This window comes from Sphingomonas phyllosphaerae (assembly GCF_029623345.1).
GTDB lineage: Bacteria > Pseudomonadota > Alphaproteobacteria > Sphingomonadales > Sphingomonadaceae > Sphingomonas > Sphingomonas phyllosphaerae_C.
Map to the genome: position 1 here is coordinate 164,247 of NZ_JAPYKH010000005.1, position 57,671 is coordinate 221,917.

Below are 57,671 nucleotides of genomic sequence, written 5' to 3' on the forward strand. Positions count from 1 at the left end.
AGCTCGATGCCGTTGCAGACGATGTCATACTGATAGGCCAGGATGTCGAGCGGGTCCTTGGTCTCCAGCGCCTCCAGCTCGCCCTGCGGCATCGAAAAGGGATTGTGGCTGAAGTCGACCTTCTTGCTCTCCTCGTCATACTCGAACATCGGGAAGTCGACGATCCAGCAGAACTCGAAGCGTGACGTGTCGATCAGCCCGAGCTGGTCGGCGACGCGGGTGCGCGCCAGCCCGGCGAGCTTGGCCGCCTGCGCCTCCTTGCCGGCAGCGAAGAACAGCCCGTCGTCCGGCCCGAGCCCAAGCGCGTCGGCGAGCGCGTTCATCTTCTCCTCGCCGTGGTTCTTGGCGATCGGGCCGCCCCACTCGCCGCCTTTGCGCGTGGCATAGCCGAGTCCCGCATAGCCTTCCCCCTGCGCCCAGGCGTTCATGTCGTCGAAGAACTTGCGACTCTTGTCGGCGGTGTTCGGCGCCGGGATCGCGCGTACCACGTCACCGGCCTCGACGATCGAGGCGAAGCGGCCGAAGCCCGAGCCGACGAACTGCTGGCCGACGTCGCTGATGATCAGCGGGTTGCGCAGATCGGGCTTGTCGTTGCCGTATTTGAGCATCGACTCGCGGTAAGGAATGCGGCGGAACGGCAGCGCCGAGACGGTGCGGCCCTTGCCCTGCCAGTCGGCGAACTCCTCGAACACGCCGTGGAGCACCGGCTCGATCGCGGCGAAGACGTCGTCCTGCGTGACGAAGCTCATCTCGAAGTCGAGCTGGTAGAACTCGCCCGGGCTGCGATCGGCGCGCGCGTCCTCGTCGCGGAAGCAGGGCGCGATCTGGAAATAGCGGTCGAAGCCCGCCACCATCAGCAGCTGCTTGAACATCTGCGGCGCCTGCGGCAGCGCGTAGAACTTGCCCGGATGCACTCGGCTCGGCACGAGATAGTCGCGCGCGCCCTCGGGCGACGAAGCCGTCAGGATCGGGGTCTGGAACTCGGTGAAGCCCTGCTCCACCATGCGGCGACGGATCGAGGCGATCACGCTGGAGCGCAGCATGATGTTGGCGTGGAGCTTGTCGCGGCGCAGGTCGAGGTAGCGGTTGCGCAGCCGGATCTCCTCCGGATATTCGGCGTCGCCGAACACGGGCATCGGCAGCTCGGCCGCGGCGCTCTGCACCGTCGCCGCGCGCGCATAGACCTCGATCTCGCCGGTCGCGAGCGCGCCGTTCACGGTTGCTTCGCTGCGTCGCTTCACCTCGCCGTCGATCGTGACCACCGACTCGACCCGCATGCCCTCGAGCAGCGCCAACGCGGGCGAGTCGCTGTCGGCGACGATCTGGGTGACGCCATAATGGTCGCGCAGGTCGACGAAGAGCACGCCGCCATGGTCGCGCTTGCGATGCACCCAGCCCGAAAGGCGGACGGTCTGGCCGGCGTCGTCGGCGGTCAGCGCGGCGCAGGTGTGGGAGCGATAGGCGTGCATGGGGCGGAAACTCTGGCTGCGGCGCCGCGCTTCGCTCCGGGCGCCGGCGCCGCGGGAAGCGACGGCACGGCGGCCTTCGACGCGCCGCGACGGCGGTTGTCGGATGGTCGCCGCCCTCTCGCGTCATTACCCTCTTTGTCAACCCGCGCCTGCCCGGCTATGGGCAGGCGCTTATGCACGTTCACCCCCTGATCACCGACAGCGCGACGCTGGCCAATCTCTGCACCCGCCTCAGCGAGGCGCCGTACGTGATGGTCGACACCGAGTTCATGCGCGAGAGCACCTATTACCCGGAGCTCTGCCTGATTCAGATCGCCGACACCGAGGAGGCCGCGGCGATCGACCCGATGGCGCCGGGCATCGACCTCGCGCCCTTGCTCGCCCTACTGGTCGACAATGAGGACGTACTCAAGGTCTTCCACGCCGGTGGGCAGGACATCGAGATCATCTACAATCTCACCGGCAAGACCCCGCACCCTTTGTTCGACACCCAGGTGGCGGCGATGGCGCTCGGCCAGGGCGAGCAGATCGGTTATTCCAACCTTGTCGACAGCTGGCTCGGCATTTCGGTCGACAAGGGCGCACGCTTCACCGACTGGGCGCGCCGCCCGCTCGACGCGCGCCAGATCGAATATGCCATCGGCGACGTCACGCATCTCGCCGCCATCTTTCCCAAGATGCTGGAGCGGCTGCGCAAGACCGGCCGCGGCGCATGGCTCGACCAGGAGATGGAGCGGCTCGCCGATCCGGCCAATTACGCCAACGACCCCGACGTGGCGTGGAAGCGCGTCCGCGTGTCGAGCCGCAAGCCCGAGGTGCTCGGCCGGCTCAAGGCGATCGCGCGCTGGCGCGAGCTGGAGGCGCAGACCAAGGACCTGCCGCGCGGCCGCATCGTTAAGGACGAGACGCTGGCCGATCTCGCCAGCCACCCGCCGCGCAAGCAGATCGATCTCGCCAAGGTGCGCGGCCTGTCGCAGACCTGGGCGGGCAATGACATCGGCGCGCGGCTGATGGCGGCGATCGAGGCGGCAGGGCCGCTGCCCGACGACGAGCTGCCGCCGCGCGAAGATCGCAAGCCCGGGCTCGGCCGCGAGGGCGCGCTGGTGGCGGATCTGCTCAAGCTGCTGCTCAAGATCCGCGCGCGCGACATCGACGTGGCACCGCGGCTGCTCGCGCGCGGCGACGAGCTGGAGGCGCTCGCGGCGGGACAACGGCACGGGCTGCAGATCCTGCAGGGCTGGCGCTACGACCAGTTCGGTCACGACGCGCTCGACCTCGTCGAGGGGCGGCTCGGCTTCGCGGTGCAAGGCGGCAAGCTCAAGATGACGCGGACCGAGGCGGCGGCGTGAGCCGGGTCGCGGCCGCGTCCGTCCTGCTGGTCGCGCTGGCGGGCTGCGCGCCCAAGCCGGCCGCCCCTACGCCGGTCGCGAGCGCTGAGGCGCCCGGCACGCGCTGCGACGCCGACGCCGCGGCAGCGCTGGTCGGGCGCGCGGCGGACGCGTCGCTGGCGGAGGCGCAGCGGCTGAGCGGCGCGCGCACGGTGCGGCGCTATGCCACCGGCGACGCGCTGACCATGGACTATCGCGCCGATCGGCTGAACGTGGAAACCGACGCGAGTGGGACGATCGTCAAGCTGAGCTGCGGCTGAGGGCTGGCCATCCTGCCCCCGTTGCCGTCGTCCCGGACTTACTCCGGGATCCACCGTGCCGCGCACTTAGTGGCCGCTGGTACGCGGACGAGTGGATCCTTTAACAAGTTCAGGATGACCCTGGTAGGAAGCAGGGAGAGCCCGCGCCCACCTCAGCCGCCCTCACCCCAGCCGCGGCTGCAACCCGAGCAACTGCGCGAGCACCTTGTGCCGCTTCTGCACGGTCTCGCCGTACAGCGCGGCATCGTCGCCCCTCAGCGTTACCACCAGCTCGCCCGCCTCGACCCGTAGCGAGGAGCGCGCCAACGGCCCGGCCACACCGCCGCTGAGCCGCTGCCCCAGCCGCAGCGCGGTGCCCCAGGCGGCGGCACGCCGCAGCGACGGCTCGTCCGCGAGCAACGTCAGCGGCGGTGGCGGGGTCGCGGCGCCGCCCATCCCGGTCCACAGCGCCTGCCCCAGCATCGCGCGGCCGCGCGCGTCGATGCCGACCCAATTGCCGTGAAGCGCGATCTCCAGCCCGCGCTCGGCGCGGAAATCCGGGTTGGCGCGCCAGCCGACGTCGGCGAGGTGACAGGCGGCGGTGCGCAGCCGCGCGTCGCCCGCGTCCTCGCCCGCGAACAGCGGCGCGATCCAGGCGTCGAGCAGGTCTCCGTGCTCCGGGAAGCGACCGCTCACCCGCCCTTCGTCGCGCGTCGCCACCACCAGCGGGTCGAGCGCGCGCTCCTCGGCGGTGAGTTCGTCGTAGAGCAGTCCCTCGCGCAGGCCATAGGCCGAGACGATCGTCTGCGTGCTGCCGAGATGGCCCAGCACCGCGGCGAGCAGCGCCGCAGCGTCGCTGAGTGTGGGCACGCGCCCGCCCGAGATGCCGGGGATCTCGCGCAGCCGCGCCTTGTTGACGTGGGCCAGCGTGCGCCGCAACCGCGCGATCGTGTCCGACGACATGCCATATTGATGAATGACGGGCAGCGGATAATGAGTCACCACCATGTCCAGCCGCGCCAACGCGCGCCAGGATCCGCCGACCAGATACAGCGGCGTATCGCGCCCGGCCGCGCTCCAGCCCCCCGCGGCGAGCAGCGCCCCTACCTTCTTGTCGAGCTGTCCCGACTCACGCAGCGCGCCGATCCGCAGCACCCCGAGCGGAAAGGAGGCGCGCTCGTGCAGCGCACCGCCGCGCACGCGCACCAGCTCGAGGCTGCCACCGCCCAGATCGCCGACGATGCCGTCGGCGTCGGGAATGCCCGACAGCACGCCCAGCCCCGCCGCCTCCGCCTCCTTCTCGCCGGGGAGCGTCTCGACGGCGAGGCCCGCCGCCTCGGCGACCGCGACCAACTCGTCGCCGTTCGCCGCGTCGCGCACCGCCGCGGTCGCCACGGTGCGCAGCCGCGTCACCTCCATCTCGCGCGCCAGCCCGGCGAAGCGTTGAAGCGCGGTGCGCGCGGTCGCCATCGCCTGCGCGTCGATCGCGCCCGACTGCGCCAGGCTGCGCCCTAGGCCGGCGAGGACCTTCTCGTTGAACAGGATCGAGGGCAGCCGCGGCGATCCCTGATACACCACGAGGCGGATCGAGTTGGACCCGATATCGATGATCGCGGTGCGCGGCGGCTCGTCGCCTGCGACGGCCGCCGGGCGCCGCACCCGGCGCGTCGGCAACAGCCTCAACGCCGTCGCCTCAGCGACAGCACCGGTACCTCGTCACCGTCGAGCGCCGCCCCGCGCCCCGACAGCGACGGGTTGACCATGAAATAGCGGTGAAGGTTGAACGGTTTGTCTCCTGGCTCGACGCGGACGTAGCTGCCATCGGGCTGAAGTTCCCAGCTCTGCTCATTATCGATCAGATTGGCGACCATGACCTGATCGAGCACCTGATCATGCACCGTTTCGTTGTCGAGCGGCAGCAGATATTCGACGCGTCGGTCGAAGTTGCGCGGCATCCAGTCGGCGGAGGAAATATAGACCTTCGCATTATCGTTAGGCAGCGCGGCGCCGTTGCCGAAGGCGGCGATGCGGCTGTGTTCGAGGAAGCGGCCCACCACCGACTTGACGCGGATGTTCTCGGACATGCCCGGCACGCGCGGCTTGAGGCAGCAGATCCCTCTGACGATCAGGTCAATCTCCACGCCGGCATTGCTCGCCTCGTAGAGCTTCTCGATGATCGTGGGATCGACGAGCGAGTTCATCTTCGCCCAGACCGCGGCGGGGCGACCGGCGCGAGCATGCGCGATCTCGCGGTCGATGTCCTGTATCAGCCGCTCGCGCAGGTTGCGCGGGCTGAGCACGACCTTCTCCATGTCGCCTGGCTCGACATAGCCGGTGATGTAGTTGAACAGCCGCGCCGCGTCCCTACCGAGGCGCGGGTCGGCGGTGAAGAAGCTGAGGTCGGTGTAGATCCGTGCCGTCACCGGATGATAGTTGCCGGTACCGAAATGGCAGTAGGTGCGGAACTTGCCGTTCTCGCGCCGTACCACCATCGCCACCTTGGCGTGCGTCTTCCAGTCGATGAAGCCGTAGACCACCTGCACGCCGGCGCGCTCCAGCGCGCTGGCCCATTGCAGATTTTGCTCCTCGTCGAACCGCGCCTTGAGCTCGACCACCGCGGTCACCGACTTGCCCGCCTCCGCCGCCGCGATCAGCGCGCTGATCACCGCGGACTGCTTGCCCGCGCGGTACAGCGTCTGCTTGATCGCGACCACGTCGGGATCGTTCGCCGCCTGTTTGAGGAAGGCCAGCACGACGTCGAAGGTCTCGTACGGATGGTGGACGACGATGTCCTTGGAGCGGATCGCGGCGAAACAGTCGCCGCCGAACTCGCGGATCCGCTCGGGGAAGCGCGGCGTGAAGGGGACGAACTTGAGGTCGGGCCGGTCCTCGTCGGCGAGCAGCGACAGGTCGCCGATGCCGAGGAACGAGCCGGTCTCGGTGACGATCGCGTCGGCCCCGCCGAGCTCGTCGCGCAGCACCGCGGCGAGCGTGTCGGGCATGCCCGTCTCCAGCTCGAGCCGGATCACCCGGCCGCGGCGCCGGCGCTTGATCGCGTTGGCGAAGTAGCGGACGAGGTCCTCGGCCTCTTCCTCGATCTCGATGTCGCTGTCGCGCAGCAGCCGGAACTCGGCTGCACCGAGCACGTCATAGCCGGGGAACAGCGCGGGCGCGAAGCGCTTGAGGATCGATTCGGTGGCGACGTAGCGCGCCCCGTCGCCGGGCACGCGGACGAAGCGCGGCATGCCCGGCGGCAGCATCACCAGCTCGCGGATCGGCTCCTTGTCGGAGCGGCGCACCAGGTCGAACATCACCGCCATGCCGCGATTGGGCAAAAACGGGAACGGGTGCGCCGGGTCGAGTGCCTGCGGCGTAATCACCGGGAAAAGCTGTTCGTGGAAATGCGTCTCGAGCCACGCCTGCTGCTCGGCGTCGAGCGCGGTGGCGAGCGCGTGGCTGCCGAGCACCGCGATGCCAGCTTCGGCGAGCTCGGCGCGAATGTCGCCCCACACCGCCTGCTGGCTCGCCATCAGCGAGTCGGCCTCGGCGACGATCGCGGCGAGCTGCTGACCGGGGGTGAGCCCGTCGGCTGAGCGCGCCTCGACGTCCTGGAGCTGTTGCCCTTTCAACCCCGCGACGCGCACCATGAAGAATTCGTCGAGGTTCGCGCCCGAGATGGCGAGGAAGCGCAGCCGCTCAAGCAGTGGATGTGCGCGGTTGCAGGCCTCGTCGAGCACGCGACGGTTGAACGACAGCCACGACAGCTCACGATTGAAGTAGCGGCCGCCGTCACGGTCCACGAAGGGATCGTCGAGCACGTCCTCGGCGTCGATGCGGGCGATGGTGGTCGGTCGGGTCATGGCTGGTCGCTCTGCGCGGTGAACGCCGCGTCGGGCTGGAGGGTTTCGCGCGCCAGCGGGATCGACAGTCGGCGCCGACCCGCCAGTGCGGCGCGGTCCAGTCTCTCTATAGCATCGATGACAGCGGCATGACTCCGCTCGACCCGCGCGGCAAGCCAGGTGATCAACTCGGGCCGCGCGTCGAGGTGTCGCCGGGCGAAGCCCCGCTCGAGCAACACGCGCACCAGCGCGTCGTCGGGCGCGCCGATCGTCGCCGCCGGGCTGGCGGCGAGACGCGAGCGCAGGTCGGGCAGCGTGATCGCCCACGTCGGCGGCAGTGCCGCGGCGAGCAGCAGCAGCGGGCGGCGTTGCTCCTGCGAGCGGTTCCAGGCGTGGAACAGCGCCTCCTCTTCCCGGGTCTCGGCATCGTCGATGAAATGACCGCCCGAGCGCGCCGCGAAAATCTGCCCCAGCAGCGTGCGCCCCGAGCGCGGCGGGCCGGCGATGATCGCGGTGCGCACCGGCCATGTGGCCCAGTGATCGAGCAGCCGCACCGCGGCAGCGTTCGAATCGGTGACAAGGAACTCGGCGTCGCGCGCGTCGACGGGCAACGCCAACGGCAGCGCGAACTGGCTCATCCCACCGGTCCGCGCGGCGGCGCGGCGGCGGGCGCGGACGCCGCGGGGGTGGCACCGGGCGGCGCGCGCCGGATCCGCAGCGTCGTGCCGCTGCCGAACACCTGCCAGCCGCGCGCCTCCATCGCCGCGCGGAACGCCTCGGGGGTGCCCGCATAGCTCACCGCCATCAGCGAGACGCCACCGAGCGCGAGGCTGGTCGTCGCCGCCGAAGAGACGCCGGGCACGCCACGCAAAGCGCCCTCGGTGCCGGTCACCGCACTCGCGTCGGGGGTATCGAACTGCACCGTGATGCTGCTCGCGATCGCGACGGGCGCGGTAAGATCACCGAACGTGTCGGTGAGGTCGATCGGCGTCGGCGTCGCCGCGGGCATGATCGGGTTGAGCCCGCTGTCGGGGTCGAGCGCGCCGCCGCGCAGCGCCTCTTGGTAGATCGAATCGAGTCGCCGCACCGCCTCGTCGAGCAGCGCCGGGATCCCGCGCGCGCTGCCGACGCGCAGCGTGAAGCCGCGCAGCAGGCGATGATCGGGGCCGTAGCGCGCCTCGAAACTCCCTACCACCGGGCCGCCCGGCCACTGCCGCGTCAGCCGCGCAGTCGGCATCAGCACGTCGCTCGCCCCAAATTGGTCGAGCACGGCGCGCCACCAGCCGCGATCGGGACGCTGCGTCTCGCCGAGATTGAGCAGCAGCGGGTCGGGTCCCGTGCCGCTCGGCCGGACATAGTCGATCGTGCTGCCGCCGGTGCGGAAGCGCGCCCAGGCTTCCTGCCACAAAGTGCGCTGCTCGAACGCGGTGCCCACACCGGTCGCCCATTGCACCGGCACGACGACGAACGGCGGCGAGCGCTCGACATAGGCTGAGACGCCGAGCAGCGCGGCGGTGCGCGCGCGGTCGAACAGCAGGCCCAGCCGCGCGATATAGCGGTTGGGCCCGATCTGCTCCTGTTCGACGACGATGCTCGACACGATCGAGTCGAGCGCGCCGTCGGGCAGCGTCCGCTCGCCCGCGCCGAGCCGCTGCGCCAGCTGGGTGAAGCCCTTGCGCTGCGCCTCGCGCCAGCCGGCGAGTCGCGCCGCCTCGGCGTTGGGGCCCGAGACGTCGACGCGCACGCCGCTGACCTCGAAATCGTCCGAGCTGTCCACGGCGGCGACGCCGCGGTCGCCGCCTTCGATCTGCGCGACGACCGCGGCAGCGCCGAGCGCGCTCGCGGCCGCGACGGCGATGATGGCAAGGAGGCGTCGCATGTCGCGCGTCTTTTGGCGAAGCAGGCGTGGAAATCCAAGCGCGATGTGGCTAGGCGCGTCGCCATGAGCAACGAAGGTTACACCTACGAGCAGGCCGGCGTCTCGATCGCCGCCGGCAATGCGCTGGTTCGCGCGATTGCGCCGCTGGCCCGCGCGACGCGCCGCCCCGGCGCCGACGCCGACCTGGGCGGCTTCGGCGGCTTCTTCGACCTGCGCGCGGCCGGGTTCACCGATCCGCTGCTGGTCGCCGCCAACGACGGGGTCGGCACCAAGCTCAAGCTCGCGATCGAATGGGAGCGGCACGAGGGCGTTGGCGTCGATCTCGTCGCAATGTGTGCCAACGACCTGATCGTTCAAGGCGCCGAGCCGCTGTTCTTCCTCGACTATTACGCCACGGGCCGACTCGATACGGCGGTCGCCGAGCGCGTCGTCGCCTCGATCGCGCAGGGCTGCCGCATCGCCGGCTGCGCGCTGATCGGCGGCGAGACGGCGGAGATGCCGGGGATGTATGAGGTCGGCGACTATGACCTCGCTGGCTTCTGCGTCGGCGCGGTCGAGCGCGGTGACGTGCTCACCGGCACAACGATCGCGCAAGGTGACATCATTCTCGGCCTCGCTTCCTCGGGCGTTCACTCCAACGGCTTCTCGCTGGTACGGCGACTCGCCGCCGACAAGGCATGGAAGCTCGACCGCCCGGCGTTGTTCGACCCGGACGAATTGCTGATTGATCACCTGATGGCGCCGACTCGTATCTATGTCGTCAGTCTGCTGCCGCTGCTGCGCGCACACCGGATCAAGGGCCTCGCGCATATCACCGGCGGCGGACTGCTGGAGAACATCCCGCGCGTGCTGCCCGCGGGCACGCACGCGATGGTCGACGCCGATGCCTGGGAGCAGCCGCGGCTGATGGCCTTCCTGCAGGCGCAGGGCGCGATCGAGCCGGAAGAGATGGCGCGCACCTTCAACTGCGGCATCGGCATGGCGGTCGTGGTGGCAGCGGATCAGGCCGATGCCGTTGCCGCGGCGCTCCGCGAGGCGGGCGAGACGGTCCACGTGATCGGTCGCATCGAGGCGGGCGAGCGCGGCTGCACCGTTTCGGGCTCGACCGAGACGTGGAGCGCGCGCGCCGGCTGGACCGCGACTCACCGCGCATGAGCGCGCCGGTGCGGGTGGCGGTGCTGGTCTCAGGCCGCGGTTCGAACATGCGCACCCTCGCCGGAGCGGGAGGAGAGGCGTATCAGATCGCGCTGGTCGCCTCGGACAAGCCCGAGGCGGCGGGGCTCGCCTGGGCGCGTGCGCAGGGGCTCGCGACCTTCGCGCTGTCACCGCGCGGCATCGGCAAGCCCGCCTATGAGGCGGCGCTCGACGCGGCGCTGCACGACGCGGGCGTCGAGGTGATCGCGCTGGCGGGCTATATGCGCCTGCTCTCGGACGATTTCGTCGCGCGCTGGCGGGGCAGGATCATTAACATCCATCCCTCGCTCCTGCCCAAGTACAAGGGGCTCGACACGCACGCGCGTGCGATCGCGGCGGGCGACGCGGTCGCGGGCTGCTCGGTGCACGTCGTCACCGAGGAGCTCGACGGCGGCGCGGTGCTCGGTCAGGCGGAGGTGCCGATCGAAGCGGGGGACACGCCGGACACGCTGGCCGAGCGGGTGTTGGCGGCGGAGCACCGGCTGTACCCCGGGGTACTGGCCCGCTTCGTGCGAGACGGGGCGTGGCGTAAGGGGTGAGTGGTTGAAGCGAGGCGGTTGTTCGCGAGCCGTCGCGCCCTCTCCCACCCGCCGGCGTCATCCTGAGCTTATTTCAGGATCCAGCTTGCCGCGGACAACTCGGCACCTGTGCGATCCGGGTGAATCCTGAGTCAAGCTCAGGATGAAGGCAGGCGTGGGTCTAGGCGGCCGGATTCTCGCCGACCGTTCAATCTGTCCTGCTCAGCTACACCCCTCGTCCGTACACGCGATCGTCGTGCCAGGTCGCGCCGACGAGAAAACGGCGCTCGCCCACGACCGTGAAGCCGTGCTTCTCGTAGAAACGGTGCGCGCGCCGATTGCCGCCGTACACGCCCAGCAGCACGCGGCCGCATCCGGTTGCCCGCGCGTCGTCGAGCGCGCGCGTGATCAGCGCCGTACCGAGGCCGGTACCGTGATACGGCACCAGCGCATATATCCGCTTGAGCTCGATATCACCCGGTAGCGGGGCCACCGGCAGGTCGGGCGGGGTGAGCAGGCTGTAGCCGACCGGCGCCGCGCCAGGGTCGACCTCGGCCAGCGTCGCCACCGCGCCCCCGTCGAGATAGCGCGCGAACGCCGCCGCGCTGCTGTTGCGCGCGACGTGGGCGACGATGTCGGCGCCGTCGAGCACGCCCGCGAACGCCTCAAGGAAGGTCGCACCCGCGACCAGCGCGAGCGCGTCCGTATCCCCGGCGCCGGCGCGACGCAGTCGCCATGCCGGCGCCGTCATCTCAGCCGACGATCTCTTCGGGCTTGAAGAAGTAAGCGATCTCGATCGCGGCATTCTCGTCCGAGTCCGAGCCGTGCACCGTGTTCGCCTCGATCGACTCGGCCAGCTCCTTGCGGATCGTGCCCGGCGCGGCATTGTCCGGGTTGGTCGCGCCCATGATGTCGCGGTTGCGCTGCACGGCGTCCTCGCCCTCTAGCACCTGGACGACCACCGGGCCCGAGATCATGAAGCTCACCAGGTCACCGAAGAACGGCCGCTCCTTGTGAACGGCGTAGAAGCCCTCGGCCTGCTCCTTGGTCATCTGGATGCGCTTGGACGCGACGACGCGGAGCCCTGCCTCCTCGAGCATCTTGGTGACCGCGCCGGTCAGGTTGCGACGCGTCGCGTCGGGCTTGATGATCGAAAAGGTACGGTTCGCGGCCATGACGGTCACGGGCTCCTGCTGATAGATAAGGGAAGTGGCGCTCCCCTAGGCGGGGGCGTGGCGCGAGGCAAGCGCTACGCCGCCTGCTCCCAGCGCCCGCTCTCATTCTGTTTCCAATAGCGCCGCGTCACGCGGGGATGGTCCGCCAGCGCTTTCCACGCCGCGCGCGCGGGCGCGATCTGATCCTCGGCGAAGAAGTGAAACACCCGATCAAAGTCGAGCGCGTCGTCGCGCCACTCCCCATCAACCAGCGCGACGTGGCGCGCGCCGTTGGCGGCATCGAGCGCGCCCGCGATCAGTACCGGCTGGCGCCCGTCGTCCGCCTCGCCCAGCCGCGCGTGCGGCAAAAAGCTTGACGGTGCGTAGCTCCACAGCAGCCGGTCGATCGCGAGCCGCAGCGCCTCCTCGGCGGCGACGATCAGCAGCCGCGCGCCGTTCGCCACCACCTTCTCCGCCACCTGCGGCAGCGCGCGCTCAAGCGGCATGCGGGTCAGGTGGTAGAAATCCACCTGTACCGTCCGCTCGCTCGGGTCGCCCGCCATCCCACTCACTGCTCGCAGGCGTCCGCCACGAAGCGGTCGAGCACGCGCACGCCATAGCCGGTCGCGCCCTTAGCCCAGGTCGGCCCGTCCTTGTCGGCCCAGACCATGCCCGCAATGTCGAGGTGCGCCCAGGCCACACCGGCGTCAACGAAGCGCTGCAGGAACTGCGCCGCGGTGATCGAGCCGGCGCCGCGCGGCCCGACGTTCTTCACGTCCGCGATCGGCGAGTCGATCAGCCGGTCATAGGCGTCCGCGAGCGGAAAGCGCCACAGCTGGTCGCCCGAGGCGCGCCCGGCAGCGAGCAGCGCGTCGGCCAGCGCGTCGTCGTTGCTGAAAAGGCCGCCATATTCGTTGCCGAGGCTGACGATCATCGCGCCGGTCAGCGTGGCGAGGTCGACGATCCGCGTGGGCTTGTGCTCGCGCTGCACCCAGGTGAGGCAGTCGCACAGCACCAGTCGCCCTTCCGCGTCGGTGTTGATCACCTCGACGGTCTGGCCCGACATGGTGGTGACGACGTCGCCCGGCCGCTGCGCGTTGCCGTCGGGCATATTCTCGACCAGCCCCATGACGCCGATGACATTGGCCTTGGCGCCGCGCTTGGCCAGCGCGAGCATCGCGCCCGCCACCGCCGCGGCGCCGCCCATGTCCCACTTCATGTCCTCCATGCCCGCCGCCGGCTTGATCGAGATGCCGCCGGTGTCGAAGGTGACGCCCTTGCCGACCAGCGCGGTGAGTGGGACACCCTCCCCCCCACCGCTCCACCGCAGCGCGAGAATGCGCGCCTCGCGGCGCGAACCCTGGCTGACGCCGAGCAGCGCTCCCATGCCGATGGCGCGCATCTCCTCCTCGGTCAGCACCGTCGCCTCGAGGCCCAGCCCGTCCACCGCTCCGAGCACGCGCTCGACGAAGGTCTCGGGATAGAGGATGTTGGGCGGCAGCGTGGCGAGCAAGCGGGCGAGCGCCACGCCGTCGGTCACCGCGGCGCGGTCGCGCCAGGCGGAATCGCTGCCCACCACGGTGAGCGCCGACAGCGTGGGCTTCTGTTTATCGGCGAGCTTGGTGCGGTATTCGTCGAAGCGCCAGGCGCGCTGCGCCGCGCCCGCCGCGAAGCGTGCCGCTGCCAGCGGCGCGGCGCCGCTGAGGTCCGCCATCGCGGCGGTGGCTCCGCTGGTGAGCAGCCGCGCGACCAGCGCCCCGCCGGCGCGCTCGTAAGCGGCATCGTCGCCCGCGCCGACCCCGAGCAGCAGCACGCGTCGCGCGCCGTCCTCCACAGGGACGAACAGCTCGGCCGCGCCGCCTGCCTCGCCGTCGAAACGCTGACCCGCGGCCGCCGCGGCGAGCAGCGCGTCGGCACCCTCGACCAGCCCGGCGGTGCCGCCGCCCTTCTGTACCGGCAGCACCAGCACCTCGCCCGCGGCGGGGGCGGTGTCGGGGCGGGTGGCGGCGAACGCGATCTTCATGCGACTGTCCTTCTCGATCATGCGCGTTGAATAGGGCCGAGCGCGTCAACTGGCAAAGCGTTGCAGCCGCGCCTGTGCGATGCGATAGGGCGGCGTTGCGCCGTCGCCATCCCGGCCGCGCGCGCGGGGGTGCAACGGGAGCGACGTGACGCGTAACGATCTTCTCGCCGGCGGCGCGCTGTGGCTGCTCGCCACCGTACCGGCCGCGGCGCAGGCACCGGCCGCGCCAGTCGCCCCGGCGACGCCCGCCGCCGCGGCGCCTACGCCCGCTCCCGCGAGCGAGACCGAGCAGGTGCAGTTCAGCGCCGCCGCGCTCGAATATGACACCAACGCCGACATCGTCACAGCGACCGGCGAGGTGCGGATGACGCGCGGCGCCGACCGGCTGCGCGCCGAGCGCGTGGTATGGAACCGTAAGAGCGGCAAGGTGGTCGCGACCGGCAATGTCGCGGTAACCGACCCCGAGGGCGACATCGCTTATGGCGACTCGATCGAGCTGACCGACACGCTGCGCGACGGCCTGGTCGACAATCTGCTGGTGGTGCTCGAGCAGGGCGGGCGGCTCGCCGCGTTGCGCGGGACGCGCGAGCCGAGCGGCATCTACAATCTCGACCACGCGGTCTATTCTCCCTGCGCGGTGACCGACTCGGACGGCTGCCCCAAGGAGCCCGCCTGGAAGATCACCGCGGTCAAAGTGACCTATGACGCCGACCGCCAGCGTGTCTCGTACGAGGGCGCGCGCTTCCACCTCTTCGGCCTGACCAGCCCCTCGCTGCCGCGCTTCAGCCACTCAATTGCGCAGAGCAACGATAGCGGCCTGCTCACCCCGTCGATCGGCCTCACTCGTCTCAACGGCGCCGAGCTGGTGCTGCCGTTCAACTTCGCGCTCGGCCCGAACCGCTCGCTCGTCATCGCGCCGCACCTGTTCTCGTCCGAGGTGCCGATGCTCGAGGCGCGCTACAGCGCGGTCAACGAGCTCGGCGCTTATTCGATCGCGGGCTATGCCACCAGCAGCCGGCGCAGCGACGACCTCTCGAGCGGCTTCATCTCGGACACGACCCGCGCCTTCCGCGGCTATCTCGACGGCAGCGGGCGCTTCCAGCTCGATCCCAACTGGAGCATCTCGGGCTCGATGCGGATCGTGACCGACCGCACCTTCCTGCGCCGCTACGACATCTCCAACGACGACCGGCTGCGCACCACGATCGCGCTCGAGCGGATCGACACCGACAGCTACTTCTCGCTCGCGGGCTGGGCGGTGCAGACGCTGCGCGTCGGCGACCGCCAGGGCATGCAACCGGTGGCGCTGCCCGAGCTGGACTATCGCCGCCGCATCACCGATGCGCCGCTCGGCGGCGTGCTCCAGCTTCAGCTCAACACGCTCGCGATCGGGCGCAAGGCGGGCCAGGACACGCAGCGCGCCTTCGCCAGCGCGCGCTGGGACTGGCGCGGCGTCACCGTCGCGGGTCAGGAAGTCACGCTGACCGCTTACGCCCGCGGCGACGCCTATAATTCGGACGACACGGTCGCCACCGCGGTCGACCAGTATCGCGGCGTCGAGGGCTTTCAGACGCGCGCGATCGGCGCGCTCGCCGCCGACGTGCGCTGGCCCTTCGTCGGCGAGCTGTTCGGCGGGTTGCAGCGCTTCTCGCCACGGGTCCAGGTCGTGGCGACGCCGCGCACGCGCAACATCCAGGTGCCCAACGAAGACGCGCGGGCGGTCGACCTGGAGGATTCCAACCTGTTCGCGCTCAACCGCTTCCCGGGTTACGACCGCTGGGAGGATTCGAGCCGCGTGACCTATGGCGCGGACTGGTCGCTCGACCTGCCCGGCGTTGCGATCACCACCAACGTCGGGCAGAGCTACCGCCTCAACTCGCGACCGAGCATCCTGCCCGATGGCACCGGCCTGTCGGACCGCTTCTCCGACATCGTCGGTCGCACCAACGTGCGGATCGGCGAGTTCGTCACGCTCACGCACCGCTACCGGCTCGACAAGGACAACTTCGCGGTGCGCCGCAACGAACTCGACGCCACGGTCGGCTCGCGCCGCACCTACGCGAGTGTCGGCTACCTCCGCCTCAACCGCGACATCACCGAGCTGGAGGATCTGCAGGACCGCGAGGAAGTCCGCGCCGGCGGACGCGTCGCCTTCGCGCGCTTCTGGTCGCTGTGGGGCTCGGCGGTGGTCGACCTCACCGACCGCGCCGAGGACCCGTTGTCGCAGGCCGACGGCTTCACCCCGATCCGCCACCGGCTCGGCGTCGCTTATCAGGACGATTGTCTCGAATTGGGCATGACCTGGAAGCGCGATTATCGCACCGTCGGCGATGCCCGCCGCGGCGACAGTTACCTGTTGACGCTTTCCTTCAAGAACCTCGGCCGCTAAGCCCCTGTTCAGTTCGCTCCGGGCAGGAACGGCCGCTGCGGCCCTTGTCCGGGAGCCGTGGTGGACGCGATCGACGTGCGGCGACGCGATAGGGATTTCGAGATACACGTGATGATCAAGACGAGGCGCGCGACGCTGACCCGCCGGTTGCTGGCGGCGCTGCTGATGGTGGGGACGGCCGGCGTGGCGATCGCGCAGACCGCCGCTCAGTCGGCCGGGGCCGATCAGGACGGCGCCGAGCAGGAGGCGCAGGGCGTCGACCCGACCGGGCTCGGCCTGCCCGCCAACCTCCAGGTGTTCGGCAACGTCGATCCAAACATCCGCAAGGCGACCGCGATCGTCAACGAGGCAGTGATCACGCGCACCGACGTCGACCAGCGCGTCGCGCTGGTTGCCGCCGCCAATAACGTTAAATTGTCCGATCAGGAGCGCGATCGCCTCCAGCTTCAGGTGCTGCGCCAGCTGATCGATGAGACGCTGGAGATCCAGCAGGCGAAGACCGCCGACGTCACCATCACCAAGGACCAGATCGACCAGAGCTTCGCCCGCGTCGCGCGCAACTTCGGCAAGACGCCCGAGCAGTTCGCCGCCTTCCTGCGCGAGAACGGCTCGTCCGACCGTTCGATCCGCCGTCAGATCGAGGGCGAGCTGGCGTGGAGCCGCTATCTCAGCAAGCGGGTCGAGCCGTTCGTCAACGTCGGTGACGAGGAAGTGAAGGCGATCCTTGACCGGCTCGAGGCGGCCAAGGGCACCGAGGAGTTCCACCTCAACGAGATCTATCTCGGCGCGACGCCCGACCGGCAGGAGCAGGTGTTCACCAACGCGCGCCAGCTGATCGCCGAGATCGGCCAGGGCAAGGCGCCCTTCGCCTATTTCGCGCGCAACTTCTCCGAAGCCTCGACCCGCGGCGTCGGCGGCGATCTCGGCTGGGTGCGCGCCGCGCAGCTGCCCGATGCGCTGGCCCAGACGGCGACGACGATGCAGGTCGGCCAGGTCGCCGGTCCGGTGGCGACGCCCGGCGGCTTCTCGATCCTCTACCTCGTCGACAAGCGCCGCGTCGGCAGCGCCGACCCGCGCGACTCGCGGCTCAGCCTGAAGCAGCTGACGATCAAGTTCCCCAATGGCACCACCCAGGCGCAGGCGACCGCGCGCACCTCCGCCTTCGCCGAGGCGATCCAGAAGCTGCAGGGCTGCGGCTCGGTCGACAAGGTCGCCGCGACGCTCAATGCCGAGGTGGTCAACAACGACGCGATCCGCATCCGCGACCTGCCGCCGCAGCTGCAGAACATCATGGTCAACCTTCAGGTCGGCCAGGCCACCCCGCCGTTCGGCTCGCCGACCGAAGGCGTCCGTACGCTGGTGCTGTGCGGGCGCGACGAGGCCCAGGGTGGCCAGTTGCCCGGCGCGCAGCAGGTGCAGAGCCAGCTCGAGCAACAGCGTGTCAATCTGCGCGCGCAACAGGCGCTCCGCGACCTGCGTCGCGACGCGGTGATCGAGTATCGCTGAGGATCGACGCGTGACCCAGCCGATCGTGATCTCGATGGGGGACCCCGCGGGGATCGGCCCCGAGACGATCGCCAAGGCGTGGATGGAACGCGAGGCGCGCGCGCTCCCGCCGTTCGTCGCGGTCGGCGACGTGCGCGCAGTGGCACGCGTGTGGGACGGGCCGATAGCGCCGGTGAGCGACCTCGCCGCGGTCGACCGCGTGTTCGCCGAGGCGCTGCCGGTGCTCACCGTGCAGGACGGGGGCGAGATCGTGCCGGGCCAACCCGACGCCGACGGCGCGCGCTGCGCGCTGCACGCGCTGGAACTCGCCGCCGGGCTGGTGCGCTCGGGCGCTGGCCGCGCCTTGGTGACCGGGCCGGTGTCCAAGTCGCAGCTCTACGGCGTCGGCTTCACCCACCCCGGCCAGACCGAGTTTGTCGCCGAGCGCTGCGGTATCGCGCGCGACAATGCGGTGATGATGCTGGCCGGTCCTGGGCTGCGCGTGGTGCCGATCACGACGCACGTCGCGCTCGCCACGGTGTCGGGGCTGCTGAGCGTCGAGCTGATCGTTGCCAAGGCGCGCGTGACCGCGCGCGGGCTGACGCGCAACTTCGGGATCGACGCGCCGCGGCTCGCCTTCGCGGGGTTCAACCCGCACGCGGGCGAGGACGGCACGATGGGGCGCGAGGAAATCGACGTGATCCGCCCCGCGATCGAGCAACTGGTCGCGGAGGGGATAGACGCGCGCGGCCCCTTCCCCGCCGACACGATGTTCCATGCCCGCGCTCGTGAACAGTATGACGCGGCTTTGTGCTGCTACCACGACCAGGCGCTGGTGCCGCTCAAGACGCTTCACTTCGACGACGGGGTCAACATCACGCTGGGGCTGCCGATCGTGCGCACCTCGCCCGATCATGGCACCGCCTTCGGCATCGCCGGCAAAGGCGTGGCCCATCCCGGCGCGACGATTGCCGCGATCGCGATGGCCGACGCCGCGGCACGCCAGCGCGCGCGCTGCGCCACCGTGGCGTGAGCGAGGCGCCCGCGTCGGTGACGCTTCCGCCGCTGCGCGACGTGATCGCGCGCTACGGCCTTAACGCGTCCAAGGCGCTGGGACAGAACTTCCTGTTCGACTCGCAGCTGCTCGCCCGCATCGCGCGCGTGCCGGGCGATCTCGCCAGCGCCGAGGTGCTCGAGGTCGGCCCCGGTCCGGGCGGACTGACGCGCGCGCTGCTCGCCGCGGGCGCGCGCGTCACCGCGATCGAGCGCGACCGTCGCTGCATCCCCGCCCTGGCCGAACTGGGCGCGGCGTATCCGGGACAGCTGGAGGTGATCGAAGGCGACGCCACCGTGATCGACGCGCGCGCGCTGTTCACGACCGCGCCGCACATCGTCTCCAACCTGCCCTATAACGTCGGCACTGCGTTGCTGGTCGATTGGCTCTCGGCCGAGTGGCGCCCGTGGTGGCAGTCGCTCACCCTGATGTTCCAGCGCGAGGTGGCGGAGCGGATCGTCGCGCCGGTCGGCGGCGAGGCCTATGGCCGGCTCGCGGTCCTCGCGCAGTGGCGCGCCAGCGCGCGGATCGCGATGCCGGTCCACCGCTCGGCCTTTACCCCGCCGCCCAAGGTGATGTCGGCGGTGGTTCATATCGTGCCCGAGGACGCGCCGGAGGGCGTCCGGCTGGCGACGCTCGAGCGCTTGACCGCGGCGGCTTTCGGACAGCGGCGCAAGATGCTGCGGCAGAGCCTGCGCGGCGTGCCCGGCGCGATCGCCGCGACCGAGGCGGAGGGGATCGACCCGACGCGGCGCGCGGAGACGGTCAGCGTCGCCGAGTTCGTCGCGGTGGCGCGGCGGCTGGATAGTGAGCGGGGCGGCTGAGCTGCGGAGGTGGGCCGCTCCACCAACGCCGGCTGCCACTCCACCACAACCGCCACCCCGGCGGAAGCCGGTGTCCAGTTAAGGATGGCAGCCGACCGCGCGAAGGTCTTCGCTCCTGGTTCCCGGCCTGCGCCGGGGCAACAAGGACGGGGAGCCGCTAGCTCAGCTGAAGGTCAGTGCTGCGTCGACCATAACGTGGCTTCAGATGAACTCGATCTTTGACACCACATAATACCGGTCGCCCGCGGGCACAGCGACCTCGACCTCGTCGTCGACACTGCGCCCGATCAGCGCGCGGCCGAGCGGTGAGTTGTAGCTGATACGACCGGTCTTCGCGTCGGCCTCGGTCTGGCCGACGATCTGATAGCGCACCGGCTTGTCGTCCTCGTCGATCAGCGTGACGGTGGCGCCAAACACGATCTTGTCGCCCGACAGATCGCGCGGGTCGATGATCTGCGCGCGGCTGAGCTTGTCCTCGATGTCGGCGATGGACGCCTCGATCTGGCCCTGGCGCTCCTTGGCGGCGTGATATTCCGCATTCTCCGAGAGATCGCCGTGCGCTCGCGCTTCCTCGATCGCGTCGACGATCTGCGGCCGCTCGGTCTTGAGGCGCTTGAGATCAGCGTTCAGCTTCTCATAGCCCTCCTGCAGCATCGGCATCTTCTCGACCGTCGCCATCGTCTATCCTTCGAATAACACCCCCCGAGCGGTCGCGTCGTCGCGATCGCCCGCACCATCCGGATTGTCTGGGGATCAGTTGTGCGGCTGCGAATAATAGGCCTGCAGCGGACGCACTTCAAGCTTGCTCCCGGAATTGCCGGCCACTCCGGCGCCAATCGCGGCAGCCGCCTGCACGGCGGCCGATGCGGTGGTGAAATACGGGATTTTCCCGTTCACCGCGGAGGCGCGGATCGGCTGCGAGTCCTTGAGGCTCTGCCATCCTTCGGTGGTGTTGAAGATCAGGTCGATCTTGCCGTCCTTGATGCGGTCGACAATGTGCGGTCGCCCCTGCGCCACCTTGTTGATCCGCTCTACCGGCAGCCCGGCGCGCTCGAGATGGTCTGCCGTACCCGTCGTGGCGACGATGACGAAGCCAGCCTCTACCAGCGTGCGCACTGCCGGAACGATCGCCTCCTTGTCGCCCTGCTTCACGCTGACGAACACCGCGCCGCGGCTCGGCAGCACCGTACCCGCACCGAGCTGTGACTTGGCGAAGGCTGTGGTGAAATCGCGATCTATTCCCATGACTTCGCCCGTGCTCTTCATCTCGGGCGAGAGCACCGGGTCGATGCCCGGGAAGCGGCTGAACGGGAACACCGCTTCCTTCACCGCGAAATAGTCGATGTCGCGGTTGATCGCGGGCAGGTTCGCGAGCTTCTCGCCCGCCATCACGCGCGCCGCGATCTTGGCGATGGGCGCGCCGATTGCCTTGGCGACAAACGGTACGGTGCGGCTGGCGCGCGGGTTGACCTCGATAAGGTAGACCAGCCCGTCCTTCACCGCGAACTGGATGTTCATCAGCCCGCGCACCGTCAGGCCATTAGCGAGCGCCTCGGTCTGGCGCTCGATCTCGGCGATGATCTCGGGGGCGAGCGAATAAGGCGGGATCGAGCAGGCGCTGTCGCCCGAATGGACCCCCGCCTCCTCGATATGCTGAAGCACGCCCGCGACCACCACTTGGTCACCATCGCAGATCGCATCGACGTCGACCTCGACCGCGTCGCGCAGGTACTGGTCGATCAGCACCGGCGCGTCGCCCGAGACCTGCACCGCGGTCTGGATATAATCCTCGAGCTGCTGGTCGCTGTCGACGATCTCCATCGCGCGTCCGCCGAGAACGTAGCTCGGCCGCATCAGCACCGGATAGCCGATGCGGTTGGCGACGTTGAGCGCCTCCTCGCGACTGCGCGCGATGCCGTTGGCGGGCTGGCGCAGCTTGAGGCGGTTGACCAATGCGGCGAAGCGTTCGCGGTCCTCGGCGAGGTCGATCGCGTCGGGCGAGGTGCCGAGGATCGGGATCCCCGCCTGCTCGAGCGCGCGCGCCAGGTTAAGCGGGGTCTGACCGCCGAACTGGACGATCACGCCGACCAATTCGCCCGACTGCTGCTCGACGTGGAGGATCTCGAGCACGTCCTCGGCGGTGAGCGGCTCGAAATAGAGCCGGTCGGAGGTGTCATAGTCGGTGCTCACCGTCTCCGGATTGCAGTTGACCATGATCGTCTCATAGCCCTGCTCCGCCAGCGCGAAGCAGGCGTGGCAGCAGCAATAGTCGAACTCGATCCCCTGCCCGATCCGGTTCGGCCCGCCGCCGAGGATCACGATCTTGCGCCGGTCGCTCGGCTGCGCCTCGTTCTCGGGTTCGCCGAACATCGGCGCCTCGTAGGTCGAGTACATGTACGGCGTCTTCGCCTCGAACTCGGCGGCGCATGTATCGATCCGCTTGAACACCGGGCGGACGCCGAGCTTGACGCGGCGCTGGCGCACCTCTTCCTCGGTCACCCCACCGGTCATCGCCTTGACCGCCTCGTGGATCAGCCCCGAGCCGCGCGCGATGCCGCGCTCCATGCCGCGGAGATTGGCCGATTGCAGCGCAAGCCAGGCGAGCCGCTTGTCAGAGAAACCCATCGCCTTGAGCCGGCGCATGCCCGGCGCGTCGATCGGCAGCCCGTTGGTCATGACCTCGCCCTCGGCGGCGACGATCTCGGCAATCCGCTCGAGGAACCAGGGGTCGTACTTGGCAATGGCGTGCACCTCGGCGACGGTGAAGCCCTCGCGCAGCGCCTGCGCGGCGACGAGCAGCCGGTCCGGCGTCGGGGCGGCGAGCGCGGCCTCGATCTCGGCGCGCGGCGCACCGGCGAGCCGCTCGACATCGTTGAAGCCCGACAGGCCCGTCTCCAGCCCGCGCAGCGCCTTCTGCATCGACTCGTGGATGTTGCGCCCGATCGCCATCACCTCGCCGACCGACTTCATCGCAGTGCCCAGGATCGCCTGCGCGCCCTTGAACTTTTCGAAGGCGAAGCGCGGAATCTTGGTGACGACGTAATCGATCGTCGGCTCGAACGAGGCCGGGGTGGCGCCGGTGATGTCGTTCTCGATCTCGTCGAGCGTGTAGCCGACCGCCAGCTTGGCGGCGACCTTGGCGATCGGGAAGCCGGTCGCCTTGCTAGCCAGCGCCGAGGAGCGCGACACGCGCGGGTTCATCTCGATGACGATGAGGCGTCCGTCCTTCGGGTTCACCGCGAATTGGACGTTCGACCCGCCGGTCTCGACGCCGATCTCGCGCAGCACCGCGATGCTGGCGTTGCGCATGATCTGATATTCCTTGTCGGTCAGCGTCAGCGCCGGCGCGACGGTGATGGAATCACCCGTGTGGACCCCCATCGGATCGATGTTCTCGATCGAGCAGATGATGATGCAATTGTCCGCGCGATCGCGGACCACCTCCATCTCATATTCCTTCCAGCCGAGCAGCGACTCCTCGATCAGCACCTCGGTGGTGGGTGAGGCGTCGAGCCCCTTACGGACGATCTCGAGGAACTCCTCGCGGTTGTAGGCGACGCCGCCGCCCGTCCCGCCGAGGGTGAAGCTGGGGCGGATGATCGCGGGCAACCCGACCTTGTCGAGCCCGGCGAGCGCCTCGGCCTCGGTATGCGCGATATGGCTGCGCGCGCTCTCCAGCCCGATCTTGTCCATCGCGTCGCGGAACTTGAGCCGGTCCTCGGCCTTGTCGATCGCCTCGGCGTCGGCGCCGATCATCTGGACGCCGTATTTCTCCAGCGTGCCGTCGCGGAACAGCGCCAGCGCGGTGTTGAGCGCGGTCTGCCCCCCCATCGTCGGCAGCACCGCGTCGGGCCGCTCCTTGGCGATGATCGTCGCGACCACCTCGGGGGTGATCGGCTCCACGTAGGTGGCGTCGGCCAGCTCGGGATCGGTCATGATCGTCGCCGGGTTCGAATTGACCAGGACGATGCGATAGCCCTCTTCCTTGAGCGCCTTGATCGCCTGCGTGCCGGAATAGTCGAACTCGCACGCCTGGCCGATGATGATCGGCCCCGCGCCGATGACGAGGATCGAGGAAATGTCGGTGCGTTTGGGCATGCGTCAGGTCCTGCCTTCAAGGCTTCTTGTCTCGGGAGACGGCGCGCCGTCCGCCCGCTATGTCGTCACCGTGCGGCGTCAGGCCGCGCGCAGCGCCGCCACGAACCGCTCGAACAGATACAGGCTGTCCTGCGGCCCCGGGCTCGCCTCTGGGTGATATTGCACGCTGAACGCGGGACGGTCGGTCAGCTCGAGCCCGGCGTTGCTGCCGTCGAACAGCGACACGTGGGTCTCGCGCGCGTTGGCGGGCAGCGTCTCGCGCTCGACCGCGAACCCGTGGTTCATGCTGGTGATCTCGACCGCGCCGTCGCTCAGCCGCTTGACCGGGTGATTGGCGCCGCGATGGCCCTGGAACATCTTGGTCGTCCGCGCGCCCACCGCCAGCGCGAGCAATTGGTGGCCGAGGCAGATGCCGAACATCGGCTTGCCGGTGTCGAGCAGTTGGCGGATCACCGGCACCGCATAGTCGCCCGTTGCGGCAGGGTCGCCGGGACCATTGGAGAGGAAGATGCCGTCAGGCGCGAGCGCCATGACATCGTCGAAAGTCGCCGTCGCGGGCACCACCGACACCTTCGCTCCGGCCTGAACGAGGTTGCGGAAGATGTTGAATTTGCTACCGTAATCCACCGCGACCACGTGCGGCCGCGCGCCCTCTCCGGCACCGTCATAGCCGAAGCCGAGCCGCCAGATGCCGCCCTCCCAGCTGCCGTGCGTCTCGCGCGTGACATGCTTGGCGAGGTCCATGCCCTCCAGCCCGGGCCAGCCGCGCGCCAGCTTGAGCAGCAGGTCGAGGTCGAACTGCCCGTCGGGCGCGTGCGCCACCACGCCGGTCGGCGCCCCGCCGCCGCGGATGCGCCGGGTCAGCGCGCGCGTGTCCACGCCCGCGAGCCCGATGCGCGCGTGCCGCTCCATCCAGCCGGCGAGATGCTCCATCGCGCGGAAGTTGCTCGGCGCGGTCGGGTCCTCGCGTACGATCATGCCGAGCGCGTGCGGATTGTCGGCTTCGACGTCGTCGGGATTGGCGCCGACATTGCCGATGTGCGGGAAGGTGAAGGTGATGATCTGACCCGCGAAGCTCGGGTCGGTCATGATCTCCTGGTAACCGGTCATGGCGGTGTGGAAGCACACCTCGCCGACCGCCTGGCCAGTCGCGCCGAAACCGCGACCCCACGCCACCTCGCCGCTGGCGAGGACGAGAACGCCCGTCGCTCCATCCGGTCTGGGCGCGTGCGGAAACGTGGCGTCGGCCATGGCAGGCGGGCACTCCTTGTGTGGGTCGGCAATGTCGCTAAGCCCCGCCCGCTAGAGACGCGCGCCGGACGCGTCAATCGGTTAAGGACACGGGTATGATTCGGGACGACATCAAGGCCGCGCAGATCACGGCGATGAAGGCGGGCGACAAGGCGGCGCGCGCCACCATCGGGCTGATCCAGGCGGCGGTGAAGAATCGCGACATCGAGCTGCGCACCGGCGCGGCACCGGCGGACGACGACGCGGTGGTGGTCGAGGTGCTGCAGAAGATGGTGAAGCAGCGCCGCGAGTCGATCGCGATGTACGAGCAGGGCGGCCGCCCCGAGCTGGCCGCGGCGGAGCAGGCCGAGGTGGCGGTGATCGAGCGCTTCCTGCCGCAGCAGATGAGCGAGGACGAGACCCGCGCCGCAATCGAGTCGATCAAGGCCGAGCTGGGGGCGGCCGGCATGAAGGATATGGGCCGGGTGATGGCCGAGCTGAAGGCGCGCCACGCCACCACGCTCGACATGAGCAAGGCGAGCGCGCTGGTGAAGGCGGCGCTGGCGGGGTGAGATCGCGGGCGGAGTGAGGGTCGCACGGGCGCGCGCAAGCGCAGAGCGGTTCGAGCGCTTCGCCCTGCCCTGCGCGCGCCTTCCGTCAACCCGGACTTGATCCGGGATCCATTGCTCCGCGGGGGAGAGCTTTCGGGATCCGCGGCCCGGTGGATCCCGGAACACGTCCGGGATGACGGGAGCGGAGGTGCCGGGTCGACGGCCAATGTGAGCCAGAACACCCCGTCCCACCGCGACACATTGCCCCTCGCGCGATCCCGCGCCATAAGGGGGTATAATGCAGCGGTGAGTCTCACCCCCGCCTTCCTCGACGAGCTGCGCGCTCGCACCTCGCTCACCGCGCTGGTTGGCAAGACGGTCAAGCTCACCCGCGCCGGGCGTGAGTCGAAGGGCTGCTGCCCCTTCCACAACGAGAAGACTCCCAGCTTCTACGTCAACGACGACAAGGGCTTCTATCACTGCTTCGGCTGTTCGGCGCACGGCGACGCGATCCGCTGGCTGACCGACCACCAGGGCCTGCCCTTCATCGACGCGATCAAGGAACTCGCCGCCGCCGCGGGGATGGAGATGCCCGCGCAGGACCGCCAGTCGGCCGAGCGTGCCGAGCGTGCCAAGTCGCTCCACGACGTCATGCAGGCCGCCGCCGACTTCTTCACGCAGCAGCTCGGCGGCAGCGAGGGTGCCGCGGCGCGCGCGCTGCTCGACCAGCGCGGGGTGAGCACGACGACGCAGCGCAGCTTCGGCTTCGGCTACGCGCCCGACTCGCGCACGCGGCTCCGCGCCGCGCTCAAGGATTTCGGCGACGCCATGCTGATCGAGGCCGGGCTGCTGATCCAGGTCGAGGGCAAGGAGCCCTATGACCGGTTCCGCGGCCGGCTGATGATCCCGATCCGCGACCCGCGCGGACGCGTCATTGCGTTCGGCGGGCGCATCATCGGCGAGGGCGAGCCGAAATACCTCAACTCGCCCGATACCCCGCTCTTCGACAAGGGCCGCACGCTCTACAATCTCGACCGCGCCGCCGCGGCCGCACGTAAGGCTGAGCGGCTGTTCGTGGTCGAAGGCTATATGGACGCGGTCGCGCTGGCGCAGCACGGCATTGGCGAAGCGGTAGCGCCGCTCGGCACCGCGCTGACCGAGGCGCAGCTCGAGCGGTTGTGGCGCGTGGTCGACGTGCCCTATGTCTGCCTCGACGGCGACGCCGCCGGCCAGAAAGCCGCGATCCGCGCGGCCCAGCGGGCGCTACCCTTGCTCGCGCCGGGGCGAAGCCTCGCCTTCGTCACGCTGCCCGAGGGGCAGGATCCTGATGATCTGATGCGCGCGCGGGGTCCGGGCGCGTTCGAGCCGCTGGTGCGCTCGGCGCAGCCGCTGGTCGACCGGCTGTGGCAGCACGAGCTCGCCGCCGAGCCGCTGACCACGCCCGAGCAGCGCGCCGGCTTCAAGCGCCGCCTCGGAGAGCTTGTCCAGTCGATCACCGACCCGAGCGTCCGCGCCGAATACCAGGCCGAGTTTCGCCACCGCTTCGACGAGCAGTTCGCGCGCAACCGCCAGCCGTTCCAGCAGCGCACGCCCTTCTATCCAATGGCGCAGCGCCGCCCCGGACAGAAGTGGACACCCCCGCCCCCGCCCGTCACCGAGGACGCCAAACGCGTCGGCGCCGCCGGCGGGATCGATCGCGTGCTCGCCAAGGCGGTGCTCGCAGGTCTGATCCGCCACCCCGCCGAGATCGCGCGTCACATGGAAGTGCTCGGCGGCCTCCGCCTCGCCGAGGGCGCGCTCGGGCGGCTGTTCGAGGCGGTGGTCGATGTCGCGCTGGAGGATCGTCGCGGCGATCCGCTTGATAGCGGGCGCTTGGTCACCATATTGGCGCGATCCGGTTTCGATACGGTCGCGCATGACCTCTTGAGAGCCGATACGATGCCCTATTCGTTCACGCGAGCTGGCGGCGACGAGAAGCAGGCGCGCGATGACCTCGATGAGGCGATTGCGATCCTGGTCGCCCGGCCGGAGGTCGATGCGGCGCTGGCGGAAGCAACTTCCGCGATGAAGGCGCGCTTCACCGCCGAGGCGTTCGAACGACAAGTGGCATTGGTGAACGAACAACGTGCGCTGGATGAGCGGCTTGCAAATCTGGTGCAGGCAAACGAAGACGCTCGCGCGCTTGGACTTGAGGACGATTGATGGCGAAGATGAACGGTGGCGGTGGTGACGAGGGCGCGGAAGTGGCCGATGCTCCGCTGATCGATCTCAACGACGCGAGCGTCAAGAAGCTGATCGCGCGCGCCAAGAAGCGCGGCTACATCACCTACGACCAGCTCAACGAGGCGCTGCCGCAAGATCAGATGTCCTCGGACCAGCTCGAGGATGTCATGTCCGCGCTCAACGAGATGGGCGTCAACATCGTCGAGAACGAGGAAGCCGGCGAGGACGGCGAGCCCGAGGAGCGCGCCGACGACGACGAGGCCGAGCCGGTCGACGGTGACAGCGATTCAGACGGCACCGCGCCTGCCCCCGAGGCCAAGAAGAAAGAGATCATCGACCGCACCGATGACCCGGTGCGCATGTACCTGCGCGAGATGGGCGCGGTGGAGCTGCTCAGCCGCGAGGGCGAGATCGCGATCGCCAAGCGCATCGAGGCCGGGCGCGACACGATGATCCTCGGGCTGTGCGAGAGCCCGATCACGTTCAACGCCATCATCGACTGGTCGACCGCCCTCAACGAAGGCACAATGCAGCTGCGCGAGATCGTCGATCTCGACGCGATGCTGTCCAAGGGCCCGTCGGCCGAGCAGGTCGAGGGCGCCGAGGACGACAGCGGCGAGATCAGCGAGTCGAGCACCGGCCCGTCGTTCAAGGAGGAGGAGGAGCCCGAGGAAGCCCCTGCCGACGACGAAGACGACATGACCGAGCGCCGCACGCCGCGGCCGTCCGACGACGAGGAAGAGGACAACACCCTCAGCCTCGCCCAGATGGAGGAGACGCTCAAGCCGCTCGCGCTCGAGAAGTTCGCCAACATCACCGCGATCTACCGCAACTTCTCGAAGATGCAGGAGAGCCGGCTCGACGCGATGGCGTCGGGCGCGGATCTCTCCGACGCGCAGGAGCGCAAGTACCAGAAGTTGCGCGAGGAGCTCACCGCCGAGGTGGAGAGCGTGCAGTTCCACCAGAGCAAGATCGAGTATCTGGTCGATCAGCTCTACAGCTACAACCGGCGCCTCACCGCGCTGGGCGGGCAGATGCTGCGGCTGGCCGAGCGGCACAAGGTGAACCGCAAGGACTTCCTCGACCAATATATGGGCCATGAGCTCGACGAGGGCTTCCTTGAGGCGGTGCGCGGGCGCGACAAGAAATGGGCCGCCTTCGCCACCAACGAGGCGCCTGCGATCGACCGCATCCGCACCGAGATCAGTGAGATCAGCCAGCAGACCGGCATGGCGCTCGCCGAGTTCCGGCGCATCGTCAACATGGTGCAGAAGGGCGAGCGCGAGGCGCGGATCGCCAAGAAGGAGATGGTCGAGGCCAATCTCCGCCTCGTGATCTCGATCGCCAAGAAGTACACCAACCGCGGCTTGCAGTTCCTGGATCTCATCCAGGAAGGCAATATCGGCCTGATGAAGGCGGTCGATAAATTCGAGTATCGCCGCGGCTACAAGTTCAGCACCTACGCGACCTGGTGGATCCGCCAAGCGATCACGCGCTCGATCGCGGACCAGGCGCGCACGATCCGCATCCCGGTCCATATGATCGAGACGATCAACAAATTGGTCCGCACCAGCCGCCAGTTCCTCCACGAGCAGGGTCGTGAGCCCACGCCCGAGGAGATGGCGGAACGCTTGAGCATGCCGCTCGAGAAGGTGCGCAAGGTGATGAAGATCGCCAAGGAGCCGATAAGCCTCGAGACGCCGATCGGCGACGAGGAGGACTCGCACCTCGGCGACTTCATCGAGGACAAGAACGCGGTGATCCCGGTCGATGCCGCGATCCAGGCGAACCTCAAGGAGACGGTGACGCGCGTGCTCGCCTCGCTCACCCCGCGTGAGGAACGCGTGCTGCGCATGCGCTTCGGCATCGGCATGAACACCGACCACACGCTGGAGGAGGTCGGTCAGCAATTCTCGGTAACGCGTGAGCGTATCCGGCAGATCGAGGCTAAGGCGCTGCGCAAGCTCAAGCACCCCAGCCGCAGCCGCAAGATGCGTTCGTTCCTCGATCAGTGATCGCGTACCCGCTTGGGCGGGTCGCTCCTTGATCTTTACCAGCCGCGACGGTCGCATGATCGTCGCGACTGATTTTTCTTACATTGACGACGATCAATTCACAAGTACGTGAATAACCTCAATCAATTGCACATGATTGACCCGGCATCCGGCCGCGACATGCCGCGCCTCGAAGTCACGGCTTCGGCGCTGGTCCGCCACTTCGGCGAGTGGCAGGAACGTGCCGCCCGCGCGCCGGTGTATGTGCTTCATCACGGACGGCCTCGCGTGATCCTCGTCGGCGTAGAACTCGCGGCAACGCTCGGTGCCGGCGGCAAGCCGGACCGGCCCGCTGCTGCGCTCCTGGATCCGATCCTCGACGCGCTCGATTTGCCGTTGCTGCTACTCGACAGCGAGGGTCTGATCGCGCGCGCCAACACTACCGCACGCGCGCGCTTCGGCGAGCGCGTTGCGCCGCACGCCGATATCGTCGCCCTGTCGCGGCGTGATGGCGGCGCCCTGGCGGCAGCGGTGCGACGCGTGCTCGATGGTGCCGCGCGCGAGCGGGTGATGGTCGTGCTGGATCGCTCACCCAGCCGCGCGTTGGTGGTGGTGGTGGAGCCGCTGCCCGACGGGTGCCTGCTGCGGATCGAGGACGAGACCGCGGCAATGGAGGCGCAGGCGGCCACCGCCGCGCGTGACTCGATCGTCGCGGCGTTTGAAGCCACCGGGCTTGCCGCGCTCGCGCGGGTCAGCCTACGCGGCCATCTCGTCGCGCCCCAACCTGCCTTGGCGGCGCTGCTGGACATGTCTCCTCCGTCCCTAGCCGGCACGCACTTCCTTGCCCTGGTCGCCCCGTCCGACCGGCCGGCGGTCGGCGAATCGCTCGAACGCGCCAGCGCGGGCGAGACTGCCGAAGCCGTGACAGCGGCACTGTTGACTAACGATGGCGAAGTGCTCCCCGTCGTGCTCAGTTTCTGGCCGACCCGGGTCAATGGACGTGCCGAAGAAGTGGTCGCGGCGGTGGTTCGTCGCCCCGCGTAAACCGCACCTTTACGTCGATCAGCTAGCTCGCAGCGCGCGGCCGAGGCGCGCCGCGATAGCGTGGAGGCAAGAAACATGGCGGACGCGAGTCAGCGCCCCGAGGACGGTCCCGCCGACCTGATCCTCGCGATGGTCGCGCGCGACGGCACCGCCGCGTCGCGCCACTCCCGGGCGCTCGCCGAACCGGGCGCGCCATTGCGCGATCTCGCCGACGCGATTCATGCTTTGTGCGTCGTCCATGGCACCTTCCCCGGCATGGTCGATCACGCCACCACGCACGGCGTCGACACGCTCGCGCCGGCGTGGCTGGCACGCGCCGCGAGCGCGATGGCGGCGGAGCGCGTGCTGCTGGTACGCCTCGCCGCCGCGGCCGGACCTCTGCCCTCGACGCCGGGCCAGGCGAGTGCCGCCGCCGCGATCCTCCAGCAGCGCGACACGCTGGCGCTGCTGGCGCGCTCGGACCGGCTCGGCTGTGCCACCGGCGCCGCCGCCGCCTTCGTACTCGACTGGGTGGCGATCCGCGGCCTGCTCGAGCGTTGCGCGGCGCGGCTGGGTGAGGAAGCCGCCGCCAGCTTCGCCACCGCGCGCGACGAGGCGGTTGATATGCTGCGCGGCCTCGCGCTGGCACCAGCGCGGATGCGCGCGCTCACCTTCGGGGCCGACCAGTTGCTGACCCAGCATCGCGGCCTGTGGCAGTTGCTTGAGTCACGCGCCGCGGCGCGGGGCGGCTGAGCCGGCTTGTCAGCCGCTGCGCCGCGCCGCATGACGACGCATATGGAGCGGTTCGAGGGCACCGGCGACTATGTTGCCACCGATGATCTCAAGGTCGCGGTCAACGCCGCGGTGCGGCTGCGGCGCCCGCTGCTCGTCAAAGGCGAGCCCGGCACCGGCAAGACCGTCCTGGCGCACGAGATCGCGCGCGCGACCGGCTATCCGCTGATCGAGTGGACGGTGAAGTCCACCACCAAGGCACAGCAGGGCCTCTACGATTATGACGCGGTGGCGCGACTGCGCGACGGCCAGCTCGGCGACCCACGCGTCAACGACATCGCCAACTATATCCGCCGCGGCAAGCTATGGGAGGCGTTCGAGCGCGACACGCCCGCGGTGCTGCTGATCGACGAGATCGACAAGGCCGACATCGACTTCCCCAACGACCTGTTGCAGGAGCTCGATCGCATGGAGTTCCACGTCTACGAGACCGGCCGGACCGTGCGCGCCACGCAGCGCCCGATCGTGGTGATCACCTCGAACAACGAGAAGGAGCTGCCCGACGCCTTCCTGCGCCGCTGCTTCTTTCATTACATCCGGTTTCCCGACCGGGCAACGATGCAGGCGATCGTCGACGTGCATTTCCCCGGCATCCAGACGACGCTGGTCAGCCGCGCGCTCGACCTCTTCTACGAGGTGCGCGAGGTGCCCGGGATCAAGAAAAAGCCCTCCACCAGCGAGCTGCTCGACTGGCTTCGGCTGCTGCTGCACGAGGACCTGCCGCTCGAGGTGCTGCAACAGCGCGACCCGGCCAAGGCAATCCCGCCGCTCCACGGCGCGCTGCTCAAGAACGAGCAGGACGTGATGCTGTTTGAGCGGCTCGCCTTCATGGCGCGGCGGCACGCGCCGCGGCCCTGAGCCGAGTGCGATGTTCCTCGCCTTCCTCGATTCGCTTCGCGCCGCGGGGATCCCGGCGAGCCTCAAGGAGCATCTGCTGCTGCTCGAGGCGCTCGACGCCGCGGTGATCGACCGCTCGCCCGAGCAATTCTACTATCTCAGCCGCGCGATCTACGTGAAGGACGAGGCGCTGCTCGACCGCTTCGATCAGGTCTTCGCCGCGGTGTTCCGCGGCGCGCTGCCGGCCGAGGGCGTCGCCCCCGCCGAGCTGCCGGAAGAGTGGCTCCGCGCGCTGGCGCAGCGCCATCTCACCCCGGAGCAGCGTGCGGCGATCGAGTCGCTCGGTTCATGGGACGAGATCATGCGGGCATTGCGCGAGCGGCTCGCCGAGCAGCACGCGCGCCACCAGGGCGGCAGCAAGTGGATCGGCACCGGCGGCACCAGCCCGTTCGGCAACGCGGGCTATAACCCCGAAGGCGTTCGGATCGGCGGCGAGTCCACCCACGGCCGCGCGATCAAGGTGTGGGAGCAGCGCGCCTTCCGCGACCTCGACTCCTCCCGCGCGCTCGGCACGCGCAACATCAAACTGGCCTTGCGCCGGCTCCGCCGCTTCGCACGGCAAGGCGCGGCGGTTGAGCTCGACATGGACGCGACGGTGGACGGCACCGCGCGCCAGGGCTGGCTCGACGTGCGCCTGCGTCCGGCGCGACGCAACGCGATCAAGCTGCTGCTCTTCCTCGACGTCGGCGGGTCGATGGACCCGTTCGTCACCGCGTGCGAGGAGCTGTTCTCCGCCGCCACCAGCGAGTTCCGCGACCTCGAGTTCTTCTACTTCCACAATTGCGTCTACGAGGGCGTGTGGAAGGACAATCGCCGCCGCTTCGAGGCGCGCACGTCGACGCTCGAGCTGCTCCACACCTATGGCCGCGACTATAAGCTGCTGTTCGTCGGCGACGCGGCGATGAGCCCGTACGAAATCACGCATCCCGGCGGCTCGGTCGAGCACCATAATGACGAGCCCGGCGCGGCCTGGCTGCGGCGGTTGACCGAAGCTTATCCCGCCGCGGCCTGGCTCAATCCGGCGCCGGCAGCGCACTGGGGCTATTCCGCCTCCACCGCGCTGGTCCGCGACCTGCTGAACGGGCGCATGTTCCCGCTGACGCTCGACGGGATCGACGCCGCCACGCGCGAGCTGGCGCGCCAGCGCTGAGCGCGGCTCAGCCGCGCCAGATCCGCAGCGGCGCGCCCGGCCTCAGCCCGCCCTGGTGCGCCGGGCACCGTGTGTAGCGGAAGGCCTTATCGACACAGAGCCAGAGTTCGTCGAGCCAGCCCTCGCGCGTGGCGGTCACGCGCATCATGTCGGCGCGCATTCCCTGGTTCACGCGCGCCACTGCCGCGGCCATCGCGCCCGCGGTCAGCGGTCGACGTGACAGCGTCGCCATGTCGGGGAAGCGCAGCCGACCGTACATCGCGTTCGACTGCGTGAAATAGCGCTCGGGGGAGTAGTCCGCGATGCAGGTGCCGTGCTTGGCCCATTCATGCTGGAGCAGCTGCGCCGAGGGAGTGGCGCAGAGATGCCGGCGCAGCACCGCCGCGGGCAGGATCGGGGTGGCGCGGCAATATTGCGGCCACTCCTTTCCCTCGCCGTCGGGCCACAGGCCGTGGAGCACGAAGCCGAAGCGGTTGGCCGAGCTGCATTGGAAGCGTGCGTCGCGGTTGTCGCCGTGGTCGCGGCAATATTGCGGGCTCCACGTCACCGCCAGCGTGTAGCCGCCGATCGGCACCCGCCGCGCCGGCTGGCGCGCGCTCGGCAGATCGGGGCGCGGCGTCGCGATTGTGTCGGGCAGCGCGCAGGAGAGCGCCTGCGCCCCCGCGCTCCCGGGCAGCGCCACCAACGCCGCCACGGCCACCAAGCGCCTCATGCCAGCTCCTCCCGATCGCCGTCCAACCCGTCATCATCGGCCTCGTCCAAGCCGAACCAGTCGCGCACCGTGGGCGCGAACAGCTGCGCGACCGCGGTCACCTCGAGCGCGACGCGCAACACCCCGAGCAGCGTCGGCAGGGCGAGCGGCGCGCCGAAGAGGCTGAACAGCAGCGCCAGCATATGCAGCGTCGTCAGCAGCACCACCATCCAGCGCACCCAGGCGACCCCGCGGCGCGCCACCGCATACCATTGGAACAGCGCGAATGCGACGTTGAGAGCCAGCGCCGCGGCGAGCATCCAGCCGAACGCGGCGGTGCGCGGGTCGGCGGCGAGCCGCGTCGACAGCTGCTCCCAGGTCAGCGCCCAGATGAGCAGCCCCAGCGCGAACGAGGTCAGGTACAGGCGCTCGAAACGGACGATCGGGGGCGGACGCGTCACGATAACCTCTCATGGTTGCGCGCGCGCTCTGCGCCGCCACATCCGCCGACGCAAGCCGCCAGCCTCACGCCGCGGCGACGTCGAGCCCGATGTCCGCCGCAGGCGCGGACTGGGTGATGCGACCGACGCTGACATAGGTCACTCCGCTCGCTCCGATGGCGCCGATCGTCTCGAGCGAGACCCCGCCCGACGCCTCGGTCGGCACGCGCCCGCTGACCAGCGTGACCGCCTCGCGCAGCATCGCGGGCGGCATGTTGTCGAGCAGCAGGTGGGTCGCCCCCGCGTCGAGCGCGGGCGCGATCTGGTCGAGCCGGTCGACCTCCACGATGATGTCGGCGATCCCGGCGGCGCGGGCGAGCGCGGCAGCGGGGCCGACCCCACCCGCGACCGCGACATGATTATCCTTGATCATCGCCGCGTCCCACAGCCCCATGCGGTGGTTGCGTGCGCCGCCGGTGCGGGTGGCGTATTTCTCGAGCCTTCGCAGCCCCGGCAGCGTCTTGCGGGTGTCGAGCAGCGTCGCCCCGGTGCCCTCAAGCGCCGCGACATAGGCGTCGGTCAGCGTCGCGATCCCCGACAGATGCTGGATCGTGTTGAGCGCCGAACGCTCCGCGGTCAGCACCGCGCGCGCTGCCCCGGTGACCCGCAGCAGCTTGGCACCGGGTGACACGCGGTCACCGTCGCGCACCAGCGGCTCGATCGTCGCGTCGGCATCGAGCCGGCGGAAGAAGGCGGCGGCCAGCTCCACCCCGCAGACGATGATCGCGTCGCGGCTGTCCATCGCCGCCGCGAACCGCGCCGTCGCCGGGATCACGGCCGCGGACGTGATGTCGCCTACCCCGCCCAGGTCCTCTGCGAGCGTCGAGTCGACGAAGGCGTCGGTGTCGAAACCCTCCAGCACGAAGCTCATGGCAACACCTCGCCCGGCGCGATGCCCCACAGCCGCTCGGTCTGGATGAAGCCCGCCTGGCCATGGACGTCGAAGCGGCACCAGCCGTTGCCGCACTGGCTCAACCGCCCGACCACGCCCGGCTGCGCGCGCCACAACACGTGCGGGCCGCCGGGGCGGTCGCGCAGCTCGGCGGGCTCGCCGCCGGCGACGATCGCCGTGCGGGTATGGCTCACCAGCGTGCCGAGCATCCAGCCCTGCGTACCGCCCGGGTCCTCGACCTTGCGCCACTCCTTGAACACCGCGACGACGCGCACCGGCAGATCGGCGCGCACATAGACCCAGCTCGACGGAAAGGTACGCCCCGGGCCGGTCCGCATCCGCGCGCGCGACGGGCTGAGCGAGGCGTAATAAGGCGGCTCGCGCAGGTCGGGCGCGGCGTCCGCCGCCGCCCCGCACGCCATCGCCAACGCCATCACCGCCGTCGTAGCGGCGCTCCGTCTCGCTGAGATCCCGCTGTCCACGCGCGAGTCTGTAAGAGGCGCGCGGCGCGCCAGCAACCGCTTACCGTTGACGCCCGCGCGGGGCTGCGCCAATCCGGGCGCATGGCCGACCCGCGACGCTGCACCCATCCCAAGGTGACCGTCACGCGGGAGCTGCCCGACGTCGTCATGCAGCGGCTCGAGCAATTGTTCGACACCAGCAACAACCGCGGCGACCGCCCGCTCTCGCGCAACGCGCTCGCTGCGGCGATGGCGGACAGCGACGTGCTCGTCCCCGCCGTCACCGACACGATCGACGCGGCGCTGATCGCCGGCGCGGGCGAGCGGCTCCGTCTCATCGCCAATTTCGGCGCGGGCGTGAACCATATCGATCTGCGCGCGGCGCGGGCGCGCGGCATCATCGTCACCAACACGCCCGGCGTGCTCACCGAGGACACCGCCGACCTGGTGATGGCGCTGATCGTCTCGGTGCCGCGCCGGCTCGCCGAGGGCGAAAAATTGGTCCGTTCGGGCCAGTGGACCGGCTGGAGCCCGGGCGGAATGCTGGGCTATCGGATCGGCGGCAAAGCGCTGGGCATCGTCGGCATGGGGCGGATCGGCCAGGCAGTGGCGCGGCGCGCGCGCGCCTTCGGGCTGTCGATCCACTATCACAATCGCCACCGGCTGCCCGCGACGGTCGAGCGCGAGCTCGGCGCGACCTGGTATGACGAGCTCGACAACCTGCTCGGCGCGATCGACGTGCTGACGATCCATACCCCGCTCAATGCCGACAGCCGCGATCTGATCGACCGCCGCCGGCTCGCGCTGCTGCGCCGGCACGTCTTCGTCATCAACGCCAGTCGCGGCGGCATCCTCGACGAGGGCGCTTTGGTCGACGCGCTCGAGGCGGGACAGCTCGCGGGCGCCGGGCTCGACGTCTGGCGCCACGAGCCCGAGATCGACCCGCGGCTGCTCGCGCTGCCCAACGTCGTCATGACTCCGCACATGGGCTCGGCGACGTACGAGGGTCGCGTCGCCTCGGGCGAGCGCGTCATCGCCAATATCCGCAGCTGGGCCGATGGGCACCGGCCGCCCGACCAGGTGCTGGAGGGCTGGGTCTGAGCCCTTGTCGCGGCGCGAATGTTGCGAATGTTGAGTCGCCGGAGCGTTTCGCGCGTGGGACTCAACATTCGCGATATGTCGCCTTGCATCTCACGTATTCGATGTAAGCAACTAAGAAACGACACATTTCGATTTCCGAATGCGGTTTCTCGCCCGGCCGCGGCTGGCGCGAATGTTGAGTCATGTTGGACATCCGGCGGAGAGCTATAACCGGCCCCGCCGGCCGTTCAGACCAGCGGCGATGAGAAAGATCGAGCGCAGCGCCGAGATGCGGAAGGCGCGATGATCCCGACCTCTCCCCTGCAGGGGAAAGGTTGAGGCGGGGCATATCCAACAGCGTAGCGCTCGCGGAAGCGCCCCACGCCTGCCCCCTCGGAAGCGAGGGGTGTCACCGGACATCACCTCTTTCTAGCAAATCCGCCCCTACGTAGGACAGCCCCGCACCCGGTCAGCGCCCGAAGGCGGCGCGATACGCACGCGCCACTCTCGGCAGGTGACCGTCGGTGAGCTTGGCGTTGATGCCGCCGTCGGAGCGGTTCCAGTAATTGTGGTGCGAGAGGCGCGACCCCTGTGCGCCGATCCAGGCGGCGAGCAGCTGCGCGAACACAACGGCACGGTCGTCGTCGACGCCCCATTCCGACAGGCCGATCAGCTTGCCGTGGCGCGCGCCGAAGCTCGACAGCCAGGCGAGGCCGAACGGTTGCGACAGGCGGTAGCCGAAGATCGAGCGACCGCCATCGCGCATGTTCTGGTCGTCGTAGCGGCCCTGGTAATAGAGATCGAGGCTGACGACGTCGACCACGTCGTCACCGGGATAGCATTGCTCCGGGTTGATCCCGCCCTCCCCGATATTGGGGCACCAGTCGAAGTAGAAGCGGTGCGAGACCTGGCGGAAGACGCCGGCGATGCGACGCCACGCCGCGACATAGAGCCGCGCCGCCCAGCGCCCACCCGCGTCGCGCGCGGCGAGCGACTGCGACGGCAGGTTGAACTCCCACGGCAGGCGCACGTAGATGCGGCCGTTCCCCTTCGGATAAGCGGCCAGGATCGCGCCGGCGACGCGCCGGTAGAGGTCGTCGCGCTGGCCCGCGGTGACGCTGTCATAGCCGCCCGGGCCGCCGACCGGCACCGACCATTGCACCCGCCGGCCCTGCGCCAGCACCTCGCGACCGACGCCGGCGATATAGTCGATCGACTGGTCCAGCTGCTCCCAGCTGTCCTGGTTGAAGTAGAGCAGGTCGTGGTCCTGCGGCCGGCCGAGCCACTGCGCCCATTGCCGCATCGCGGCGGGGTCGTTGCCCGTAATAGCCCCGAGCTGACGCGTCGGGATGCCGTCCTGGCGCAGGCCGGTCACCTCGACGGCCTGGCCGCGGCACGCCGCCAGCGCGGTCGCGGCCGCGCCCGCCCCCAGCCGCAGCGCATCGCGTCGGCTCGTCTGACGCGGCTGATCGATCTCGAACATTATTTTCCTCCTCGAACCCCCGCGCTCGCGTAGGAGTTGCTGCGACTGCGAGAAAGCCTCGCACCCCCTGCGCCCGCTCCGCTCGCGCCGCATCGACCACCCTTCACCGGCTTCCGTGCCCCGGCTGCGACGAACCGCGGACGTCACTTCGCTTCTGTCCGATCAGAAATGTCCCGCCCGTCGTTCGCCGCTAAGTCGTTGTTTTTCGCGGGTCCGCCGGCGGGGTTCGGGACCGACCGCGGCGCCGCAGCGTTGAGGTGGCGGAGGTGAGCATGACCAAGGAAGACGAACGTTGGATGCGCGAGGCGATCGCGGTGGCGCGCTCGAAGGGGTCTGATCCGTCGACGTCGCCGCTCGGGTCGGTCATCGTGCTCGACGGCAAGGTGCTCGCGGCCGAGCGCAACCAGACCCACGAGCTACCCGACGCCACCGCGCACGCCGAGATGATGGCGATCCGTCGCGCCTGCGAGAACAGCGGCGAGCTCGAGCTGCGCGGCGCCACGCTCTATTCGACGCTGCAGCCGTGCGGCATGTGCACCATGGCGTCGATCTGGTCGAAGGTCGGGCGCGTGGTCTACGGCGCCGGCCGCGAAGACGTCCATGCGATGTACTGGGAGGCGCAGCACGTCGACACTTTGTCGTTCATCACCGACGCCTACCGCGACGACATCGTGATCGAGGGCGGCTGCCTGCGTGAGGAGTGCGCTTCGCTCTATTACCCGCCCGACGCCGAGCTGCCCGAGGAGGAGCAGGCGAACCTGTGAGGGTGATGACGCGATGAAACCTTCTTCTGCGGAGCGGCTCGCGCCCTGCCCCCCGCCGTCATCCTGAACGCGTTTCAGGATCCATCCGTCCTCGCGTCCCCCCGACCGTCGGGTGCGCGGCACCGTGGATCCTGAAACGCGTTCAGGATGACGGAGCATGGTGCGGCGGAGTGAGAACGAGGTGAGGTTGAAACCCCTTTTCTCTCGCTGCCGCCCCTACCCCGACGCCGCCGCGTCCAGCCCGCGATAGCGCTCCACCATCGCGCGCACCTCGACCCGCGCGCCGAGCCGCGCGCAGAGCAACGCGGTGCCGCTCACCTTGCGCTGGACGAACAAGGTGTCGACCGGCGGCAGGTGCCAGGTCGAGCGGTCGCGCGCCACCGCGGTGGCCTCCTCGCGGATCACGCCGACGAAGCTGCGGTCACCGAAGTCGAACAGGCCGGGCCGGCCGAGCTCCGTCAGGATCACGTCGATCATCCGGTCGACCGCCGCACCGTGGCGCTCCACCGCCGCGTGACCGAGGAAGCCCGCCGCCAGCGCCGCGTCGCGCACGCGCACGCGGTCGCCGTCGAGCCCCGCCATCAACAGCCGGTGATAACCCGCGCGCGTTTCCGCGTGCACCGGCCGCGCCGCGCCGAAGTCGAGCAACACCAGCCGCCCGGTCTCCGCCTGCCAGCGGTAGTTGGCGAAGTTCGGGTCGGTCTGCATCACGCCCCAGTCGAACAGCTCGCGCAGCACCAGCCGCACCAGCGCCGCGCCGGCGGTGTCGCGCGTCTCCTGCGGCGCCTCGGCGAGCGTCTCGACGGGCGCGCCCGCGACGAAGTCCATCGCCAGCACGCGATCGGTACTCAACGCCGGCTCGGCCGCAGGCACGACATAAGCGGGGTCGTCGCCCAGCAGGTCGCGATAGCGCTCCAGCATCGCCAGCTCGCGCGCGTAATCGGCCTCCTCCTGGAGCTGGCGCTTGGCCTCTTCCAGCAGCGGGCGCAAGTCGAGCTCGCGTGGCAGCAGACCGGTGACGCGCAGCAGCGTGGCGACATTGTCGACGTCGGCATCGATGCTTTCCGCCACGCCGGGATATTGCACCTTGATCGCGAGCACGCGCCCGTCGCGCAGCTCGGCACGATGGACCTGGCCGATCGAGGCCGCGGCGATCGGGTGCGCCTGGAAGTGGCGGAAGCGCTTGCGCCAGCCCTCGCCCCATTGCTGCGCGAGCACGCGGTCGAGCTGCGCGGGGGGCATATGGTGCGCACTCTCGCGCAGCCGCGCCAGGATCGCGGTGAGCTCGGGCGGCAGCACGTCGCCCGCGTCCATCGAGATCATCTGCCCCAGCTTCATCGCCGCGCCGCGCAGCTGCGAGAGCTGGTCGGCGACGCGCGTGGCGTTGGCGGGGGTGAGCAGCAGTTCGTTCATGCGCGGCCGCTCACCGGTGGCGAGCCGCCGCGCTCCCTCCGCAATCATTCCGCCCGCGACGCCGCCGGCGAGCTTGCCGAAACCGCCCAGCCGCGACCATCGCCCGCTCGGTACCGCGCGTCCGCGCTCGTCCACCATCACTCACTCCTTCGCGCGCGTGCAACGGCCGGCGGCGGCGTTCGGGTGCACGGAGACGAACACACCATTGACAAGCAAATTGATTTATCCGTCTAATCAGAAGCGTAGCCGGGTGGCAGCGGATCACCCGGCGCGGGCGGGAGAGTGACGATGCGGCGAGCGACGACATGGGCGGGCGCGGTGGCGCTCGCGGCGCTGACGGCGAGCGGCGGCTACGGCCAGCAGGCGGGTCCGTCCGGCGTCGACCTCGCCGACCCGCGCGTCGGCACCGCGCCGCTCGACCGCCCCGAGCTGATCGGCAACGCCCCGCCACCGGGCGAGCCGACCTATTCGGGCATCACCTCGCCCGGCGCGCGGCTGCCGCACAGCGCGGTCGAGGCGGCGCCCGTCAACGTCAACGTGCCGCTCTCCTACCCCAGCGGCGTCGCGACGCCCTATTATTACAGCAACCCGACGATGATCGGCTTCACCGCGGGCGGTGGGCCGACCTATGGCGGGCGCGCGCAGCCCTTCGTCATGCCCGTGGTCGGCGACTGGACCGTGCCGCCGGCCTCGACCGAGGCTTATTACGACAAGGCCAAGGAGCTGGCGTCGCCGGGCTATTACGCCGCCGACCTCACCAGCATCGGCGTCAAGGCCGAGCTGACCGCAACCCGCGCCACCGGGCTGATGCGCTTCACCTTCCCCGCGACCGAGCGGGCGCATCTGATCCTCAACCTCAACCGCCGCGGCGGCGCGGTCGAGGTGGTCAACGACCGCACCGTACGCGGTGCCGCGACCGCCAACGATGATCACGATGCGCGTGATGGCCGCTATTTCGTCGCGGTCTTCTCCAAGCCCTTCAAGCGCTTCGGCACGTTCCGCAAGTCCGCTGGCGGTGGTCAGGGCTATGGCATCGGCGGCGCGGACGTGATGCCCGATGCGCGCGCGATCGAGGGCGGGTTTGCCGGCGCCTACACCGACTTCACCACCCGCGCGGGCGAGCAGGTACTCGTCAAAATCGCACATGGCGCCAGCTACGCCGACGCCGAGGCGCGGCTGCGCGCCGAGAGCCCGGGCTGGGACTTCGACGGCATCCGCGGGGCGGCACGCGCGGCCTGGTCGGGGCTGCTCGACCGAGTGCAGGTGAGCGGCGGCAGCGAGAAGCAGCGGCGGCTGTTCTACTCCACCTTGTTCCAGTCCTTCGCCAGCCCCCGGCTGATCGCGCGCAAGGGCGAGCGCTTCGCCGACAGCAACGGCAAGGTGCAGACCGCGACGCACGACCGCTACGGCCCGGTGCCGTTCTGGGATACGGGGCGCAACCAGATCGTGCTGCTCGAGCTGCTCGAACCCCAGGTCGTGCAGGACATCATGGCGTCCGAACTCGACATGGCGCGCGAGCGCGGTTTCATGAACACCTCGTTCCATGGCGACAATGCGGTGTTCCTGTATCTCGGCGCGATGCGGCGCGGCATCCCGTTCGACTATGCCGCTGCCTACGACTACATGCGGAAGAACGCGACCGACCCGGCCGGGCCGCGCGGCTATCTCGCCGAATATATGCGCCGCGGCTGGATTTCGGACGAGGTGCCCGCGGGCAACCCCAGCCCGCCCTATGCGGGCGGCAAGGCGGGTGCGGCGACCACGCTCGAATATGCCTGGGACGACCATGCCATGGCCGAGCTGGCCGAGCGGCTCGGTCGCCGCGACGACGCCGCGCTGTTCCGCCGCCGCGCCGCCAACTGGCGCAACGTGTTCGACAAACGCACCGGCTTCATCCGCGGCCGTACCGACGACGGCACATGGATCGCGCCGTTCGACCCGCAGGAGCCCTATTACAACTTCATGATGAAGGAGGCGTCGGGCTGGTCGACCTTGTGGCTGGTGCCGCACGACGTCGGCGGACTCGCCAGTGCGCTCGGCGGTCGCGCGGCGTTCAACGCCAAGCTCGATCGCTTCTTCGCCACGCCCTACACGCCCAAGGGGATCTGCCGCGACTGCACCGGCATGGTCGGCCAGTATGTCCAGGGCAACCAGCCCGACCAGCACGCGCCCTTCCTCTACGCCTGGGGCGGGCAGCCGTGGAAGACGCAGGCGCTGACCCGCCGCATCCTCGACACGCTGTACGGCAGCGACGCCTCGGGCTTCGGCTATCCCGGCATGGACGACCAGGGTGCGACCTCGTCGTGGTACGCGCTGGCGGCGCTGGGCTTCTACCCGGTCGACCCGTCCAGCGACGTGTACATGCTGGCGAGCCCGCTGTTCGATCGCGCCGCGGTGACGCTCGGGAACGGCAAATTGCTGGAGATCGTCGCCAGGGGTAACGGCGCGGCGAATCCGTACATCCAATCGGCGACGCTCAACGGGCGGCCCTGGACCAAGGCGTGGTTCCGCCACGACGACGTCAAGGACGGCGCGCGATTGGAGCTGGTGATGGGGCCGACGCCCAACAAGGCGTGGGGCAGCGCGCCGGCGGACGCGCCACCGACGCTCACGCCGATGCCGCGGTAGGTACGGGGAGACGCCCCGGTCGTCTCGGGGAGGTTAGCGGCGGTAGCAGTCAGAACGCCGCCCCTTCCCGCCGCCACCCCGGCGCACGCCGGGGTCCAGTTGCGGGACGCACGTGGCGCTCACAAGGGCCTTCCCACCTGAGCCCCGGCGTCCGCCGAGGCGATGCGCTGGGGGGCACTCCCGTGTTCCTGCGCACGCAGGAACCCAGGGCTATTAAGGGTAACACCGGCCGCTCCGGGCTCCTGCGTGCGCAGGAGCACGGCACGGCCATGATCGGGATGGGTCGACCGCCACCAACCTGTTCCCCGGCGCAGGCCGGGGCCCGTTGCGCGACGGCCGTGACTCCCACGGCGACCTTCGCACCTGGGCCCCGGCCTGCGCGGGGAACGCCATCAGCGAGAGGGCCTGACTCTCACCCCTGCGCCATGCGCCCGAACGACGGCGGCCGGTCGGCCGGTGCGGTCCCGAAGCGCGACGGCGACGCGCCCATGGTGAACTCGAGCGTCCCGCCCTTCACCAGGTCGCGGTGCGCGATCCAGTTGCGCGTCCACGGCTTCCCGTTCCAGCGCACCGACTGGACATAGGGGCGGTCGGGCGCGTTGCCGATCGCGCGCACGCGCAGCCGGCGACCACCGCCGAGGTCCAGCTCGGCGGCGTCGAACAGCGGCGAGCCGAACACGTATACCGCGCTGACCGGATCGACGGGATAGAAGCCGAGCGAGCTCAGCACGAACCAGGCGCTGGTCTGGCCGCAATCGTCGTTGCCGATCACGCCGTCGGGGTCGGCCTTGTACATCTCGTCGCACAGCCGCCGCACCATCGCCTGCGTCTTCCACGGCGCACCCGCGAAGGCGTAGAGGTAGGCGACGTGCTGGTCGGGCTCGTTGCCGTGCGCGTACTGGCCGACCAACCCGGAGATGTCGGGCGGCGCGTTCTTGGGCAGCGTCGAGGGCGCGCTGAACAAGGCGTCGAGCTTGGCGACGAACTGGGCGTCGCCGCCGAAATGCTCGATCATGCCGTAGCTGTCGTGCTGGTTGAGGAAGGTCGCCTGCCAGCCATTGGCCTCGGTATAATCGCGCTGCTTTTCCGGATCATGGCCGAGCTGGATCGGATCATAGTCCTTCCACCAGCTGCCGTCGGCGAAGCGCGGGCGCGCGAAGCCGATCGACGGGTCGATCACGTTGCGCCAGTTGCGCGCGCGCCGGCGCAGCGCGGCGGCGTCGGCGGTCGCGCCCGCGGCTTCGGCGATCACCGCCGCGGCCCAGTCGTCATAGGCATATTCCTGCGTGCGGCTGACCGACTCCCAGGTCTTGTCAGCGGGCACGAAGCCCAGGTCCATGTACCAGCCGCGCCCGAGCGAGCTGTCCGAATCCTTGAAGTCGCGGTCGAAGGCGCGGCGCCGCAGGTTGGGCCAGGCGGCGGCGTAATCGGCCTTGATGCCCTTGGCGCAGGCCTCCGCCATCACCGACACCGCGTGCCAGCCGATCATCGTGCCCGTCTCGACCCCCTGAAGCGGCCAGACCGGCGGCCCATAGGGGCTCTCGACCGTCTGGCGCACGAGGTCGCGCACGAGCAGCCCCGCCTGCTCGGACTTCACCAGCGTGAGCAGCGGGTGGAGCGCGCGATAGGTGTCCCACAGCGAATAGGCGCTGTACGCCGCCTCGCCGGCGGGGACGCGATGGACCTCGCGGTCGAGCCCGACATAGCGGCCGTCGCGGTCGGTGAAGAGCGTCGGCCCGACGAGGCAGTGATAGAGCCCGCTCGCCATGATCGTGCGCTCGGCGGGGGTGGCGCCCGCCACCTTGATCGAGTCGAGCTCGCGCGCCCACCGCCGCCGCGCCGCGGTGGCGGTGGCGTCAAAGTCCCAGCCGGGCGCCTCCTCCGCCAGCGCCTGCTTGGCGCCGGCGACGTCGACCGCGGAGATGCCGGTCTTGATCAGGATCGGCGCGCCGCCGGCCTGGTCGTAGAACAGCGCAACCTTGAGCCTGGCGCCCTTGGCCGCGCGCGCGCCGGCGGGCAGCGGGCGGTCATCGTCGCCGTAGAACTGCACGCGGTCGGGCTGGCGCGAGAGCCGCATCGCGAAATGGATCCGCCGCCCCTTGGCCCAGCGGTGGACGCGACGGCTGCCGGTCAGCAGCCCGTCGGCGTCGAGCTGGAGCGAGGCCTCGTCGACCAGCACGCCCTTATCCCACACGTCGAGCACCATGTGCGCGAAGTCGACCAGGATGTGCGCGGGACCGTCGGGGAAGCTGTGGCGGTGCCAGCCGGTGCGGTCGGTCACGGTCAGTTCCGACAGCACGCCGCTCTCGAGCCGGACGCGATAATAGCCGGGCTCGGCATGCTCGTCGGAGAAGCGCTGGCGATAGCCCTGGTCGGGATCGCTGAGCGGACCGGGCTCGAGCTGGACCGGGCCGCGCGTCGGCACCACCAGCACGTCGAGCATGTCACCGATGCCCGTGCCCGACAGATGCGTGTGGCTGAAGCCCATGATCGACGTGTCGGTGCGGTGATAGCCCGAGCAGGAATCCCAGCGCGTGTTGTCGGTGTCGGGGCCGAGCTGGACCATGCCGTGCGGCATCGTCGGCCCGGGGAAGGTGTGGCCGTGGCCGCCCGTGCCGATGAACAGGTCGGGCGCGGCGGCGGCGGCGGCGGGCGCCGCGCCGCCCTGCGCGCGCGCGGCGGCGGGGAGCGCCCCGGCCAGGCCGAGCGCGGCGGCGGAGGCGAGCGCCTCGCGGCGGGTGGTGGTCATGTCGGGTCCTTCGAGATCGTTCAAAGCGGCGTGGCGAGCAGTGCGGGGCGGCGCCGCTCGAGATCGAGGATGAGGTCGCCGAACAGCCCGTTGGCCCAGGCGAACCAGGGCCGCGTGAACTTTGCCGGATCGTCCTTGTGGAAGCTCTCGTGCATGAAGCCGGTGCCGGCATGTGTCGCCTTGAGCCAGCGCAGGCATTGCAGGATCTGCGCGTCGTCGTCGCTGTCGAGCGCGCGGCTGACGATCGACATCGGCCAGATCATGTCCATGCCGACGTGCGGCCCGCCAATCCCCTCGGCCGCTTTGCCCTTGAAGAAATACGGGTTGCGCTCGCTCCACGCCAGCGCCTGGGTGCGGCGGTAGAGCGGGTCGTCGCGCCGCGCCGCGCCGAGCAGCGGCAGCGCCGAGAGGCTCGGCACGTTGGCGTCGTCCATGAAGATGGCGTTGCCATAGCCGTCGACCTCATAGGCCCAGACCTCGCCGCCCTGCCCGTCCGGCATCTTTCCGTGCGCCGCCAGCGCGGCCTCGACCTCGGCCGCCAGCGCCTCGGCGTCGGCGGCGCTGGTCGCGTCACCCGCGGCCTCGCGCTGGACGGTGGCGAGCATGCGGAGAGCGCTCACGGCGAACAGGTTGGACGGGATCAGGAAAGGATAGAAGCAGGCGTCGTCGGACGGGCGGAACATCGAGTGGATCAGCCCGACCTTGCGCGTCGGCGCGCCGCGCCCCTCGAACATCAGCGTCTCGGTGGGCGAGAGATTGAGTCGCTGGAACCGGTAAGGCCCGTCGTCGCTCTTGCGCTGCTGCTGGCGCAGCGTCGCCACCGCCAGCGCCATCGCGCGCTGCCACGTCGCGTCGAACGGCGCCTTGTCGCGCGTCGCGGTCCAATAGCCGTGCGCCAGCCGCATCGGATAGCAGAGCGAGTCGATCTCCCACTTCCGCTCGGCGACGCCCGGCTTCATCTCGGTCTTGTCGTCGCGCGCGCCCAGGTTGGAGCGCGCGTGCGGGTCCTCCATGAAGGCGTTGGCATAAGGGTCGATCAGGATGCAGCGCGCCTGCCGCTGGATCAGCCCATGGAAGAGCCGACGAAGCGGCGCGTCCTTGGGCGTGAGATGCACATAGGTTTGCAACTGCGCCGAGCTGTCGCGCAGCCACAACGCCTCGATGTCGCCGGTGATGACGAAGGCGTCGGGCTTGCCGTCGACCGTGCCGACCTTGGTGACCGTGGTATCGAGCGTGCTAGGGTAGCAATTCTCGAACAGCCAGGCGAGCTCGGGGTCGGCGATGCGACGCTTCACCCGCGCGATCTCGGCCTCGACCGCGGCGCTGGTGAACTTGCGCTGCGCCTTGGGCGGGCGCTTGCTTGCGAACGCCTGCGCCGCCGCGGCGCGAGGCAGTGCGCCCGCGACCGCCGCCGCCCCCGCACCCGCCATCAGCGCGCGCCGCGCGATCACTTCACCGCCCCGGGCGCGCTCATCGAGAAGGGCCGGTCCGCTTTGGCGGTGCCCCATTGCTTGTTCGGCGTGGGGCCCATCACGAAGCGCAGCGTACCGCCCGCCTGCAGCGCCTCGCGCGACAGCCACGGCTTGGCGTAAGGCACGCCGTTGAGCGTCGCCGACTGGATGTAGACATTGTCGCGGCTGTTGTTCTCGGCCTCGATCGTCAGCACCTTGCCGCCGGGCATGGTGACGCTGCTGCGGCGGAACAGCGGGCTGCCGATGGCATATTGCCCCACCGTCGGCGTGACGGGATAGAAGCCCAGCGCGGAGAAGACGTACCAGGCCGAGGTCTGGCCGTTGTCCTCGTCGCCGGGGTAGCCGTCGGGTGCGGCGGAGTAGAGTTTCCGCATCACCTCGCGCGCGTGATATTGCGCCTTCCACGGCGCGCCGGCCCAGTCGTACAGATAGATCATGTGCTGGATCGGCTGGTTGCCGTGCGCATATTGGCCCATGTCGACGATCTGCATCTCGCGGATCTCGTGGATCACCTGGCCGTAATAGCTGTCGTCGAAGATCGGCGGCGTCGAGAACACCGAGTCGAGCCGCGCGACGAACTTGTCGTCGCCGCCCATCAGCCCGATCAGCCCCTGCACGTCCTGCATCACCGACCAGCTGTAATGGACCGAATTGCCCTCGGTGAAGGCGTCACCCCATTTGTACGGACTGAACGCGGCCGACCAGCTGCCGTCCTTGTTGCGGCCGCGCATCCAGCCGCTCTGCGGATCGAACAGCTTGCGATAATTCTGCGCGTGCTCGGCGTATTTCTTGGCGTCGCCGGTCTTCCCGAGCGCGGCGGCCAGGCGCGACAGCGAGAAGTCGGCGGTGGCATATTCGAGCGTGCGCGCGGCATTTTCGTTGATGCCGACGTCATAAGGGACGTAACCGAGCTGGTTGTAGAGTTCGACGCCCTCGCGCCCGACCGCGCTGACCACCTTGCCGCTCTTGTCGCGCGGGCGCCCCTCGGACGTTGTCGCGTTCTTGACCATCGCCTCGTACAGCGTCTCCGCGTCGAAGCCGCGCACGCCGTTGAGATAGGCGTCGGCGATCAGGTTGGCCGAGTTCGACCCGATCATCACGCTGCGGTGCCCCGGGCTGGCCCATTCCGGTAGCCAGCCGGACTCCTTGTAGGTGTTGACCAGCCCCTGCATGATCTCGCCGTCGCGCTCGGGATACATCAGCGCGAAGAAGGGGAAGACCGCGCGCCACGTGTCCCAGAAGCCGTTGTCGGTATAGAGTGGGCCGTCGTGGACCTTGCCGTCATACGGGCTGTAGTGGATCAGCTTGCCGTTCGCATCGCGCTCGTGGAACTCGCGCGGGAATTGCAGCATGCGCCACAGCGCCGAATAGAAAGTGCGGCGATTGTCGAGATCGGGGTCGTCGACCTTGATGCGGTCGAGCTCGGCCGACCAGGCGGCACGCGCCTTGGCCCTGGTCTGGTCGAACGTGTCGCGCCCGATCTCGCCGTCGAGATTGCGTTGCGCCTGCTCGGCGCTGATGAACGACGAGGCGACGCGCGCGCCGACCTGCTCGCCCTTCCTGGTCGCGAAGCTGATCACCGCGCCGACGTGATCGCCCTCGGCGCGGCGCCCCGCGGTCAGCGTGCCGTTGCCGTCGAAGGTCTGGCTGACGGTGAAGGGCTTGTCGAACTCGACGACAAACCAGTTGCGGAAGTTGGCCGGCACGCCGCCGTGATTGTTGCTGACATAGCCGGTGATGCGGCGCCGCGCCGGGTCGACCGACACCATCGAGCCGCCGGCATAGCCGTCGAGCAGGACGTGCGCGTCCTTGGTCTCGGGGAAGGTGAAGCGGAAATGCGCGGCGCGCGCGGTCGGCACGATCTCGGTGGTGACGTCATAGTCGGCGAGATACACCTTGTAGCCCCAGGCGCGGCTCTCCTCCGCCTTGTGGCTGTACCAGGAGGCGCGCTCGGCCTCCTTCGCCTTCACTGCGCCGGTCATCGGCAGCAGCGCGAAGGCGGCATAATCGTTCATCCACGGGCTCGGCTGGTGCGTCTGCTTGAACCCGTTGATCTTGTGCGCGCTGTACGTGTAGCCCCAGCCGTCGCCCATCTTGCCGGTGACCGGCGTCCAGGCGTTCATCCCGAACGGCACCGCGATCGCGGGATAGGTGTTGCCGTAGGACAGCTCATAGCTGCTGTCCGTCCCCATCAGCGGGTTGACGAGGTCGACCGACGCCGGCGGCGCGTCCTGCGCCACCGTCGCCGCGGGGGAGAGCATCGTGGCGGAGGCGCACAGCGCCGCGATGATGCCCCGGCGCCGCGCGCTTGCCATGTTCACTCTCCCTGAGACGTATCGATGATCAGAACTTGAAGGCCGCGCCGAGATAGAAGCGGCGGCCGGAGTAGACGTTCGAGATGAAGCGGTCCTTGGTGTCGTTGCCGAGATGCTGGCGCTGCTCGGACTTGGTGAGGTTGATCACCGAGGCGGTGATCTGGACGTTCTTCATCACGTCGATCGCACCGTTGAGGTCGAACTGCTCGTACGGATCGTCGTAGACGTTGAGACCCGAGGACAGCCCGCGCACGACCTCGCCGCGGCGGTTGTACGAGACTCGTGCCAGCACCGGCCCGTGCTCGTAGAAGAGCGAGGCGTTCACCTGCGTCTTCGCGCTGCCGACCAGCGGCGAGGTACCCAGCTTCGTCCCGTTCAGCGCCACGTCGGCCTGCGACGTGTCGTTGTAGGTGAAGTTGACCTGTGCGCCGAGGCCGAAGTCGAGCGTGTGCTGCGCGTAGACCTCGACGCCCTGCGACACCGCCTTGGAGCCGTTCGCCTGCGTCGAATATTGCTGCACCGTCACCGTCTCGCCCGCGACCTCCTGCGGGAAGTCGACCACGACCGGCACGATGAAGTCCTTCACGTCCTTACGGAACAAGGTGAAGCCGACGACCGAGCCGGGGTGGAAATACCATTCCGCGCCCGCGTCATACTGCCAGGCGTTGAACGGCTTGAGGTTGAAGTTGCCGCCGTTGCCGAACCAGCCCGGCAGTGCGCCGAACTCGGCGCGGTCGAAGACGAACGCGTCGGAGTTGAAGGTGAGCCCGCGCGCGCCGGCGAGGTCGCCGTAACCGGGCCGGCTGATCACCTTCGACGCCGCGGCGCGGATCAGCAGGTTCGGCATGGCCTCCCACGAGATGTTGAAGCTCGGCAGGAAGTCGGTGTAGCTCTTGTTCTCCTGGTTCGGGCTGAACACCCGCACCTCGCGCTGGCTCTGCGGGATGACCGAGCAATTGCCGTCGGCGCCGACCGGCTTGTTCGGGTCGAACGCGCCGCCCGGGCCGTTCACGCAATAGTCGTTCTCATAATAGAGAACGTCGGTCGACGTGCCGTCCTGCTTCGTGTTGACGACGCGTAGGCCCAGGTTACCGCGGACGTTGTCCATCTTGAAGTTGGCCTGGGCGTAACCGGCCCAGATCTTCTCCTGGATGTTGTAGACGTTCTGCGGCTCGGGCACGCGCACCGGGCCATTGTAGGTGCGATTGAGATAGTCGACGTAGTTGTTGATGTTGATCGCCGGGAAGGCGCTCGCCTCGAAGCCGCCGGCGATGTTGCCGAGCGAGTTGGGATAGAAGATCTCCGGCAACGCCAGCGCACCGCCGGCGGTGTCCTGGAAGCGCAGCGTGTTGGCCGCGTCCGAATACCATTCGAACCGGCCGGTCTCGCGGTGGATGCGCCCGTCACGCCACTTGGCGCCGACCTGGATCGAGGCGAGGAACGGCGAGTCGAAGCTGCGCGTCACGTCGACCTGCGCGTAGCGCTGCGAGATCGAGCTGTTGTTGAAGCCCGAGCCGGTCGAGCCGAGGTCGATCTGTGCCACGCCGTTGAGCATGTTCTGGATCACGTCGGGCGAGAAGTTCATCGCGATCGACTGATCCGTGAAGTTCCACGCGCTCAGCATGTTCCCGTTGACCGAACCGTTGCGCGGCTTGGCCTGGGCGTAGAATTGGAACGAGGGGCCGCCGGTCGCCCGCGTCTTGCCGAAGACGACGTCGACGCTGAGGTGATCGACGTTCCACTTGGCGTGGACGTCGTAGGTGTTGGACACGCTCTTCTCGCGCGCGAGCGTGTCCTGCGGCGCCGGCGTCTCCATCGTGCAGGGATTGGCCCGGGCGCGGCACGCCGTTCCCTCGGGCGGGACCTGGAAGGTCGCGCCGGTCAGGACCGTGCCGCTCTTGTCGAAGGTCGCGTCGGTGAAGAAGTTGCCATAGCCCCATTCGGGGATCTTGATCGTGCTGCTGGTATAGTTGCCGTCCAGCTGGAAGCGGAAATAATTGGCCGTGATCTCGAGATTGTCGAACGGCTTGGCCTGCATCGTCGCCTGGATGCCGAGCCGCTTGCGCTTCTGGTTGAGGATCGTCTCGCTGACCGACTGGGGCGCCCAATAGCCGTTGCCATAGTGGGTACCGCTCTGCGTCGTGGTGCCGCCGTCCGTGCCGTCGTTCCAGTAGTTGATCGCCGAGTCGTTGGCGAAGGTATTGCCGTTGACGTCGGTGGCGGGATGGGTGCCCTTGTCGTCGGTCCACCACTGCCAGCTGTCGCCCGAGGCGCTCAGCGAGCGGTTGGTGCGCACTTGATAGGTCGCGCCGACGAGGAATCCGAGCGTCTTCTCCTCGTTGTGCCACGACAGCAGGCCCGAGACGTTGGGCTCCACCTTGTCGCTGACGTCGGCGTAGGTGCCCTCGGCGGAGACCGTGCCCGACCAGGGCTCGAGGTCGAAGGGTACGCGCGTGTGGTTGATGATGACGCCGCCGACGCCACCCTCGTCGAGCCGCGCCTCGGGTGACTTGAACACCTCGACGCTGCCGATCAGCGTCGAGGGCAGCAGCAGGTAATTGAACGAGCGCGAGGGCTCGCCGCTGTCCGCGGAGGCGATGAAATTGCCGTTGAGTTCGGTCAGCGTCAGGTCCGAGCTGAGGCCTCGGATACTGACGCGGCTGCCCTCGCCGCCGTCGCGGTCGATGATCACGCCGGGGACGCGCTGGAGCGAGTCGGCGACGTTCTTGTCGGGAAACTTGCCGACGTCCTCGGCGGTGATCACGTCGACGAAGGCGTTGGCCTCGCGCTTGCGGTTGAGGCTCTGCTCGATCGAGCGGCGATAGCCGGTGACGACGATGTCACCGCCGTCCGCGGCGGAGTCGGCGGCGTCGGCCTGGAGCTGGCCGGGGCTGTCGAGCGTGCTGTTGGCAGCGGGCGCGGAGACCTCGCCGGTGTTGCTCGACGGCGCCGGCACGACCGTCTGGTCGGGCGCCTTGTCGGCCTGCGCGCCGGCGGCGGTCGAGGGGCTGGTCTGCTGCGCCTGCGCGCTGCCGACGATCCCCGCGGCCAGACTCACCCCTGCCAGCAGCAGCGGCATCCGACGGCGCAGCGACGCGCGCGACGGGGCTTGGGCAGTGAAACCTCGCATAAGTCCATCCCTCCTCTTCGCGGCGGGATTCGTTGCCCCGCCGCGTCCCTCGACCGAACCGCCGCGAGCGCGCCAGCGGCACGCTGCACCCCTCATGCCGAGCGGCGATCACGAGGTTAATCAGACAATAGCAAAAGCAAATTGTCAAATGGAAGAATTGAGAACGTTCGCGCAAACCTTTGCGAACATGAGGACTTGTAGCCGGGGCGGTCTTATTCGACCGCCTTCCACAGCGCGCCAGGCTTGGGCAGGAGGAAATGGCTGAACGGCAGGATCGCGGCACCAACCGCGGGCGCGTCCTCGGACAAAGCGGCGCGTTCGACCGGCGCCACCGCGGGCGCGTCGGTGATCTCGCCGAGCAACGCGTTGACGCGTTCGGCGAGCGACTCGACCACGGCGGCCGGCAATCGGCCACCGATCAGCACCGCGGCGGGGTCGATCAGGCAACTGATCGCGTCCAGCGGGGTGCACAGCTGCCGCGCCGCGCGGTCGAGCCAGGCGTCGACGCTGGCGCGCGCGCCCTCGCTCGCATCCGAGGCGAGCGCGGCGGCGATGGCGACGCCGTCGCGCGCGAGATGCTCCTGCAGCCCCGAGCGCGATACCAGCTTCTGCACCTGCTGGCGCGTGCCGTCCTCGCCCGGCGCGAGCATGAAGCCGAGTTCGCCGCTGCGGCCATGCGCGCCGCGCGCGTAGACGCCGTCGCTCACCACGCCGCCGCCCAGACCCGAGGAGATCAGGATATAGAAGAAGTTGCTCAGCCGCTGGCCGCGCCCGAGCTGCATTTCGCCGGTCGCCGCCGCGGCGGCGTCATTCTCGACGAAAACCGGCAGTGCGAGCGGCTCGGCGAACAGCGCCGCCATGTCGACCCGCTCCCAGGCGTCATAGGCGGCGGGCCGGCCCGGCAGATCGACCGAGCCGAGATCGTCCGGCACCGCCACGCCGAGCCCGACCAGCTTGGCGGGGTCGACCCCGGCAGCGCGCAGCATCGGCTTGATCGAGCGGCGATAGAAAGAGCGCACGTCGTCGGGCAGCGCGAAATCGACCTCTTCCGATCGCCGCGCCAGCGTCTCGCCGGCGAAATCGACCAGCACCAACGTGATATGATCACGGTCGACGTTGACCCCGATCGAGTAGCAGGCGTCGCGCTTGACCTCGAGCTTGGTCGGCGGCTGGCCGCGCCCACCGCGGCGCTGCCCGGCTTCCTGGATCAGCCCGTCCTGCAGCAATCGCCGGGTAATATTGGCGATCGCCGGCCCGGTCAGCCCGGTGATCTGCGCCAGCTCGACCCTGGTTAGCGAGCCGCCGACTCGGATGGCGTGGAGCGTCACCCGTTGGTTGTGATCGGCGGCGCGTTCGAGGTTGGTGCCCGAGAGGCGCGGCGGTTCCCCGCTCACGCCGCCCGCCCTGTCGCCGCCCACCTCGTCGCGGATCGTCGCATGCCTGTCATCTCCTGAACTGTTATCGCTCCCGTTCCAGCGCCTTTCGCCGGGCACCGCAAGCAAGAACAACCGGCACGCCGAATTTGAATTATGCAATTTGGTGTTCTAAACAGCCAAGTTCAGGGATCAACGCGCGGCCTTCACGCGCGACGTGCAAGGGACGGGGGAGAGCGCGATGCGATATCAGGCGGACGGGCCGGCGGCGCGCGCGCCGCTCGCTGGGGTGGAGCTGGGCGGCACCAAATGCGTGGCGACGCTGGCGCATTCGCCCGACGCGGTGCTCGACCAAGTGACGCTGCCGACGCTCGCCCCGGACGAGACGCTGCCCGCGCTCGCCGCGGTGCTGGCGGGCTGGCGCGAGCGTCACGGGCTCGCCGCGGTCGGCATCGCCTCCTTCGGGCCGGTGTGCCTCGACCGCGCCTCGCCGCGATACGGCCATGTCCTCGCGACGAACAAGCCGGGCTGGCGCGACGCCGACGTGCTCGGCACCGTCGCCGCCCCGCTCGCGTTGCCGACCGGGTTCGACACCGACGTCAACGGCGCGGCGCTCGCCGAGATGCGCTGGGGTGCCGGCCGCGGGCTCGACGATTTCGCTTATGTCACCGTCGGCACGGGCGTGGGCGTCGGGCTTGTGGTGCACGGCCGCCCCACGCGCGGGCTTGGCCACAGCGAGATCGGCCATATCCGCGTACCGCGCGCGCGCGGCGACGACGCCCCGAGCGCCTGCCGCTACCACGACGATTGCGTCGAGGGGCTCGCTTCGGGAAGCGCGCTGCGGTTGCGGCTCGGCGACCGCGACGTCGCGACGGTCGGACCCGACGACCCGGTGTGGGAGCCGATCGTCGACGTGCTTGCGGCGATGTGCCATGCGCTGGTGGGCAGCACCGGTCCGCTGCGGATCGCGATAGGAGGCGGCATGCCGGTCAAGCAGCCGCACCTGCTCCCGCGGATCGCGGCGCGGCTCGAGGTGAGCCTGGCCGGTTACATGGAGTTGCCCGAGAACGGCTATATCGTCCCGCCTGCGCTCGGCGACCGCGCCGGTCCGCTCGGCGCGATCGCGCTCGCAGCCGACGCGCTGGAGGAAGCCGCCGACGTCGCCGCGCGGATCGCGGCGGAGGCGATGCTGTGAGCCGCGCCGCGCGCCCCCGCCCCGCCATCATCCGCCACCGTCTCGCCGCCGGCAGCGCCGCGCTCGCGCTGCTCGGCGCCCCAGCGGTTGGGCAGCAGGCCTCCTCACCTGCCAGCGCGACCGGCCCGGCGCGCACGATCGACGCGGTCGACCCGTTCATCGGCACCGGCGGCGAGGGCCACACCTTCCCCGGCGCGGTGGCACCCTTCGGCATGGTGCAGCTCTCGCCCGACACCGACACAAGCTGCGTCATCCGCGAATGCTACGCGCATGCCGCCGGCTATCGCCACGACGACCCCACGATCGAGGGTTTCAGCCACACGCATTTCTCGGGTGCGGGCCACTCCGATCTCGGCGACGTGCTGGTGATGCCGGTCAGCGGCGACGCGGTGGCGATGGACCCGGGGACGCCCGAGGCACCGGGCTACCGCTCGCGCTTCGCCCATGCCAGCGAGGTGGCACGCCCCGGCTATTATGCGGTGACGCTCGACGCCCCGCAGGTGCGCGCCGAAATGACCGCCGGGACGCGCGTCGGCGTGCACCGCTACACCTTCCCGGCGGGCAAGGCGGCGCATCTCGTGCTCGACCTGCGCCGTTCTCTCTACAATTACCCCGGCAAGGTGCTGTGGTCGGGGCTGCACCTGCGCGCCGACGGCACGCTGACCGGCTTTCGCGAAACGCGCGGCTGGGCACCGGGGCGCAAGCTGTTCTTCGCGATGCGCTTCTCGGCGCCGCTTACGGGACATGCGTTGGTCGATCGCGACGCCGACATCACCTACAAAGGTTTTCAGGCACCCGGCCGCGGCAGCGACGCGCTCGCCGAGAAGCTCGGCAAGCAGTTGGAAGGGCGGCTCGACTTCGGCGCACTCGATCGCCCGCTCGAGGTCCGCGTCGCGCTCTCGGGGGTGGACGAGGCGGGCGCCGTCGCCAATCTCGACGCCGAGCCGGGCGACTTCGACGCCACGCTGGCGCGCACCCGCGCCGCCTGGGACGCGGCGCTCGGCGCGATCGAGCTGGAGGCGCCCGCGCCGACCCGGACGATCGTCGCCACCGCACTTTACCACAGCCTGATCGCGCCGAGCGTCTGGAGCGATGCGGACGGGCGCTACCGCGGCCCGGACAACCAGGTGCATCGCGCCGAGGGCTATACCTTCCGCTCGACCTTCTCGCTGTGGGATACGTTCCGTGCGGAGCACCCGCTGCTGACGCTGGTGCAGCCGGCGCAGACCACGAACGACGTCGTGCGCTCGCTGGTCGACAGCCAGCGCTACAGCCCGCACGGCATCCTGCCGGTGTGGCAGTTCGCCGGTCGCGAGACCTGGACGATGATCGGCTATCACGCCGTGCCGGTGATCGCCGATGCCTATCTCAAGGGCTTTCGCGGCTTCGACGCGAACGCCGCGCTCGACGCCATGGTCGCCAGCGCGGACTATGCCCCGTATGGCGGGCTCGGCGACTATATGAAGCTGGGCTATGTGCCGATCGACCGCGAGCCCGAGGCGGCGTCGAAGACGGTCGAATATGCCTATGACGACTGGACCATCGCGCGGATGGCGCGCGCGCTGGGCCGCACCGCCGTGGCGCAGCGCTTCGAGCAGCGCGCGACCAACTGGCGCAACAGCTTCGACGTCAGGACCGGCTGGCTGCGCGCGCGAAAGAGCGACGGCAGCTATCGCACGCCGTTCGACCCGACTGCGATCAACTACGGCTCTGATTATACCGAGGGCAATGCCTGGCAGTATAGCTGGTTCATGCCGCAGGACCAGGCCGGCCTGTTCCGCTTGCTGGGCGGCGACCGCAAGGCGATCGCCAAGCTCGACGCGATGTTCGACTATGATAATTCCAAGCTCGACTACAGCCATGCCGAGGATATCGCCGGGCTGATCGGCCAGTACATCCACGGCAACGAGCCGAGCCACCACGTCGCTTATCTCTACACGTACGCCGGCGCACCATGGCGCACGCAGGAGCGGCTCAAGCAGATCGTCGACACGCAATACCACGCCACGCCCCAGGGGCTGAGCGGCAACGACGATCTCGGCCAGATGTCGGCCTGGCTGGTGTTCACCGCGCTCGGCTTCTACCCGGTGGCGCCGGGCAGCAACCAATATG

The 57,671-nt window shown here is 69.4% G+C and carries 43 protein-coding genes (2 of these 43 cut by a window edge); 20 read left to right on the forward strand and 23 right to left on the reverse strand.

Annotated elements, in window-relative coordinates:
• On the reverse strand, positions 1-1,469 hold the 5' portion of the coding sequence (aspS, locus tag QBJ89_RS07220; RefSeq protein ID WP_277979848.1) for an aspartate--tRNA ligase. It extends 355 nt beyond the left edge of the window; only the first 1,469 of its 1,824 coding nucleotides appear in the window; it begins with the start codon at positions 1,467-1,469; the stop codon falls past the left edge of the window.
• Between the two features lie 173 nt (positions 1,470-1,642).
• Here aspS and rnd point away from each other — a divergent pair, with 173 nt between their 5' ends.
• On the forward strand, positions 1,643-2,818 hold the full coding sequence (gene rnd / locus QBJ89_RS07225; RefSeq protein ID WP_277979849.1) for a ribonuclease D: 1,176 nt from the start codon (positions 1,643-1,645) through the stop codon (positions 2,816-2,818).
• On the forward strand, positions 2,815-3,117 hold the full coding sequence (locus tag QBJ89_RS07230; protein ID WP_277979850.1) for an I78 family peptidase inhibitor: 303 nt from the start codon (positions 2,815-2,817) through the stop codon (positions 3,115-3,117). The genes rnd and QBJ89_RS07230 overlap by 4 nt, the downstream gene beginning before the upstream one ends.
• A 162-nt stretch (positions 3,118-3,279) precedes the next feature.
• On the opposite strand, the gene QBJ89_RS07235 is transcribed toward QBJ89_RS07230, so the two are convergent.
• From QBJ89_RS07235 to QBJ89_RS07250, 4 genes are read right to left on the reverse strand one after another with little or no spacing between them, the layout of a single operon-like run.
• Complete coding sequence (locus QBJ89_RS07235) at positions 3,280-4,770, reverse strand: Ppx/GppA family phosphatase (protein ID WP_277979905.1); 1,491 nt, start codon at positions 4,768-4,770, stop codon at positions 3,280-3,282.
• A 5-nt stretch (positions 4,771-4,775) separates the two neighbouring features.
• A complete protein-coding gene (locus QBJ89_RS07240; protein ID WP_277979851.1) occupies positions 4,776-6,956 on the reverse strand; it encodes an RNA degradosome polyphosphate kinase in 2,181 nt (726 codons plus the stop codon).
• A complete protein-coding gene (locus tag QBJ89_RS07245; RefSeq protein ID WP_277979852.1) occupies positions 6,953-7,573 on the reverse strand; it encodes an HdaA/DnaA family protein in 621 nt (206 codons plus the stop codon). Before QBJ89_RS07245 ends, QBJ89_RS07240 begins: the two co-directional genes overlap by 4 nt.
• Positions 7,570-8,814, reverse strand: coding sequence for a heavy-metal-associated domain-containing protein (locus tag QBJ89_RS07250; RefSeq protein WP_277979853.1), 1,245 nt, complete (start codon positions 8,812-8,814; stop codon positions 7,570-7,572). The genes QBJ89_RS07245 and QBJ89_RS07250 overlap by 4 nt, the downstream gene beginning before the upstream one ends.
• 63 nt (positions 8,815-8,877) lie before the next feature.
• Here QBJ89_RS07250 and purM point away from each other — a divergent pair, with 63 nt between their 5' ends.
• Both purM and purN read left to right on the forward strand, forming a co-directional pair.
• On the forward strand, positions 8,878-9,969 hold the full coding sequence (gene purM, locus QBJ89_RS07255) for a phosphoribosylformylglycinamidine cyclo-ligase (protein WP_277979854.1): 1,092 nt from the start codon (positions 8,878-8,880) through the stop codon (positions 9,967-9,969).
• The gene (gene purN / locus QBJ89_RS07260; RefSeq protein WP_277979855.1) at positions 9,966-10,547 is read left to right on the forward strand and encodes a phosphoribosylglycinamide formyltransferase; all 582 of its coding nucleotides are present in this window, start codon (positions 9,966-9,968) and stop codon (positions 10,545-10,547) included. The genes purM and purN overlap by 4 nt, the downstream gene beginning before the upstream one ends.
• A 205-nt stretch (positions 10,548-10,752) precedes the next feature.
• Here the strand turns inward: purN and QBJ89_RS07265 are convergent, their stop codons facing one another.
• From QBJ89_RS07265 to QBJ89_RS07280, 4 genes are all read right to left on the reverse strand, one after another.
• Entirely contained in the window at positions 10,753-11,277 is a 525-nt protein-coding gene (locus QBJ89_RS07265; protein WP_277979856.1) for a GNAT family N-acetyltransferase, read from the reverse strand.
• 1 nt (position 11,278) lies between these two features.
• Entirely contained in the window at positions 11,279-11,701 is a 423-nt protein-coding gene (gene ndk / locus QBJ89_RS07270) for a nucleoside-diphosphate kinase (RefSeq protein ID WP_277979906.1), read from the reverse strand.
• Positions 11,702-11,775: 74 nt separating this feature from the next.
• On the reverse strand, positions 11,776-12,243 hold the full coding sequence (locus QBJ89_RS07275; RefSeq protein ID WP_277979857.1) for a DNA polymerase III subunit chi: 468 nt from the start codon (positions 12,241-12,243) through the stop codon (positions 11,776-11,778).
• A gap of 5 nt (positions 12,244-12,248) precedes the next feature.
• On the reverse strand, positions 12,249-13,703 hold the full coding sequence (locus QBJ89_RS07280; RefSeq protein ID WP_277979858.1) for a leucyl aminopeptidase: 1,455 nt from the start codon (positions 13,701-13,703) through the stop codon (positions 12,249-12,251).
• 145 nt (positions 13,704-13,848) lie between these two features.
• On the opposite strand from QBJ89_RS07280, the gene QBJ89_RS07285 reads away from it, so the two are divergent.
• The 4 genes from QBJ89_RS07285 (at position 13,849) to rsmA (ending at position 19,455) form a co-directional block, all read left to right on the forward strand.
• Positions 13,849-16,092 carry an LPS-assembly protein LptD gene (locus QBJ89_RS07285; RefSeq protein ID WP_277979859.1) on the forward strand — a complete coding sequence of 748 codons (2,244 nt, stop codon included), beginning with the start codon at positions 13,849-13,851 and terminating at the stop codon, positions 16,090-16,092.
• A 111-nt stretch (positions 16,093-16,203) separates the two neighbouring features.
• Positions 16,204-17,598, forward strand: a complete 1,395-nt coding sequence (locus tag QBJ89_RS07290; protein WP_277979860.1) for a peptidylprolyl isomerase — start codon at positions 16,204-16,206, stop codon at positions 17,596-17,598.
• Positions 17,599-17,632: 34 nt separating this feature from the next.
• A complete protein-coding gene (gene pdxA / locus QBJ89_RS07295) occupies positions 17,633-18,610 on the forward strand; it encodes a 4-hydroxythreonine-4-phosphate dehydrogenase PdxA (protein ID WP_277979907.1) in 978 nt (325 codons plus the stop codon).
• 17 nt (positions 18,611-18,627) lie between these two features.
• Complete coding sequence (rsmA, locus tag QBJ89_RS07300; RefSeq protein ID WP_277979861.1) at positions 18,628-19,455, forward strand: 16S rRNA (adenine(1518)-N(6)/adenine(1519)-N(6))-dimethyltransferase RsmA; 828 nt, start codon at positions 18,628-18,630, stop codon at positions 19,453-19,455.
• A 201-nt stretch (positions 19,456-19,656) separates the two neighbouring features.
• Here rsmA and greA read toward each other — a convergent pair whose 3' ends face one another.
• The 3 genes from greA to carA all read right to left on the reverse strand — a co-directional run bounded on the left by greA (position 19,657) and on the right by carA (position 24,804).
• A complete protein-coding gene (gene greA / locus QBJ89_RS07305) occupies positions 19,657-20,133 on the reverse strand; it encodes a transcription elongation factor GreA (protein WP_132907901.1) in 477 nt (158 codons plus the stop codon).
• Positions 20,134-20,208: 75 nt separating this feature from the next.
• The gene (gene carB, locus QBJ89_RS07310) at positions 20,209-23,553 is read right to left on the reverse strand and encodes a carbamoyl-phosphate synthase large subunit (RefSeq protein WP_277979862.1); all 3,345 of its coding nucleotides are present in this window, start codon (positions 23,551-23,553) and stop codon (positions 20,209-20,211) included.
• A 78-nt stretch (positions 23,554-23,631) separates the two neighbouring features.
• On the reverse strand, positions 23,632-24,804 hold the full coding sequence (gene carA, locus QBJ89_RS07315) for a glutamine-hydrolyzing carbamoyl-phosphate synthase small subunit (protein ID WP_277979863.1): 1,173 nt from the start codon (positions 24,802-24,804) through the stop codon (positions 23,632-23,634).
• Between the two features lie 95 nt (positions 24,805-24,899).
• Here carA and QBJ89_RS07320 point away from each other — a divergent pair, with 95 nt between their 5' ends.
• The 7 genes from QBJ89_RS07320 to QBJ89_RS07350 all read left to right on the forward strand — a co-directional run bounded on the left by QBJ89_RS07320 (position 24,900) and on the right by QBJ89_RS07350 (position 33,413).
• On the forward strand, positions 24,900-25,355 hold the full coding sequence (locus tag QBJ89_RS07320; protein ID WP_277979864.1) for a GatB/YqeY domain-containing protein: 456 nt from the start codon (positions 24,900-24,902) through the stop codon (positions 25,353-25,355).
• Positions 25,356-25,640: 285 nt separating this feature from the next.
• Complete coding sequence (dnaG, locus tag QBJ89_RS07325) at positions 25,641-27,536, forward strand: DNA primase (protein WP_277979865.1); 1,896 nt, start codon at positions 25,641-25,643, stop codon at positions 27,534-27,536.
• A complete protein-coding gene (gene rpoD / locus QBJ89_RS07330) occupies positions 27,536-29,572 on the forward strand; it encodes an RNA polymerase sigma factor RpoD (RefSeq protein WP_277979866.1) in 2,037 nt (678 codons plus the stop codon). Before dnaG ends, rpoD begins: the two co-directional genes overlap by 1 nt.
• A gap of 132 nt (positions 29,573-29,704) precedes the next feature.
• A complete protein-coding gene (locus QBJ89_RS07335) occupies positions 29,705-30,595 on the forward strand; it encodes a PAS domain-containing protein (RefSeq protein ID WP_277979867.1) in 891 nt (296 codons plus the stop codon).
• 75 nt (positions 30,596-30,670) lie between these two features.
• Positions 30,671-31,327: a DUF6975 family protein gene (locus tag QBJ89_RS07340; protein ID WP_277979868.1), complete on the forward strand. Its 657-nt coding sequence runs from the start codon at positions 30,671-30,673 to the stop codon at positions 31,325-31,327.
• A gap of 42 nt (positions 31,328-31,369) precedes the next feature.
• Positions 31,370-32,224 (forward strand): AAA family ATPase, encoded by an 855-nt coding sequence (locus QBJ89_RS07345; protein ID WP_277979908.1) that lies wholly within the window; start codon positions 31,370-31,372, stop codon positions 32,222-32,224.
• A 10-nt stretch (positions 32,225-32,234) separates the two neighbouring features.
• Positions 32,235-33,413, forward strand: coding sequence for a vWA domain-containing protein (locus tag QBJ89_RS07350; protein ID WP_277979869.1), 1,179 nt, complete (start codon positions 32,235-32,237; stop codon positions 33,411-33,413).
• A 7-nt stretch (positions 33,414-33,420) separates the two neighbouring features.
• Here the strand turns inward: QBJ89_RS07350 and QBJ89_RS07355 are convergent, their stop codons facing one another.
• From QBJ89_RS07355 to QBJ89_RS07370, 4 genes are all read right to left on the reverse strand, one after another.
• Positions 33,421-34,125, reverse strand: coding sequence for a ribonuclease T2 family protein (locus QBJ89_RS07355; protein WP_277979870.1), 705 nt, complete (start codon positions 34,123-34,125; stop codon positions 33,421-33,423).
• Positions 34,122-34,565, reverse strand: a complete 444-nt coding sequence (locus QBJ89_RS07360) for a hypothetical protein (RefSeq protein ID WP_277979871.1) — start codon at positions 34,563-34,565, stop codon at positions 34,122-34,124. Before QBJ89_RS07360 ends, QBJ89_RS07355 begins: the two co-directional genes overlap by 4 nt.
• Before the next feature lie 64 nt (positions 34,566-34,629).
• On the reverse strand, positions 34,630-35,475 hold the full coding sequence (gene nadC, locus QBJ89_RS07365) for a carboxylating nicotinate-nucleotide diphosphorylase (protein WP_277979872.1): 846 nt from the start codon (positions 35,473-35,475) through the stop codon (positions 34,630-34,632).
• Positions 35,472-35,930 carry an SH3 domain-containing protein gene (locus tag QBJ89_RS07370; RefSeq protein ID WP_277979873.1) on the reverse strand — a complete coding sequence of 153 codons (459 nt, stop codon included), beginning with the start codon at positions 35,928-35,930 and terminating at the stop codon, positions 35,472-35,474. Before QBJ89_RS07370 ends, nadC begins: the two co-directional genes overlap by 4 nt.
• Before the next feature lie 129 nt (positions 35,931-36,059).
• Between QBJ89_RS07370 and QBJ89_RS07375 the strand changes: the two genes are divergently transcribed.
• Complete coding sequence (locus tag QBJ89_RS07375) at positions 36,060-37,058, forward strand: 2-hydroxyacid dehydrogenase (RefSeq protein WP_277979874.1); 999 nt, start codon at positions 36,060-36,062, stop codon at positions 37,056-37,058.
• Positions 37,059-37,506: 448 nt separating this feature from the next.
• Here QBJ89_RS07375 and QBJ89_RS07380 read toward each other — a convergent pair whose 3' ends face one another.
• A complete protein-coding gene (locus QBJ89_RS07380) occupies positions 37,507-38,520 on the reverse strand; it encodes a hypothetical protein (protein ID WP_277979875.1) in 1,014 nt (337 codons plus the stop codon).
• Between the two features lie 272 nt (positions 38,521-38,792).
• On the opposite strand from QBJ89_RS07380, the gene QBJ89_RS07385 reads away from it, so the two are divergent.
• Positions 38,793-39,284: a nucleoside deaminase gene (locus QBJ89_RS07385; RefSeq protein ID WP_277979876.1), complete on the forward strand. Its 492-nt coding sequence runs from the start codon at positions 38,793-38,795 to the stop codon at positions 39,282-39,284.
• 216 nt (positions 39,285-39,500) lie between these two features.
• Here the strand turns inward: QBJ89_RS07385 and QBJ89_RS07390 are convergent, their stop codons facing one another.
• Positions 39,501-40,835 carry an ABC1 kinase family protein gene (locus QBJ89_RS07390; RefSeq protein ID WP_277979877.1) on the reverse strand — a complete coding sequence of 445 codons (1,335 nt, stop codon included), beginning with the start codon at positions 40,833-40,835 and terminating at the stop codon, positions 39,501-39,503.
• 150 nt (positions 40,836-40,985) lie between these two features.
• On the opposite strand from QBJ89_RS07390, the gene QBJ89_RS07395 reads away from it, so the two are divergent.
• Entirely contained in the window at positions 40,986-43,325 is a 2,340-nt protein-coding gene (locus QBJ89_RS07395) for a GH92 family glycosyl hydrolase (RefSeq protein WP_277979878.1), read from the forward strand.
• A 412-nt stretch (positions 43,326-43,737) separates the two neighbouring features.
• Here QBJ89_RS07395 and QBJ89_RS07400 read toward each other — a convergent pair whose 3' ends face one another.
• From QBJ89_RS07400 to QBJ89_RS07420, 5 genes are all read right to left on the reverse strand, one after another.
• Positions 43,738-46,074 (reverse strand): GH92 family glycosyl hydrolase, encoded by a 2,337-nt coding sequence (locus QBJ89_RS07400; protein WP_277979879.1) that lies wholly within the window; start codon positions 46,072-46,074, stop codon positions 43,738-43,740.
• Between the two features lie 20 nt (positions 46,075-46,094).
• On the reverse strand, positions 46,095-47,504 hold the full coding sequence (locus QBJ89_RS07405) for a glycoside hydrolase family 125 protein (protein WP_277979909.1): 1,410 nt from the start codon (positions 47,502-47,504) through the stop codon (positions 46,095-46,097).
• A gap of 17 nt (positions 47,505-47,521) precedes the next feature.
• Positions 47,522-49,861, reverse strand: a complete 2,340-nt coding sequence (locus tag QBJ89_RS07410) for a GH92 family glycosyl hydrolase (protein WP_277979880.1) — start codon at positions 49,859-49,861, stop codon at positions 47,522-47,524.
• A 28-nt stretch (positions 49,862-49,889) separates the two neighbouring features.
• On the reverse strand, positions 49,890-52,991 hold the full coding sequence (locus QBJ89_RS07415) for a TonB-dependent receptor (protein WP_277979881.1): 3,102 nt from the start codon (positions 52,989-52,991) through the stop codon (positions 49,890-49,892).
• Between the two features lie 212 nt (positions 52,992-53,203).
• Positions 53,204-54,385 (reverse strand): ROK family transcriptional regulator, encoded by a 1,182-nt coding sequence (locus tag QBJ89_RS07420; protein WP_277979882.1) that lies wholly within the window; start codon positions 54,383-54,385, stop codon positions 53,204-53,206.
• A gap of 220 nt (positions 54,386-54,605) precedes the next feature.
• On the opposite strand from QBJ89_RS07420, the gene QBJ89_RS07425 reads away from it, so the two are divergent.
• Positions 54,606-55,559 carry an ROK family protein gene (locus QBJ89_RS07425; RefSeq protein WP_277979883.1) on the forward strand — a complete coding sequence of 318 codons (954 nt, stop codon included), beginning with the start codon at positions 54,606-54,608 and terminating at the stop codon, positions 55,557-55,559.
• Between the two features lie 26 nt (positions 55,560-55,585).
• Positions 55,586-57,671: the 5' portion of a GH92 family glycosyl hydrolase gene (locus tag QBJ89_RS07430; RefSeq protein WP_431522518.1), read on the forward strand. The gene runs 257 nt beyond the window's last position; the window shows 2,086 of its 2,343 coding nt (coding positions 1-2,086); the start codon lies at positions 55,586-55,588; its stop codon lies beyond the right edge, outside the window.

Bases quoted from the DNA above. Each gene is read 5' to 3' on its own strand.
- rnd (WP_277979849.1), top strand. From the start codon at position 1,643: ATGCACGTTCACCCCCTGATCACCGACAGCGCGACGCTGGCCAATCTC.
- QBJ89_RS07240 (WP_277979851.1), bottom strand. From the start codon at position 6,956: ATGACCCGACCGACCACCATCGCCCGCATCGACGCCGAGGACGTGCTC.
- QBJ89_RS07245 (WP_277979852.1), bottom strand. From the start codon at position 7,573: ATGAGCCAGTTCGCGCTGCCGTTGGCGTTGCCCGTCGACGCGCGCGAC.
- QBJ89_RS07250 (WP_277979853.1), bottom strand. From the start codon at position 8,814: ATGCGACGCCTCCTTGCCATCATCGCCGTCGCGGCCGCGAGCGCGCTC.
- purM (WP_277979854.1), top strand. From the start codon at position 8,878: ATGAGCAACGAAGGTTACACCTACGAGCAGGCCGGCGTCTCGATCGCC.
- purN (WP_277979855.1), top strand. From the start codon at position 9,966: ATGAGCGCGCCGGTGCGGGTGGCGGTGCTGGTCTCAGGCCGCGGTTCG.
- QBJ89_RS07265 (WP_277979856.1), bottom strand. From the start codon at position 11,277: ATGACGGCGCCGGCATGGCGACTGCGTCGCGCCGGCGCCGGGGATACG.
- ndk (WP_277979906.1), bottom strand. From the start codon at position 11,701: ATGGCCGCGAACCGTACCTTTTCGATCATCAAGCCCGACGCGACGCGT.
- QBJ89_RS07275 (WP_277979857.1), bottom strand. From the start codon at position 12,243: ATGGCGGGCGACCCGAGCGAGCGGACGGTACAGGTGGATTTCTACCAC.
- QBJ89_RS07280 (WP_277979858.1), bottom strand. From the start codon at position 13,703: ATGAAGATCGCGTTCGCCGCCACCCGCCCCGACACCGCCCCCGCCGCG.
- QBJ89_RS07290 (WP_277979860.1), top strand. From the start codon at position 16,204: ATGATCAAGACGAGGCGCGCGACGCTGACCCGCCGGTTGCTGGCGGCG.
- pdxA (WP_277979907.1), top strand. From the start codon at position 17,633: ATGGGGGACCCCGCGGGGATCGGCCCCGAGACGATCGCCAAGGCGTGG.
- greA (WP_132907901.1), bottom strand. From the start codon at position 20,133: ATGGCGACGGTCGAGAAGATGCCGATGCTGCAGGAGGGCTATGAGAAG.
- carB (WP_277979862.1), bottom strand. From the start codon at position 23,553: ATGCCCAAACGCACCGACATTTCCTCGATCCTCGTCATCGGCGCGGGG.
- carA (WP_277979863.1), bottom strand. From the start codon at position 24,804: ATGGCCGACGCCACGTTTCCGCACGCGCCCAGACCGGATGGAGCGACG.
- QBJ89_RS07320 (WP_277979864.1), top strand. From the start codon at position 24,900: ATGATTCGGGACGACATCAAGGCCGCGCAGATCACGGCGATGAAGGCG.
- rpoD (WP_277979866.1), top strand. From the start codon at position 27,536: ATGGCGAAGATGAACGGTGGCGGTGGTGACGAGGGCGCGGAAGTGGCC.
- QBJ89_RS07335 (WP_277979867.1), top strand. From the start codon at position 29,705: ATGATTGACCCGGCATCCGGCCGCGACATGCCGCGCCTCGAAGTCACG.
- QBJ89_RS07340 (WP_277979868.1), top strand. From the start codon at position 30,671: ATGGCGGACGCGAGTCAGCGCCCCGAGGACGGTCCCGCCGACCTGATC.
- QBJ89_RS07345 (WP_277979908.1), top strand. From the start codon at position 31,370: ATGGAGCGGTTCGAGGGCACCGGCGACTATGTTGCCACCGATGATCTC.
- QBJ89_RS07350 (WP_277979869.1), top strand. From the start codon at position 32,235: ATGTTCCTCGCCTTCCTCGATTCGCTTCGCGCCGCGGGGATCCCGGCG.
- QBJ89_RS07355 (WP_277979870.1), bottom strand. From the start codon at position 34,125: ATGAGGCGCTTGGTGGCCGTGGCGGCGTTGGTGGCGCTGCCCGGGAGC.
- nadC (WP_277979872.1), bottom strand. From the start codon at position 35,475: ATGAGCTTCGTGCTGGAGGGTTTCGACACCGACGCCTTCGTCGACTCG.
- QBJ89_RS07370 (WP_277979873.1), bottom strand. From the start codon at position 35,930: ATGGCGTTGGCGATGGCGTGCGGGGCGGCGGCGGACGCCGCGCCCGAC.
- QBJ89_RS07375 (WP_277979874.1), top strand. From the start codon at position 36,060: ATGGCCGACCCGCGACGCTGCACCCATCCCAAGGTGACCGTCACGCGG.
- QBJ89_RS07380 (WP_277979875.1), bottom strand. From the start codon at position 38,520: ATGTTCGAGATCGATCAGCCGCGTCAGACGAGCCGACGCGATGCGCTG.
- QBJ89_RS07385 (WP_277979876.1), top strand. From the start codon at position 38,793: ATGACCAAGGAAGACGAACGTTGGATGCGCGAGGCGATCGCGGTGGCG.
- QBJ89_RS07390 (WP_277979877.1), bottom strand. From the start codon at position 40,835: ATGGTGGACGAGCGCGGACGCGCGGTACCGAGCGGGCGATGGTCGCGG.
- QBJ89_RS07395 (WP_277979878.1), top strand. From the start codon at position 40,986: ATGCGGCGAGCGACGACATGGGCGGGCGCGGTGGCGCTCGCGGCGCTG.
- QBJ89_RS07400 (WP_277979879.1), bottom strand. From the start codon at position 46,074: ATGACCACCACCCGCCGCGAGGCGCTCGCCTCCGCCGCCGCGCTCGGC.
- QBJ89_RS07405 (WP_277979909.1), bottom strand. From the start codon at position 47,504: ATGGCGGGTGCGGGGGCGGCGGCGGTCGCGGGCGCACTGCCTCGCGCC.
- QBJ89_RS07410 (WP_277979880.1), bottom strand. From the start codon at position 49,861: ATGGCAAGCGCGCGGCGCCGGGGCATCATCGCGGCGCTGTGCGCCTCC.
- QBJ89_RS07415 (WP_277979881.1), bottom strand. From the start codon at position 52,991: ATGCGAGGTTTCACTGCCCAAGCCCCGTCGCGCGCGTCGCTGCGCCGT.
- QBJ89_RS07425 (WP_277979883.1), top strand. From the start codon at position 54,606: ATGCGATATCAGGCGGACGGGCCGGCGGCGCGCGCGCCGCTCGCTGGG.